The sequence below is a fragment of the Catellatospora sichuanensis genome, assembly GCF_007483665.1.
GTDB lineage: Bacteria > Actinomycetota > Actinomycetes > Mycobacteriales > Micromonosporaceae > Catellatospora > Catellatospora sichuanensis.
Window position 1 is genome coordinate 56,840 of record NZ_VIQO01000011.1, and the last position, 57,671, is coordinate 114,510.

A 57,671-nucleotide genomic window follows, 5' to 3' on the forward strand; every position below is an offset into this window, starting at 1 on the left:
CGGCCACGATCACCAGGTCCACGCCGAGGGCCCGGCCATACAGCTCGTTGACGTAGCCGCCGATACGTCCGTTGACCTCGATGATGCGCGGGCCTTGCGGGGTCAGCTTGATCTCGGTGTGGGTGATGCCGCCAGTCACCCCGAGCGCGGCCAGTGCGGCAGAGGTCAGCGCCGCGATCTCGGCCTGCGCGGCACCGTCCAGCGCGGACGGCCAGAACTGGCCCGTCTCCCGGAAGGGGTCCAGCAGCGGCAGCTTGCCGGTGATGCCGACGTGGTGGACGACCGAGTCGATGCAGACGCTCTCGACCGAGACGTAGTCCCCGTGGTGCGGGTGCGGCAGTCCGGCCAGGTACTCCTCGACGATGTAGCCACCGTCGGCCCGGTCCGGCCTGCTCAGCAGTTCGGTGAGTCGGGCCAGGCAGCTCTCGGCGTCGCCGACGACGAACGTGTCCCGGCTGCCCTCGCCGCGGACCGGCTTGACGACGGCGGGCATCGGCACCGCGGCCGCCGCTTCGCGGGCCTGCGCGGGGCTGGTCACCAGCGCGAACCGCATCGCCTCCAGGCCCGCCGCGCGCAGCCGCCGGCGCTGAGCGTGCTTGTCGGTCAGCAGGCGCACCGTGTCCGGGGAGTGGAAGGGCAGGTCGAGCGCGTCAGCGAGGTCCGCGGTGACCCGCAGCATGCGTTCGCAGTAGGTCACGATCGCGTCCGGGCCGAACGACTTCACCGCGACGGCGTCGGCGGCCGGGTCACCACTGAGCTCGACGACTTCGCCCGCGCTCTCGAACAGGCCGCGCAGTGCCCGGCTGTGTGCCGAGCCGTCGGTGACGAACAGCAGCTCCGCCGCGCCGTCCAGGCTGCGCAGCAGGTCACCGGGTGACACCGCGCCGCGCGCGAACACCACCGCCAGCCTCGGCATGGCGGGCTTTGCCTGATCGGAAAGAAGCGTCATCTCGCGGCCCTCACACGTTCGCCAGGACGGGCTGCCCGGCGGCCGCGTGGTCGGCGGGCTCCGGTCGGCGGTGCTGTGCCCAGCGGGTGACCGGTGTGATCACCAGGGCGGCGACCAGGTACACGGCGGCCAGGCCGGACCATCCGGCGACCCCGAAACCGACGACGAGGGCCGACATCGCGGCGGGAGCGACGATCCCCTGCACCTGCCCGCCGAGGCGGAACGCGCTCAGGTACTCGCCACGCCGCTCGTCGGGGGCCAGCGCGACGCTCAGGCCCCAGGCGCCCGCCGACTGCCACAGCTCACCCAGTGTCAGCAGCAGCATGGCCGTGGCGAGCAGGGCGAGGGTCGTCCACCCGGAGGTGCCGGCGGTGACGGCGAGTACGCCGCACATCGCGACCAGCGCGAAGCCGCCGTGGCGTTGGGCCTTCGCGGCGCCCGGCGCCGTCTCCGCACCGTGGCTGGCCACCACCTGCAGCGCCACGGCCAGCACCGTGTTGAGGGCGAGCAGCCAGGCGACGGCCGCGTCCGGGGCGTCGGTGCGGTCGATCACCCAGAGCGGGAACACGACGCCGAGCAGGGTCACGTGCGAGTACAGGATGCCGGACACGCCGGACATCGCCATGTAGCCGAGGTCGCGCACCGCCCCGACGGCCTTGCGTGGCGCGCCGGCCGGGGCCGGGTGAGCGGCCCGCGGCAGGGACAGCATCAGAACCGCGGCCAGGGCGAGGATCACCGCGGTGCTGACGGGCATGGCGTAGTAGCCGACCCGGTCACCGAGCGCCAGGGCGATCCCGGCCAGCATCGCGCCGGCGGTGAAGCCGACGTTGCTGGCGGTGCGCGCGTACGCCATGACCCGCACGCGTTCGGCGGGCGGGAACGCCGCGGCGGTGTACGCCTGGCGGCCCGCCGTGCCCAGGTTCTCTGCCAGCGCGACCGCGATCACGACCGCGACGAACGTCGCCACCCCGCTGATGGCCGGATACAGGGCGTACGCGCACGCCTCCGCCACGGTCCCGGCCAGCCACACCCGCACCCCGCCGAACCGGTCGGCGAGCTTGCCCAGCGGGATGGTCAGGACCAGCGTGGTGACCGCGGCCGCGGACAGGCCGAGGCCGACCTGGGCGGCGGACAGGCCGATCGCCCGGGTGAAGAAGACGACGCTGACCGCCGCGAACGCGCCTGATCCGACCGCGTAGAGCATGGAGATGAGGCAGAGCCTGCGTGCGTCACCGCCCGGCGGGATCAGCTGGCGGAGGAGCCTGGAGAGGAGCATGTCGGTACCTATCTGTTGCGGTCGCGGTCAGTTGCCGTCGCGACGGAGGAGAGCGCCGATCTCGGCCGCGACCGTGGCGGGGGCGTCGCCGAGCAGGAAGTGGCCGCCGTCGGCGCGGGCGGTCCAGCCGCCCCTGCCGTACGCCACCCAGTCGGCGAGCACGCGCTCGTCGTGGAGGGGATCGCCGGTGCCGCCGACGGCGACCACCGGCACGCCCAGGACGGCCAAAGCGGTGCCGGCGATCGAGTGCAGCGCGGCGACGTCGGACCGCAGCACGGGCAGCACGAGCTCCAGCAGCTCCTCGTCGGCGAGGATGGCCGCGGGCACGCCGCCGAGGCGGTCCAGTTCGGTGAGGAACTCGGCGTCACCGGCGTCGACCCAGGCCGCGCCGTTCAGGAACGTGCTCTCCGGCGGTGAGGCGGCCACGACGCCGACCAGCCCCACCGGCGCGCCGTCGTCGAGCAGCGCGGCGGTGGTGACGGCCAGGGCCGCGCCGAAGCACTGGCCGATCAGGACGACCTTCGGCGCGCGACGCGGATCGGACCGGATGGTGGCGGCGACGTCGGCCGCGAGTTCTCCCATCACGCACACCGGTTGTTCGGCCAGGCGCTGCTCCCGCCCGGGGAGCCGGATGCCGACGACGTCCCAGCCGGGTGGCGCCGCCAGCGCCACCGGACGGGCGGTGGCCGCGCCGCCACCGGCGTGGGGCAGGCAGTAGACCGTCACGTCGGCGCCGTGGTCCGCGCGCCAGCGGGCGGTGCGCCGCTCGATGTCGATGTCGTCAGGCATGGTCGCCTCCCCGTGCCCCGATCGGCTCCGGTACGCGCGTCGCCCGCGGGGCGGCGTGCAGGAGCTCGCCGAGGCGGCGCAGTGTCGGTTGGAGATAGAAGTCGCGCGCCGATACCTTGCGGCCGTGGTCGTTGCGCAGTGCGGCGAGCATCGCGGCGAGGCTGAGCGAGTCGCCGCCCAGCACCGTGAAGTCGTCGTCGGGTCCGATGTCGGTCCGGCCGAGGGCCTGGCTCATCACGGCGAAGGCGAGCTGCGCCGGGTCCGCCGCCGGTCCGGACGCGTCGACCGTCGCCGGCGTGCCCGGCGGTGCGCCGGTGGTCCCCGGCGTACGCCCGTCGGCGAGGGCCGCCAGGGTGCGGGCGTCGACCTTGCCGACCGGGGTGAGCGGGAACTGCGCGACGGACACCCACAGTGACGGCACGGCGTAGCCGGGCAGCAGACCGGTGACGTGCTCCCGGACGCGGTCGAGAACCGCCGCGGGCAGGGGCGGGGTCACCGCGGCCAGCAGCCGCCGGCCGGTGGCGCCGTCGACCGCCGCGACCACGGCGTCGTGCACCGCGTCGTGCTCGGCGACGGCCCGGGTCACCTCGTCGAGTTCGATCCGGTAACCCCTGATCTTGACCTGCTGGTCGTTGCGGCCGAGGTAGCGCAGTCGGCCGCGCCCGTCGAGGCGCACCATGTCCCCGGTGCGGTACAGCCGCTCCGGGACGTCCGGTGACAGCTGCCCGAACCGTGCGGCGGTCTGCTCCGGCTGGCCGAGGTAGCCGTCGGCCAGTCCCCAGCCGCCGGTGAACAGCTCGCCGACCGCGCCCGGCGGAAGGAGGCGGCCTTCGGCGTCGAGCACGTGCACCGAGGTGCCGGACAGGGGCCGGCCGATCGGCAGCGGGTCCTCGACGTCCTCGGCCGTGTCCACGTGGTGCACGGTGGTGAAGGTGGTGTTCTCGGTGGGCCCGTAGCCGTTGGTCACGCGGATGCCGGGGTGGGCGCGCAGCACCGTCCGAACGTGCTCGGGTGACACCACGTCCCCGCCGGTGAGCAGATGCCGCAGCTCCGCGAAGTCCTCCGGGCACTGCTGCGCCATCAGCCGGAACAGGCCCGAGGTCAGCCAGGCGGTGGTGACGGCCCGTTCCCGCAGGAAACCGCCCAGCTCGTGCGGGGTGACCGGACCGGCGGGGAAGACGTCGATCGTTCCCCCGTTCAGCAGCGGCGCCCACAGTTCGAGGGTGCTCGCGTCGAACGACAGCGGCGCCAGGCGCAGGAAGCGGGTGCCCGGCCCCGCGTCCACGAAGCCCGGACGGTGGGCCAGATGCACGACCGCCGACGCGGGGACCGCGACACCCTTCGGCACGCCGGTCGACCCGGAGGTGAAGACCAGGTAGGCCGCCCGGTTCGGGCTCAGCACCAGTGGTCCGGCCGCGGGACCGCGAACGCACCCGGCCGTGGGTACGGGCACCACCGGCGCCGAGGTCATCGCGGCCAGCCGGACCGCGTCGGCGTCGAGCGCCAGGACCGCGGCCGGGCGGGCCGCGGCCGCGATCGCCGCGAGGCGTGCGTCGGGCCAGGCCGGATCGACGGCGGCGTACGCGGCACCGGCCCGCACGACGCCGAGCACCGCCACGACCTCGCCGAGCGAGCGCGGCAGTGCGAGCAGCACGGTGTCGCCCGGACGCACACCCGCCCCGGTCAGCCGGGCGGCGAGGGTCCCGGACAGGTCCAGCAGTTCCTGATAGGTCACCTCGCGACCCGTCTCGTCGCGGACGGCCACGGCGGCCGGGGCCAGCCGGGCCCGTTCGGCGAACAGAACCTCGAGCGACTCCTGCGGCGCGTGCCCTGCCTCCGCGTTGACCTGCGCGAGCCGGGCGCGCTGCGATGGGGTCACCGCGCGCAGCTCGGCCAAGGGCGTGCCGGGACACCGTGACAGCGCCGGCAGGACGGACTCCAGGCTGTCGCGCAGGGCGCAGGCCTCGGTCAGGTCGAGGACGCCGCTGCTCCAGGACATGGTCGCCGTGGCCGTGCCGTCGGCCGCGACGGTGACGTCCAGCAGGAGGTCGAGCGGTTCGTCGCAGGCTTCGACGACCACGGCCGTCAGCCCGCCCGCGGTCCATCGGCGTTCGGCTTCGTCGGACAGCTGGATGCCGAACTGCGCCCAGGGGAAGCGCCGACCGTCGGGCACCAGGCCGCCACGGGTCAGTTCGGGCTGCCGCGGCGGCCGCTGCCGCCAGGCGTGCAAGAGCCAGGACCCGGCCGCGGCGACCAGCTCACCCGCCGTGCCGACGCCGTCCAGGCTCACCTCGACCGGGCAGAGCTCGCCACGGGCGTCCGCCCGGCCGGGCAACCGCACCGCGAGCGCCTGGCGTCGGTGGCCGGTGTAGCGCGCCAGCACCACCGCGAACGCGGCCAGCAGCCGGGTCGCGGCGTCGGCGCCGCCGAGCGCGGCATCGGCCACCGGTAGCGCGGACCTGGTCACCGGGAGCGGGCTCGGGCGTCGGACGTCGGTCGGCAGTTCGATGATCTGCGGCAGGCCTGCGGGCCACGTGTGCCACCGCGTGCCGCCGTCCGCTGCCGACGGTGTGTCGGCCGCGCACGGCGTGCCCGGCGTCGGCGGCCCGGTCGGGTCGAGACCGGCGAGGTGGTCCACGGTCGCGCGCAGCACCCGGTCGGCCGTCGTACGGTCGAAGCGTGTGGCGATCACCAGGACGCCGTCGCCCTGGTCGGTACGCAGCAGCCGGACGGACACGTCGGCGGCGGCAGGCGGCCTGGCCTGCCGGCACGCCTCGGCCTCCCGACGGCCGAGTTCTGCGAGTTGCGTCCGGTCCCCGCCGACGTCGAGGTCGGCGATCCGCAGCGCCCCGGCGGGCGGCAACCCCAGGGCGGCGAGCCGGGCGGGCAGTCCGTCGAGCGCCCCGAGCACCGTCCCGGTCACCATCGCCACCCGGGTGCGGACGAAGTGGAAGTCGTCCCCGGTGGGCTCAGACATCCCGGCTCAGCTCCTCGTCGTACGAGCTGAACAGCGCCGCCAAGGTCTCGATCACCTCGGGCCGGCCCACGTCGGAGGCGGCCAGCCCGTCAACCGGCTGGGCGTGGAAGCGCGGCGGGTTCAGCGCGCGCCACTGCTGCAGGCCGACCTCGTCCTCGTCACCTGCGGTGTAGACGACGGCCAGCGGGACGGCCACGGTGCGGGGCTGGTACTGAGCTGCCGCGTGCCAGTTGTGGACGTACACCATGACCCGGGCGGCGAACTCGTCGAACGTCGCCTCCACGATCCGAGGGCTGCCCACCACCTGCTCGAACAGCTGACGGATCTGCTCCTGCGCGCGGGCGTCGGACGCCTCGCCGAGCTGCGGCAGGCCCGCCATCCGCCGGATGTCGTCGAGGCGGTGCTGCAGCCGCTGCGCGACGGTCAGCTGTTCCGGCTGGAAGCTGCCGTTCAGCAGGGTCACCGAGGCCGCTTGCAGGCCGTGCGCGCCGGCCCGGGCGGCCATCTCGATGGAGGCCAGGCCGCCGACACAGGAGCCGACGAGGTGCACCGGACCGGTGACGCCCTCCGCGGCCAGCGCGGCGAGCAGATGGTCGGCGATCTCCGGCATGGTCTGCAGCGGCGCGGCCTCCGCGTACGATCCGCGGGACACCAGCCCGATCACGGGTCTGCCCAGCCGTTCGTCGGCCAGCGCGCTGATCCAGCCGAGGGTTCCCGACGTGCCCGGGGCGAGGACCATCGGCACGCCGCCGGCCGGGCCGGCGTGCAGGCGGTACGCGTAGCGCTCGCGCCAGCCGTCGTCGGCTGACCTGAGCTGACGGGCGATGCCGGCGATGGTGGGGGTCTCGAACACCACGCGCAGCGGGACCTTGCGGCCCACCGCTTCGCGCAGGTGCGCCATCAGCGCCGAGGCGTCCAGCGACGTGTATCCCAGTGCGAAGAAGTCGTCGTCGACGGAGGCCGGCACCCGGCCCACGGCATTGCGCCAGGCCGAGGCCACCAGCCCTTCCACCGCGTCACGTGCCCCGCTCATCGGTCGTGCTCCTCTCCCTGGCCGGCCCGGCTGTTCATCTGGTCCACCGATCTGCGTTCGCCTCGTGGATCTCGACGAGGATCTGTCGGAGCGAGGTGCCGATGCCCCAGTGCGGGAAGTGCTCCATGAACTTGCGGTTGTTGGTGATCCACCATCTGCGGTCGCCTTCACGCTGTCCCTGCGCGAAGCTGACCTGCATCTCCAGCCCGGTGATGTCCTGCGCGAGCGCGATCACCTCGAGCACCGAGCAGGAGTTGGCCCGGCTGCCGCCCAGGTTGTAGGCCTCGCCCGGGCGCGGATCCGCGATCACCGCGTCGAACGCGGCCAGCAGGTCGGAGGTGTGCAGGGCGTCGCGGACCTGCTTGCCGCCGAATCCCTTGACGACGTAGGGGCGGCCCTCCATCAGCGACCGCAGGACGAAGCCGGGCATGCCGTGCTGCATGGTCGCGGCCAGTTCCGGCCCGCACACCAGGCCGCTGCGCAGCACCGCCGTGCGCAGGCCGTAGTACCGGCCGAACTCCTGCGCCAGCACGTCGGCGGAGAGCTTGCTCACCCCGAACAGGGTGTGCTTCGTGTGGTCGATTGGCGCCGTCTCCGGGGTGCCCTCGTAGTAGGGGTGCTCCGGCGGGAGGTCCCAGCGGCTCTCGCGTTCGACGAACGGCAGCGCGTTGACGTGGTCGCCGTACACGGTCGAGCTGCTGCAGTGGATCACCACGGCTTCCGGGCAGTGCAGACGCGCGTTGTCGAGCACGTTGAGCGTGCCCACGGCGTTGATGTCGAAGTCGGTGCGGGGGTCTTCACCGGCCCAGTTGTGGCTGGGTTGCGCCGCGGCGTGGACCACGACGGTGACCTCGGCGCCGTAGCGCTGGAAGAGCCGGTCGAGGGTGCCCCGGTCCCGCACGTCGACCTGGCAGTGTGTGTACGCGCTGCCGAGGTCGCGTTCGAGCTTGACCAGGTTGGGGCGGACGGAGCCGTCCGCGCCGAAGAACGTCTCGCGCATGCAGTTGTCGATGCCGACCACGTGCATGCCGCGGGCGGCGAAGTGACGTGCGGCGGCGGAGCCGACCAGGCCCGCCGCGCCGGTGACGACGGCGACGCTCATCGGGTCACCGCCGCGTCCTGCGCGACCGCGACCGTCGACTCGGCCCACACCCGTGCCTGCTCGAGGCTGACCGCCGTGTTGACGTTGTGCGCACCGGCCACGCCGAACGTGGCCACCGCCGTCCCGGCGGCGATGCGGCCCGCCACGAACCGCGTGAACGACAGGCCCTGCTCGATCGCCGCCGGCATCTGTGCGACTTCGGCGGGCGTCCAGTGCCACAACCCGCAGGCCATCAAGGCGGTCGGCTCGATGTCGCGCCCGAAGCGCCGCACGCTGCCCCGATCGTCCACGCCGACCCACTGGATCGGGTAGTCCCAGCGCGCGGGCGGCGCGGCGGTCGCGAAGGCGAAGCCGGCGTCGGCGGGCAGCCGCCCGCAGAACTCCACGAACCGGCCGACACCGCCGGGCTGCACGAAGGAGTCGCCCTCCACCACGGTCACGGCCGTGCCCGCGGCGCTCGCGACGGCGTGCACGTCCCGCAGGTATCCGGTGGGCGAGGAGAACTCCACCGCGACGCCGAACTCGCGGCACAGCGCCTCGGCGCCGGCATCGGCCTCGCGCAGCACCACGCTGGTGCGGGCCAGCGCGTCGGCGCCGGCGAGGTCGCGCAGCAGCCACCACAGGATCGGCCGCCCGGCGATCAGCTCCATCGTCTTGTGCGTGGTCGCGGCGACCGGCGCGAGCCGCGAGCCCAGGCCCTTGGCGAGCACGACCACCGGGGTGTTCGCCGTCCGGGCGGCCCTGTCGCCGCGGCGCTCCGACTCCTCGATGGAGGCGATCCGGGCGATCTTCGGGATGGACCGGGCGGAGTCGAACCGGTGGCCGACCCAGCTGCGTACGAGCGAGCGGGCCCGCTCGGACGGGGTGAGGTTCGCGGCGAGGGCGAGCACGTTCGCGTCGGAGTGGCGGCGTGCCTTCTCCACGCTGTACTCGTCGGTGCACCGGGCGGCCCGGATGCCGGGGAACTTGTTCGCCACGATGCTCATGCCCAGGCCGGTGCCGCACACCAGCACCACCGACGCGTAGCCGCCGCCGTTGAAGGCGGTGCAGGCCGCCGCCGCCAGGTCGGGATAGTCGTGGCGGCCGGAGCCTTCCACGAGCACCGTCTCGTAGCCGTGGGCGCCGAGTTCCTCGACGATCGCTTCGGACAGCGGCGCGCCGAGTCCGTCGTATCCCAGCAGAATCCGCGCCGTCATGCGGTCAGCTCCTGTTCTTCGGTGGTCGAGGTGGTCGATGGGGCCGCACCGAACCGATGCCAGCGGGCGTGTGTCTCACCGGCGCGGAAAGTGCGCAGGCGGTGTTCGAACTCCGGCCTGACGTGCGGGTTCGCCTCCAGCAGCGACACCACGGAACTCACCACCTTCAGCTCGCGCAGCCGGTGGAACATCGGGAACCCGGGCCAGTCCCGCACGTCGCTGCCGTACGCCTGCGCGAACTCCAGTTGCGCGGCGGTCCCGCCCTCGAAGTGGTAGGACCCGGTGGCGACCGGGATGAGGTCCCATACCAGGGGGCCGACGGCGATCCGGTCGAAGTCGCACAGGATCGGGCCCTCGGCGCCGACGATGACGTTGTCGACGTTCGCGTCACCGTGGATCAGGCCATGCGGGACGTCGTCGGACAGCGCCAGCACGGCCGGCTCCAGCTCGTCGCATTCGTCGAGCAGGAAGCGACGGTCGTCGTCGGTGAGGCCGACCGCGTCGCGTACACGTTTGCGCACGTCCTCGACCGGGTCCCACCGCGGAAGGTGGTCCGGCGGGCGCATGGCGTGCAGCCGGCGCAGCAACCGGGCGAGGTCGGCCGCGGTGCCCTGCCGCACCGGCGGCACGTAGTCCCACAGCGAGGCCAGCGCGCCGGGGGCCGCGACCGGGTTCTGCAGGCCCTGCTTGAGCCGGACCGCCGGGTATCCGTTGTCGGCCAGCCAGGTGGCGACGCGGACGACCTTGTGGACGTTCGCGGCCAGCGACGGTGATCCGGCCACCCGGGCCACCACCCCGGCGTTCGGCAGCAGGAAGGTGGCGTTGTTGTAGAACTTGACCAGTTGGGCGTGGTCGGCGTCGATGCCCGCCGCGGCGGCGATCGCCTGCAGGGCGGTGTGCGCGTCCGACTCGAGCGTGGCACCGGGCGACACCGGCGCCGCGGCGGACAGGGAGATGGTCACGTCAGACCGCCGTCATCGCGCTGCGGGCCGGGTCTGCCGCCACGAACCCGCGGTATCGGGCCGCGATCGCCGCCAGCTCGGCCAGGGGTGTGGCGGGCACGTCCGCGATGGACGACCACTTGCGTGCCGGGGTCTGCGACCGCGGCTCCACGCGCCAGTGCAGGTGGTCGATCGGCTCACCGCCGGGAGCACCTACGTACTGCGAAATATGGTAATAATTGCCTGCGGCGCTCGACATGGTCGCATCCACCATGAGCCGGACCATCAGATAGAGCTCGGTCGCCTCGTCGTCGGTGAGGTCAGCCGGGTCGAAGACGTGGCGCTTGGGCACCACGAGGGTGGTGCCCATGTGCTGCTGCCGCGACGGCACCAGCGCGACGGCGTGCGTCGTGGACGCCACGACCGGCCAGTCGGTCTCACGTCCGGTCACCTTCGCGCACACCGCGCATGGATCGGACAACCGGGTTCGGTACTGGAAAGACACAAGACACCTGTTCTCAGGGAAGGGTCAGCCGGCGGATCGGACGGCGAGGCCGGACGGCACGAATTCCAGGATCTGGCGTGCGATCTCCCACCGCTGCTCGACCGAGGGCAGTGGAAGGTCCTCACTGGCGACGAAGGAGTATTCGGCGTCGACATAACGCGGGCAGACGTGAGTGTGCACGTGGTTGAACCGCGCCTCGGGCATCCGGCCGCCCTGCCAGACGTTGATGCCGTCCGGCCGGTACGCCTGGGTCAGCACCTCTGCCATCCGCTGCACCAGGCGGAAGTGGTCCGTCGCCTCATCGGCGGTCAGCTCGGCGATCGTGCTGGTGTGGCGCCGGGGCACCACGAGCAGCGCACCGTGCGAGCGCTGATGGTTGGCCAGCGCGGCGATCGTGTGATCCGACTCCGCCACCGGAATCCAGAACTCCTTGCCCAGCGCACGCAGGCAGAGAACGCACTCATCCATGGGACTCCCCCGTCAGTCGAATGTCGCGATGCCGTCGGTCGAGGACGGCCATCGCATGCCGGACACGGCATCCGCATTGGTCCTGAGCAGGATTGATGCCGTCGGTTGAGCACCGGCCCGCTGAGCCTAGGAGGTCTGGTCAACTTCAGTCAAGCCGTGTTGCCAAACAGGCAAATCACGATGAGCGCCCTGGCAACACATGTGTTTGCCACTGAGAACGGCACGAACCCTTCAGGAGATCGGCCGCGGTTCGGTCGACGAACGCGTCGCGGACCCGAGCGTTGCTGGTTCGAGGAAGACGCTCCGCACCTGCCGGGACACGCCGCTCGAAGGTTTGCCAATGTTTGACAATAGTGGCATGATTCGCGAAGTCGGCAGCGATTCGTAGGGGTGGTGTGGCCCGTGGAACAGCCGGAGTTCGGTGCGCACATCAGGAGCCTGCGGCAGGCCCGAGGCCTGTCCCAGGCAGAGGTCGCCGGATCAGGCATGTCCATCAGTTATCTGTCCCGGATCGAGTCCGGGGCACGGCCGCCCACCGCCAAGACCGTCGACTACCTGAGTGAACGGCTCGGCGTCCCGGTCGCCACCCTCTCCAGCCCGCCCGCCAACCCGCTGCTGAAACTGATCGCGTTGATCACCTCGGGCGACCTCGACGACGCGACCGTCGCCCGGCTGCGCGACGCCGTCGCCGATGACGACATCGAGCCCGAAGTGCGCTGGCAGGGCTACTGGCTGCTGGCGGACGCGCTGGCCCGGCGAGGGCTGCTCGCGCAGGAACGCGAGGTGTTGCGCTCCGTCGACGAACTCAGTGACACGATCAAGGTGCCGGAGCTCAGCGCCCGGGTGTGCACGCGGCTGGCCCGGTGCGAGCGCTCCCTGGGCAACGTCGCGGAGGCCCACCTGCTCGCCCAGCGCGCGCTGCAGACGGCTCAGGACAACGCCTTGGCGGTGGCGGACATCGCCCGGCCACTCATGATCCTCATCTCCGCCGAAGCGGAACTCGGCCGGCTGCCGAAGGCCCGCGAACTGGCCGACCGGCTCACCGAGCTCGTCGCCGGGACATCAGGCACGCTGCGGGTCGAGGCGCTCTGGACGACGGCGCAGGTCAGCATGCGCCAGGGCGACATCACGGCGGCCCGGCAGGCGATCGAGTCGGCATTGGATGCGCTGAGCAGCCACGACGATCTCATGCTCTGGCTTCGGGTTCGCCTTGCCGCGGCTTCGCTCTACCTGCAGGCGTCCCCGGCCGATCCGTACGCGGCCGCGCGCCGGCTCGACGAGGCCGAGCCTGCGGTGCAACTCATCGGCCAGCCGCTGCACGACGAGGAGTTCCGGCTGCTGCGGGCTGCCGTCGCGTTCGAGCGAGGTGACCTGCCCACCGCGCAGGTGCTCTGCGACCGGCTGGAAGACTCCCACGAGCACCTGACCTTCCGCGATCAGATCCGGCTCGGTGTGCTCGCGAACCGGCTGCGCATCATGGCCGGCGACCGCGAGACCGGCATCGCCAACATCAGCGAGCTGGCCCAGCGCACCCAGGAAGCCATGAACATCGACCTGACCGCCGAGATCTGGCGCACCCTCGCCGAGACCCTGGCGGCCACGCCACCGACCCGGTAGACAGCCGAGCGCGGGCCGGGCCGGCCACCTGCGGCCAGCCCGGCCCGCGCGGGGCCGTTGCGGCGACCGCCCCCGTGGCGGCGCCGTATACGGCGAGGTCAGACCGCGATCACGCGGCCGGTACGCCGATCAGGGCCAGTCGATGTTGGCGCGCGGGTCGATCTCGGGACCGTCGGCGAGCACGACCGACGTCGGCTGGACGGGCTCGTTCGGCTCGATGGTCGCGCCGACGGCGACCGCGAACACGGTGGCGAGTGCGGCGAGGCCGCCGACGAGCAGCAGGCGTGCGTTGTTGAACATGGGCTTCCTCCGTGGGGGATGGTCCGTCAGGCCGGTTGTTCGCCGACCCGCCCCGGCACGGTAGCGGACTTGCCAACGGGGCGCAAACTTGAGCTCACCAATTGTCAATCTTGGCAACATGCTTCTATGCCAGGTGAGGGCGCTGCGGGTGGAGCGGGAGCATCGGTTCGCCGGAGCCCTCCGCAGCCCTGGAGACGCTCATTTTGACAACGTTGCACACTGCGGCTCGATGGCCGGCGATGAGCGCTCCCCCGATACACCGCTCGAGTAGGCCATCGGCTCTGCTCATGACGGCCTGGGGGCACGCCTGTCCCTACGCTGGGCGAGCTCTTCGTCGTCCACCAGGACGAGCATCGGTTTGCCCGGCTCGCACAACATGGTGACGGTGAAACGCAGCCGCACGTCGTCGCGGTTGTTGCCGTCCTGGTAGTGGATGACGTCGCCGCCCGCTTCCCAGAACGCCTCTCCGGCGCGCACGACCCGCTCGGGTTCGCCCTCCAGCTCCAGCAGCATCTCGCCTTCCAGCACGTAGCCGAACGCCGGGCCGGAGTGCCGGTGCGGCGGCGTGCCGGGATCGCCGGGCGGATACTCGATGACCACGGTCATCGCGTGCGCTCCCGCCGGGATGAAGGGCGGCTCCGCCTCCTGCAGCATGGTGAGGGCCGTCTGCCAGGCCGTCGATCGCGGCTGCTGCGCGGTGGTCGGATCGTTGTCTGCCATGGGAGATACCTCCGAGACGAGTCGTGGTGGAGTCTGCGGTGCTCGCCGGCTGCCCGGCCGGGCGCGCCGTCATGCCGACGCGACGCCATCCGAAGCGAGGGCCAGCAGGTCGGCCAGGCTGAAGTCCGGCCCGGCGGTGGGCAGGGTCGGCCGCCAGCCCGGTGCCAGGCTCAGGTAGCTCGCGGCGTCGGCGCGCTGCAGGCCGATGAGGACCTCCGCGACGATGCACCCGCCGACCGGGCCGAGCCGGTCGCCGTCGCCGCGATGCTCGGCCTCCTTGAGGATGTAGAACCACAGCGGAGTGCCCTGCGGCCAGCTCTGCTCCAGTTCGTCGGCGGTCAGCGGGTCCACGCCCAGCAGCCGGGCGACCGCCTCGCCGCTGGGCAGCGCGGTGGTGTCGCCGCGCAGCAGGTCGCGGACGGCCAGCGAGCGGTAGGCCGCGGTGTCGACCGCGCCGGTGACCTGCTCGGGCAGGCCGATGAGGCTGGCGGCGAGCCGCCCGTCGAGGCGTTTGGCGCGCTGCGCAGGCGGGTGGCCGGGCAGATCGAAGACCTGCGCGAGGTCCAGGCGGCGGTCGGCGGGCAGCGGGCCGAATCCGACCAGGTCGGGAAAGAGCGGCACGGCGGGACCGCCGTCGACGAGCCGGTAGGTGTGCCGGATCTGGCCGTGGCCGTAGCGGAACGCGGCGTCGGCGAACTCGAGCGGGATGTACGCCTGTCCCGCCGGCGGCGCGAACCACCGGCCGCCTTCGGCGAGCACCTGCTCGACCAGCGTGGCTCCGACCAGCCGCGGCAGGAAGTCGTGGACGATGATCCACTGGTAGTGCCAGGTGAGGGTGATGCGCGCCTTGTCGAACAGATCCGGCTCGGGCACGTCTGCCACGCGAAGCAGGTCGACGATGCGGTTGTGCGCACGCATCAGCGCGATGTGCAGCGTCAACGCGAACAGGTGCGAGTCGTTACGCGGGTCGCCGATGAGTGCGACGCCCTGGGCGTTGCGCTGCACGTCGCCGCCGTCCGGGCCGAGCAGGAACTTCGCCGCGTCGTGCAGGTCGTACAGGTAGGGCGAGCCGATCGGGCCGTCGGAGTAGACCATCTCCAGGTTGAGCTTCGGGGCGCGGGCGTTGCGCAGCGCCTCGGGATCGACGCCGCCCATGATGGGTGAGCGGTCGGCGGTGATGTCGTGGGCGATGAGCTGGCCGAAGAAGGGCCATCCGGCGGCCTCGGCGGCGTCGTCGCGGCCGGGACCGAGCCGGTCCAGCGCCGCGGTGGCGTCGCAGACCCCGCCGTCGGCGCCCGCACGCATCAGCAGTTGCGGGTCGGTGCCCAGCGGGGCGAGACCCGGGAACATACGGCCGTAGCGCGCCGCCCCGGTGGGCCGGTCGACCGCGCGGGCCAGGCTGAGGCAGTGGTCGCGGGCGGCCACCCGGCTGCCGTGCGGGTGTGCTGGAGCGCTGCTCACCTGCCGAGCGTATGCCGGGGCAGGGCCCGGTTCGGACCGGTTGGTCAGATGCCCCGTCGTCATGACGACCTCGGCTGCCCCGGCTCACGGCCGATGTCGTCGGGCCGGGAGTCGTCTTCCAGGGCCTCGACCGCACCGAGCAGGCTGCGGAGCCCGACCTCCTCGCTCTGGGCGTACGCCGGATCGAAGACCCACTCGTCCATGGGCACCGCGGCTGCCTCCTCCTCGGGCAGGCTGGACTCGGCCACGGACAGCTCGGCCTTCACTTCGACCTCGAGCTCGTGCAGAAAGGCGCTGTCGCCGGTCGGGGTGTACATCTCTCCTCCAGGATGTGTCATTTCGCGGGTGCGTCTCGGCCCGGCCGATCGCGGTGGCGGATCTCGCCGAGCATCGCGTCGTCGTCCGGCAGCCGGGGCGGGGTTGGCCCGTCCACCAGCTAAGACAGGGCAGGCCCGCGGCCTGTGACAGCTCCCGCGAAATTCCTCGGCGTGAGATTCCGGCGCGACCGGTGTCACCGCGGCGTGCCCGTCAGTACGCCGCGTTCACGCGTCCTGCGCGAGCGGCGGACCGGGTCGGCGCGCCGGCCCGCCGGAGAGATCCGGCTCGGTCGGGGTGGACTTCGCCGCGGAGATGCTCGCGAGTTTGGCGGGGTTCATCACCCACATGATCTGATCGATGCCGTGGTCCGTGGCGCTGATCGTCACCAGCACGAAGGCGGTGCCATCGCGGGAGATCAGCACCGACGGCCGGCCGTTGGCCTCGACCCAGCTGAGTTCGGCACCGGCCCAGAAGGTCGGCGCGAACGCCACGAGGAACTTCGCCACGGTCGTCCTGCCGGCCACGGGGTGCCGGGCGGCCCGGACCGCCCCGCCGCCGTCGGAGTAGCTGACGACCTCCGACGCGAAAAGCTCCTCCAGCGCGGAGAAGTCCCCCTTGCGGGCAGCGGCCAGGAAGGCGGTCAGCAGGCGCCGCTGTTCGGTCGGGCGCACCGACCCGCGGCGTCGGTCGGCGACCCGTTTGCGGGCCCGGCTGACCAGCTGCCGAGTGTTGTCCTCGGTCGCCTGGACGATGCCCGCTATCTGCTCATACGGGTAGTGGAAGGCCTCGCGGAGCACATACGCGGCGCGTTCGGTCGGCGACAGCTTCTCCATCAGGACCAGGATCGCCAATTCGAGCGCCTCGCCGGTTTCGGCACCCAGCGCCGGGTCTGCGCTGGTGTCGACCGGTTCGGGCAGCCAGGGCCCGATGTAGGTCTCGCGACGTGCCCGAGCTGATCGAAGGGCGTTGATCGCCAGCCGCGTCGTCGTGGTGGCCAGGAAAGCGCCCGGATCGCGCACCGCGTCGCGGTCGCAGGTCTGCCACCGCAGCCAAGCCTCCTGCACGATGTCCTCGGCCTCGGCCGAGCTGCCGAGCATCCGGTAGGCGATCCCGAACAGCCGCGACCGGAGGCTCGCGAACACCGACGCGGCCACCTCGAGAGCAGCCGCCGACGGTTGATCCGGAGCCGGCACACCACCATGCTAACGATCTTTCCCGCTCGGCTGGCACCGATTCGCAACGGATCATGGCAAATCGGTGGACTGTTGCAACCTCGTGTCGAGCGGCATCCGTTAGGAGTGGAGGCGCCGGCCGCACCCTCGGCGGTTCGCCTCGATCCAGAAAGGAGTCCGATGTGATCCACATCAGACCCCGAACCCTCCTGCTCGCACTGCCGGCCGCATTGCTGGCCGCCACACTCGGCGCCGCGGGCGTCGGTGCCGCGGACCAGCCCGCCCACGGCGCCGTTCGCACACCTTTGCCGGCCGGCCGGCAATACACGGTCACACTGCTCACCGGCGACGTCGTGACGGTGCAGACCCGGCAGTCGGGCTGCCCGGTGGTCTCGGTCAGACCGGCGAACCCCAGCGGGGTGCTCCAGCGCAGCTGCGGCCCCGACGGCCACGTCCGGGTCGTGCCGGGGCAGGCGGCGGCGCTGATCGGCTCGGTACTGGACGAGTCGCTGTTCGACGTGACCACCCTGATCCTCGAGGGCTACGACGACGCGCGGTCCAAGGACCTCCCGCTGATCGTGCGACAGGGCGACGGCCCGCAGGCGAGACGGTCGCTGACCACCGCCCTGGGCCGGGTGCGGACGCTGGCGAGCATCGGGGCGGTGGCAGGCCGCCAGCCCAAGGCGAAGGCGGCCGACTTCACCGAGGCGCTTTCGCAACTCCCCGCTGGGCGCGCCGCCGACGGCTCCGGAACCCGCGTGTGGCTGGACCGTCGGGTACGGGCGACCGCGGAGTCGGGCGGCACCGGTCTCGACGCCAACCTGCGCCAGGTGTCGGCGCCGCAGGCGTGGGCAGCCGGGTTCACCGGCCGCGGCACGAAGGTGGCCGTGCTCGACACCGGTGTCGACTTCACCCACCCCGACCTGACGGGCCGCATCGCGCAGTGGGCCGACTTCAGCAGCGACGACGGCGACGGTGTCGACCGCTTCGGGCACGGCACCCACGTCGCCGCCACCATCGCGGGCACGGGCGCAGGCTCGGCCGGTGCGCGCCGCGGTGTCGCCCCGGAGGCCGACCTGCTGATCGGCAAGGTGCTCGACGACTCCGGCTACGGCACCGACTCGCAGATCATCGCCGGGATGGAATGGGCGGCCGCCCGCGCCGATGTGATCAACATGAGCCTGGGCGGCTGGGAGCCGAGCGACGGCACCGACCCGCTGTCGCTGGCCGTCGACGCGTTGACCGGCCGGCACGGCACCCTGTTCGTCGTGGCCGCCGGCAACGACGGCCCGGCCGACGGCACCGTCTCGTCACCGGCCGCGGCCGCCTCCGCGCTGACCGTTGGGGCGGTGGACAGCCGCGACGTGCCGGCCGACTTCTCCGGCCGCGGCCCGCTGATCAACACTCGCGCGGCCAAGCCCGAACTGGTCGCGCCGGGGGTGGACATCGTCGCCGCGCGAGCGGCCGGCACCAGCATGGGCCGGGTGATCGACGCCCGGTACACGGCTGCGTCCGGCACCTCGATGGCCACGCCGCATGTCGCCGGTGCGGCCGCGATCCTCGCCCAGCGCCATCCGGACTGGACAGCCGCGCAGTACAAAGCCGCGCTGGTCGGTGCGGGCGACCCGCTCGCCGGCGCCGACCCGTACACGGTCGGCGCGGGCCGCCTGAACGTCGTGCGCGCGCTGCACGGCGCGGTCAGCGGGCAACCGGTCGTCAACCTGGGCACGTTCGCCCATCCGCAATCGGGCACCGCGCGGGCGGCGCTGTCGTGGACGAACACCGCGGCGCTGCTGCCCGCGGCGTTGCGGTTCAGCGTGGCCGTCACGGACCGGCACGGGACGAGCGCTCCCGCCGGCACCGCGACCCTGTCGGCGCGGTCGGCGGTCCTCGCCCCCGGCATGAAGGCATCGGTCGACCTGCGGATCGACCGGGCCCGGCTCGCAACCTCCCCCGGGTTGTACACGGCCGTGGTCACCGCACGCACGCCGACCGGATCGTTCGTGGCCGGCACCCCGGTGACGTTCTACGTGGAGCCGCCCAGCCACGAATTGGCGCTGACCTCGACCCCGTTGCCGCAGACCCCGGCCGACGCCGAGGTCCTGGTATGGGCGAACGTGGTGAACCTCGACGATCGCGCGCTGTATGCGGTGCGCTGGGACGTCCCGCCGGGCGAGACCGTGCGGGTGCGGGTGCCCGCCGGCCGGTACAGCGTGATGGCCTCGATCTGGGACCTGTCCTCGACGTCGTGGCGGATGGGCCTGATCGGCGACCCGGACGTGCCGGTGGCCGCGGACACCGCCCTGGTGCTCGACGGCGCGCGGGCGAAGCCGGTGACCGCCGCCGTGGACGGGGTCGAGACCGTACCGAACGCGGTCGGGCTCACCTACGAGCAGACGCCGCGGCACGGTCCGGGCTGGACGGACTTCGCCTTCGCGTGGGGTGAGGACGCCCGCAAGGGCAGCGTGTTCGCCACCCCGGTGAGCGGACCGGGCCTGGGCACGTTCGACGCCTACGCCTCGTACTCGCTCGTCGCACCCGGGCAGGGGCCGAGCCCGTTCCTGTACGACCTGATCCGGCCGTTGGGCCACGGGATCCCACCGGACCTCGACTACCGGATCGGCACGGCCGAGCAGGCCAGGCTCGCCCGCATCGAGCAGCGGTTCCATCTCCTGGACACGCCGGAGACCTACGTCGGGCACAAGCGGTACGGCTTCAGCCCGTCCGGGGGGTACATCGCCGAGGGCTCGACCGACGGCGTCGCCGGCGAGCGCGTGGACTACGTCACGCCGGGCTACGTGTGGAAGGACGAGGCGTTCTACGACGCCGGGATCGGCTACGGCGTGGTGACCCAGGAGTCCGGGCGAACGTACGCCCCGGGCAGCCGGCAGCAGAAGGTGTGGGTACGCCAGCCGCTGCGGCCGGACTGGTACGACGATCCGGTGCCGTCGTCGAGCAGCTGCGCGCCCACGCCGGTGCGGCGTACCAGCGGCAACCTCCATGTCGAGCTGGTCGACCTGACCGACGAGCATCAGCGCTTCGACTGTCTGGGCTGGGGTGACGGCTGGTCGATGACCACGCGAACGCTGACCCTGCACCGCGACGGCAAGCTGCTGGGGCAGCGGCCCGAGTCGTTCGGCGACTTCCCGATCCCGGTGGGCGCCGCCACCTACCGGCTCACCTACGACCTGGACGCCAGTGCTCTGCTTCCGGTCTCCACCCGGGTCACCACCGCCTGGACCTTCCGGTCGGCCGCGCCCGCGGGGACCGAGAGCGCACCGGTGGCCCTGCTGTCGGTCGACTACGCGCTGCCGCTGGACGTGGCGAACCGCCCGACCGGGGGCAGCGCCCGGTTCACGGTCCGCCAGGCACACGGTGTGCCGCGGCAGCACATCACGTCGTTCCAGCTGTGGACCTCATGGGACGACGGGGCGAGCTGGCAGCGGGTAACCGTGTCGGCAGACGGCGACGGCTTCGCCGCGACGCTGCCGACGCCGTCGGCCGGTCAGGCCGTCTCGCTGCGGGTGAAGGTCGGCGCCTCGGCCGGCAGCGCCCTGGAGCAGACCATCATCCGGGCTTATCGCGCCGGCTGACGCCGGAATCCGTCGCGAACACCGGTGGCCGTGCCGGGCTGGGTACTCACCCGGCCCGGCACGGCCATTATCGATTGTTCCCAACAAATGGAACTCCTATTTCGCAGATAGGAGATGTGGGATAACGTCTGGGCCATGACAAGCCGGCAGACCCCGCTCGACGCCACCGCAGTCGCGGTGTCGCGGGGATGCTGCCGCTGCTGGACCACGGCGCGCGGCTGCTGCTGCTGAGCACACAGCACCGCCGTCCCCTCGCGACGCAGCCGGTCGACGACCGGTTGCTGCTTCGCTGACCGATCCACGGCCGCGCCATGCCGCGCCGCGCTCATCCATGCCCGTGACCCGGCCACCTCCGCGACGGCACACCACCGCTCCACCACCCGGCGCGGTATGCCGCCGTGCGTCCATCCACGAAGGAGTCACCAGTGAAACCGCCACCCATGGACCGCAGGGCGTTCCTGTCCGCCACCCTCGGCGCCGTCGCGTTGAGCCTGACCGCCTGCGCCCAGGACGAGACGCCCGCCGGGGCGCTGGCCCTCACCGCCGCGCTGCCCGCGACCGTGCCGAGCGGCACCAAGCTCGTCGTGGGCGACAAGGAGCACCAGAAGGCGATCGAGTTCTCCGGCGCGGCGAAGCAGCTGACGTTCCAGGTGGAGTGGGCCAACCTCAGCGGCGGCCCGCAGACCCTGGAGGCGTTCCGCGCCCGGGCGCTGGACATCGGCTCGGTCGCCGACATCCCCCCGATCCACTCCCACTGGACCGGCATCCCCACGAAGATCGTAGCCTCGAAGTTCCGGCAGGACCCGCTCAACCACGCCATCTACCGGCTGGGCATCGCGCCCGGGGCCGCGGTCGGCTCCCTGTCCGACATCAGGGGCAAGAAGGTCGCGTACAGCCCGGGGCAGGCGCAGGGCGCGCTGGTGCTGCGGGTGCTGCACAAGGCCGGGCTGACCAAGAAGGACGTCGAGCTGATCGAGCTGCCGAGCACCGGCGACGTCTACGCCAACGCGCTCGCCAGCCGCCAGGTCGACGTCGCCCCGATCGGGGGTGTCCAGGTCAAACGCTACGAGACCAAGTACGGCAAGGACGGCGCGACGACCATCGCGCACGGGCTGCGCGACGATCCCGGTCACCTGTACGCGCCCGTCACCGTGCTGGCCGACCCGGCGAAGGCTGCCGCGATCCGGGAGTACGTGCAGGTGTGGGCCCGGGCCTGGCGGTGGCGCGAAGCCAACCCCGACGAATGGATCGAGCGGTACTACGTCAAGGACCAGGGCCTGACCACCGAGGACGGGCGGTGGATCGTCGCCAACGTGGGCGTGGCCGACATCCCGCCGACCTGGACCGAGGCGATCGCCCGGCACCAGGAGACCATCGACCTGTTGGCCAAGGAGACCGGCAACAAGCCGCTCAAGGCCGAGGACCTCTACGACCGGCGGTACGAGACCGTCGCCGCCGACGCGCTCGCCGCAGGAGGTGCCCGGTGACCGCTTCCGTGCTCGCCAGGCCCCGGACGTCCGCGGCGACCGCCCCCGCCCGCAGACCGAGACGCCGCCTCGGGCCGGGCCGGGCCGTCCCGTTCGCGGCGGCCCTCGGCCCGCTGCTGCTCCTGGCGCTGTGGGCGGTCGGCTCGGCGGCGGGCTGGCTCGACTCCCGGACCCTGTCGGCCCCCTGGACCGTCGTGACGACGGCGGGTGAGCTCATCGCCGACGGCCGTCTGCAGGACAACCTGGCCGTATCGGCCCAGCGGGCCGGACTCGGCCTGGCCATCGGGACCGTCATCGGCACGGTGCTCGCGCTGATCTCCGGCCTCAGCCGGTGGGGCGAGGCCGTCCTCGACGGCCCGGTCCAGATCAAACGGGCCATCCCGGGCGTCGCGCTGATCCCGCTGCTCGTCCTCTGGCTCGGCATCGGCGAGCAGATGAAGATCACCACGATCGTGCTCGGCGTCTTCGTGCCCGTCTACATCCACACCCACAACGGGCTGCGCAGCATCGACAGCCGATACGTCGAACTGGGCGAGTCGCTGCGGCTGCGGCCGGCCGTGTTCCTGCGCCGGATCGTACTGCCCGGCGCGCTGCCCGGCTTCCTGCTCGGCATGCGGTTCGCGGTCGTCGGGGCGTGGCTGTCCCTGGTGGTCGTCGAACAGATCAACTCGACCAGCGGCATCGGCTACATGATGGAACTGGCCCGCCAGTACGGCCAGACGGACATCATCATCGTCGGACTCGTGCTGTACGGGCTGCTCGGGCTGCTGTCCGACGGCGCCGTCCGGCTCGTGCAGAGGAGGGCGCTGTCATGGCGACGCACCCTGGCGGACTGACCAGCACGCGCACGGTGCGCATCCGGGGACTGCGGCGCCGCTTCGGCTCCCGCACCGTCCTCGACGGCCTCGACCTGGAGATCGGCGCGGGTGAGTTCGTGGCGCTGCTGGGCCGTAGCGGCTCGGGCAAGAGCACCCTGCTGCGCGCGCTGGCGGGCCTGGACCGCGACGTTGCGGGCTCCGGCCTGATCGACGTGCCGGAGAAGTCCTCGGTCGTGTTCCAGGACGCCCGGCTGCTGCCCTGGCAGCACGTCCTGGACAACGTCGTGCTCGGGCTGCCCGCGCCGGACGCGCCGCAGCGCGGCCGGGCGGCCCTGGCCGAGGTCGGGCTCGCCGGGCGGGAGCAGGCCTGGCCCCATCAGCTATCCGGCGGCGAGCAGCAGCGGGTCGCGCTGGCCCGGGCCCTGGTGTCCGAACCGGAGCTGCTGCTGGCCGACGAGCCCTTCGGCGCGCTGGACGCGCTGACCCGGCTGCGCATGCACGACCTGCTGCGCGAGCTGTGCGCCCGGCACCGGCCCGCCGTCCTGCTCGTCACGCACGACGTCGACGAGGCCGTCACGCTCGCCGACCGGGTCCTGGTGATCGACCAGGGGCGGATCACCGTCGACACCGCCATCGACCTGGCGGCGCCCCGCTCCCACCGGCAGCCGCAGTTCCTGGCGTACCGGGAGTCACTGCTACAGGCGCTGGGCGTCGACCACACGGAGGGATGACCATGCTGCACCTCAACGCGTTCCTGATGGGCGTCGGCCATCACGAGGCCGCCTGGCGGCTGCCGGAGAGCGACCCGTTCGCGCAGACCGACGTGGAGCACTTCAAACACCTGGCCCGCGTCGCCGAGCGCGGCAGACTCGACTCGCTGTTCCTGGCCGACAGTCCGGTGCTGTGGAACAGCATCGGCCGACGGCCGTCCGGCACCCTCGAACCCACCGTGCTGCTGACGGCGCTGGCCGGGGCGACCGAGCACATCGGGCTGATCGCGACCGCGTCGACGACCTACAACGAGCCGTTCAACCTGGCCCGCCGGTTCGCCTCGCTGGATCACATCAGCGGTGGCCGGGCGGGCTGGAACATCGTCACCACCGCCGGCGTGGACGCGGCCCGCAACTTCAACCTCGACGAGCTGCCCGCCCACCGCGACCGGTACGAACGGGCCGCCGAGTTCGTCGACGTGTCGCTGAAGCTGTGGGACAGCTGGGACGATGACGCGCCGCTGGGCGACAAGGAGGGCGGGCGGTGGGGCGACGACACGTTGCTCTACCCCACAGCGCACTCCGGTGTGCACTTCCGCGTCGCCGGACCGCTCAACGTCCCACGCTCGCCGCAGGGTCACCCGCTGCTCGTGCAGGCGGGGTCGTCCGAGGACGGCAAGGAGCTGGCCGCCCGATACGCCGAGGCGGTCTTCACCGCCCAGCAGACGCTCACCGAGGCCCAGGCGTTCTACCGCGACCTCAAGTCGCGCACCGCGCAGGCCGGCCGCGACCCGGACACGATCAAGATCCTGCCGGGGATCGTGCCGGCGATCGGATCCACCGAGGCCGAGGCCCACGCGCTGGAGGCCGAGCTGGACCGCCTGATCAAGCCCGAGTACGCGCGGCGGCAGCTCGCCACCACGCTGCGGGTCGCCCCCGAAGACCTCGACCTGGACCGGGAGCTGCCCGCCGACCTGCCCGACGAGGACGAGATCGAGGGCGCCAAGAGCCGGTACACCCTGATCGTGTCCCTGGCCCGGCGGGAGCGGCTGACCGTACGCCAGCTCATCGGACGCCTCGGCGGCGGGCGCGGGCACCGCACGTTCGCAGGCACGCCCGAGCAGGTCGCCGACGCCGTCGAGGAGTGGTACCGCAGCGGCGCCGCCGACGGGTTCAACATCATGCCGCCGGTGCTGCCGTCCGGGCTGGAGACGTTCGTCGACCACGTCGTGCCGATCCTGCAGCGCCGAGGGCTGTTCCGCACCGAGTACACGGGCACCACCCTGCGCGACCACTACGGGCTGCCACGCCCGGCCAACCGGTTCACCCGGCAGCCCGCCACCGCAACTCGCTGACCCCCCAGAGAGGACACCTGCCATGGTCGAATATCGGCCCTTCGGAAGCACCGGCGTACAGATCAGCTCGCTGACACTCGGCGCGATGAACTTCGGACAGCGGGGCAACCCGGACCACGAGGACGGCATCCGGATCATCCACCGGGCGCTCGACGAGGGCATCAACGCCGTCGACACCGCCGACGTCTACTCCCACGGCGAATCCGAACAGATCGTGGGCAAGGCGCTGGCCGGTGGGCGGCGCGACGACGTCTTCCTCGCCACCAAGTTCCACGGCCAGGTCGGCGACCACCCGCACCACCGGGGCAACTCCCGCCGCTGGATCCACCGGGCGGTGGAGGACAGCCTGCGCCGGCTGGGCACCGACTGGATCGACCTGTACCAGGTGCACCGGCCGGAGCCGGACACCGACTTCGACGAGACCCTGGGCGCGCTTTCCGACCTGGTCCGCCAAGGCAAGGTCCGCTACCTCGGCACCTCCACGTTCGAGCCGTCCGCCATCGTCGAAGGCCAGTGGACCGCGCAGCGGCGAGGGCGGGAACGGGTGGTCAGCGAGCAGCCGCCGTACTCGATCCTGGCTCGTGGCATCGAACGCGAGGTGCTGCCGGTGGCCCGGCGGCACGGGCTCGCGGTGATCCCGTGGAGCCCGCTCGCGGGCGGCTGGCTGTCCGGCCGGCACCAGGCCGGGCTCGCCGGGCCGGTCTCCCGCCGGGCCGACCGGTTCCCGGCCCGGTTCGACCCGGCCCTGCCCGCCAACGCCGGCAAGCTCGCCGCCGTGGCCGAGCTGACAGCGCTCGCCGAGGAGGCCGGACTGTCGCTGATCCACCTGGCGATCGCGTTCGTCCTGCAGCACCCGGCCGTCACGTCGGCGATCATCGGGCCGCGCACCCTGGCGCACCTGGAATCGCAGCTGGGCGCGGCCAAGGTGACGCTCTCCCCCGACGTGCTGGACCGCATCGACGCCATCGTCCCGCCCGGCACCACCCTCAACCCCGCCGACGCCGGCTACCAGCCGCCGTCGCTGACCGACCCGGCACAGCGCCGTCGCGCGCACCACTCCGGAGGAACCCCGTGACCGCCGAGTTCCTCTGGTACATCCCCAACCAGGCCAAGCCCGGCCATCGCGGCGACGACGTCGTCGACGGCCACAACAGCCTGCAGACCCTGGTCGGCCACGCGAAGGCGCTCGAGGAGCACGGCTGGGGCGGCGCGCTCATCGGGACCGGCTGGGGTCGGCCGGACACCTTCACCGTGGCCACCGCCCTGGCCACGCAGACCACGACGTTCCAGCCGCTGATCGCGATCCGGCCCGGTTACTGGCGACCGGCCCACTTCGCCTCAGCCGCCGCGACCCTGGACCACCTCACCGGCGGCCGCGTTCTGATCAACATCGTGTCGGGTAGGGACAACCTGGCCGCCTACGGCGACACCGAGGGCGAACAGGCGCACCGCTACGACCGCACCCGGGAGTTCCTGCGGATCGTACGCAGGCTGTGGACCGAGGAGAACGTGACGTACCACGGCGAGCACTTCAGCGTCACCGATGCCACCGTGGTGCCCCGGACGGTCGTCCGCGGCGACCGCAGGCACCCCCGCCTCTACTTCGGGGGCGCGTCCGAGGCCGCCGAGAACGTCGCCGCCACCGACGCCGACGTCCAGCTCTTCTGGGGCGAGCCGCTCGACGGCGTACGGGAACGGATCGAGCGGCTCCGGCTGCTGGAGCAGAAGCTGGAGCGCGAGCACGCCCCGCTGGAGTTCGGGCTGCGGATCACCACCCTCGTGCGCGACACCACGGAACAGGCCTGGGCCGACGCCGAAGCCAAGGTCGCGAGGATGGCCGACGCGCAGGACGCCACCTCGCGCGACCCGAGATGGCGGGCCGCCGTCGGTCAGCGGCGGCTGCTCGACCTCGCCGCGCGTGGCGAGGTGCTCGACGACAACCTGTACACCGCGCCCGGCCGGTACGGCGGCGGCGGAGCGGGCACGACCTGGCTGGTCGGATCGGCCGAGGACGTGGCGGCCTCGCTGCGCAGGTATCAGCAGCTCGGGGTCACCCACTTCGTGCTGTCCGACACTCCCTACCTGCCGGAGATCAGACGACAGGGCGACCGACTGCTGCCGCTGCTGCGCAGCTGACGTCCTATTTCGCGGCGAGGGCGACCAGGTCGGCGTAGCGCACGATCTGGCCGCCCGCAGCCCAGGTGCCGTCGGGCTGTTCGTGGATGAGCACCCAGACGCGCTGCCCGTCGGCGTCGGCCAGCCCGGCCGCGTCCAGCACGGCGGTCGTGATCTCGCCGACCAGGCCGGCCTTGCGGCGGTCGGACAGCGCACCCACCGGTACGGTGATCTCCACCCGGAACCGGGGGGCGTCGTCCTCGGCGGTGGTCTGCGCCCCGGCGGGCAGCTCGTGCAGGTAGGTCCAGGCGAGGCTGCGGAACAGGGCGTTGTCCGGTGCGCCTTCCCAGCGCAGCAGCACCGCGGCCAGGGTCTTCTGGATGCTGTCACGGCCGGCGGGCGTCAGCGCGCCCACGGGAGCAGTGAGTTGGATCATCGGCACGAGAAACTCCTCGGGGGCATACGATCGCGACGAGCCGTCGCCGGTGTCATGGCTATCCGGATCACCCTAATCCCGCTGGGCGCCACGGCCGCAGTCACGGGTTGAGTCTGGACTGCCAGTCCGCCGGAACCCGGCCGCGAGGCCCCGGCACCGGCTGATCGACCGGGTGGTGGGTGGGCGATGCGAGCGCAGGCCCCTTCATGAACGACTCGCTGCGGTAGTCCCAGAACCAGTCTTCGCCCGGTTCGAAACTGCAGATGACGGAGTGCCCGGTCGCCTTGGCGTGACCCGTCGCGTGTTGGGCCGGGGAGTTGTCACAACATCCGATATGACCGCAGGCCGCGCAGCGCCGCAGATGAAGCCACCAGGTGCCGGCCTGCTCGCATTCCACGCACCCCGTGCCGCTCGGCGGCACGCTCGGGTCTATGGCCGATTCGTCGTATCTCATGCGCTGACCTGCCCACCACGGCGGCATGTGCGGCCACCGCACCTTCAGGATGACAGGATCTCCTGCTCGCCGCAGCCGGAAGGCCACCTCGAAGGCCTGGTAGAGCTCGTCGCGCCGCGCGCCCTGGCGGGTCGGCCTCCCGCACCGGCCAGCTCGGCGATCACCTGACGCCGAGCGCGAACCGCGGCGGCAGCCGCTGCCCGGCCACCAGATCCGCGGCCAGCCGACCGATCAGCGGCGCGAACTTGAACCCGTGCCCGGAGAACCCGGCCAGCACGGTGACCGCCCCGTGCCGGTCGAGCACGAAGTCGTGATCGGGCGTGAGCGTGTAAAGGCACGTCGACGCGACGGCCCCGCTGGTGTCCACGCCGGGCACCCACCGCTCGGCGTACGCCACCACCTTCGCCAGCGCGGCCGGGTCCACGGCCCGGTCGCTGCGGTCCGCGTCGATTTGCGGGCCCACGCCGTGGAAGCCCACCTTCACCCCGTCGACGCTGCCCAGCCCATAGGCACCCGGCTCGGATCCGGTGGCGCCCCGGTAGTGCAGGAAACTCGGCCACGACAGCGGATCGGCTGCCGGGAAGTGCACCGGCTGCTCCTGCGTGACCCGCAGCCGCGGCAGGCCCGGCACCGTACGGGCCACCAGGTCCGGTGCCCAGCCGCCGACGGCCAGCACGACCGCGTCGGCGACGAGGACCTCCCCGCCGTCGGTGACGACCTCGACCCGGTCGTGACCCGCGGGCGTCACCGACGCCACCCGCACACCGTGCCGGAAGTCCGCCCCCGACTTCGCAGCCACCTGCCGGAACGCCGCGGTGGCACGGTCGGCGTGCACCCTGCCCGCGTCCGGATGGAACAGCACGTGCTCGTCGAAACGCAGGCCGGGCCACCGCTCGGCGGCCGCCGCCGGAGCCAGGATCTCGCCGGGCCGCCCTGCGGCGCGCAGTGCCGCCTCGATCGGTTCGACCCGCTCCCGCGGCCCGTGGTCGACCGCGCCGGTCAGGTCGAGGATCTCCTGTCCGGACTCCTGCTCCAGCTCCCGCCACAGTGGCAGGGCCCGTGCCGCCAGCTCGACGTAGAACGGGTCGGGATAGGCCAGCCTGAATATCCGCGAGCTGCCGTGGGAGCTGCCTCTGCCGTGCCCGGGCTCGAATTGTTCGAGCACGCTGACCTGGGCGTACGGGGCGAGGCTCCACGCGGCCGCCGACCCCATCACGCCACCGCCGACGACCACCACGTTGCGCATACCGCCACCTGTGCCTTCTGCCTCGCCGCCGAGGCGAGGATATCCCCCGTCGCGGCTCGGCGGCTCAGTCCAGCGGCCGATCGAGGTGCAGTTCGAGCCACGCCGCCAGCTCGGCGACCTCGCGGTCGACCGAGGCCGTCATCGCCTTCGTGAACGGCACATCCCGGTGGATCGCGTCGACGCGCAGCACGCCCGCACGCCGGTCGGCGGCGGCGTCGAGCTTGCCGACCAGCCGGTCGCCGTGCAGGATCGGCATCGCCCAGTAGCCCCACCGGCGTTTGGCCGCGGGTTTGTACATCTCGAGCTGGTACTCGAACTCGAACAGCTCGGTCATCCGCTTGCGATCGAAGACCAGCCGGTCCAGCGGCGACAGCAGTGCGGTCCGCCCGGTGAACGGCTGACCCACCTGGGCCGGGTCGACGCGCCAGCGGCCACGCAAACCCTCGATCACGGCGGGTTCACCGGCCTCGTCCACATCGACCGGTTCGACGGGATGTTTGGCGCTGCCGCTGCGGGCGATGCCCAGCGAACGCAGCCGCCGCTCGCCGCGGATCCGCGCCGCGTCACCGGCCGCGACCACGTCGTCATCGGGAAAGATGCGCTCCGCCAGGTCCCACAGCCGCTCGCGGCCGTCCCGGCCGGCGACGGCGACCTCGCCCCGGGCCTCCATCAACTCCAGCATCTTGAGCACGTTGCGGTCGTTGCTCCAGCCGCTCGACGGCCACCGCAGCTCACACGTGTCGGGCAGCTCCCGGGCCGGCAGCGGCCCGTCGGAGCGCAGGCGGCGCATGATGTCCATCCGGCAGCCGCGGTTGGCCTCGACCCAGTCGCGCCGATACTCCTGCCAGTCGAGCAGCTCGCCACGACCGGGCCAATCCGCCATGTCGGCGCGGTGGAGCGCGAGGTCCTCCGCGGGTCGGATCATGCCCTGCAGCTCCAGCAGAGCCTGGTTGCCCAGCGCGGCTTCCAGGTCCGCCGGCCGATAGGCCGACCCGAGCCGGGACCACAGCACCAGATCCGCGTTGGGCGCCACCGCCGCGGTCTGGTCGGCCTGGAGCAGCGTCAGCTGCCGCACGACGTCGAGCAGCGAGGACGGCCGTGGCCGGTCCAGCAGCTGGGCGCGTACGGCGATGCGGCGCGCCTCGGCGCGGGTCAGCTCATGAACCCCCACGGCCCGAGCCTAGGACACCGGTCCGACACCGCCCGAAATCCCGTCACCGCCGACGTCGGGCGGCATGCACGCCTGGACGATCCGGCGGTCCGCGCGCAGTACCGGTATGGCTTCGGTGTCCGGGTCGACGGCGGCACGCTCACGGTCGAGCTCTTCGCCGTCCGTCGCGGCTGACGCCGCTTTCGTCGGCCGGCGCGGCAAGCCTCAGCGCTCGCGCCGACGCTGCACTCCGCCCCAGATCAGCAGGACCACGATGGCTCCCAGCACCGACCCGATCAAGCCGGACGGGCGCAACGCCAGTCCGTCACCGCTGAGCAGGCTGATGCCCAGTCCGCCGACGAACGAACCGATGAGCCCGGCGGAGACCGCCTGCGGCCAGCGGACCTCTCGGAAACCGCCACCACGCACGATCAACCAGGCCAGCCAGCCGACCAGGAACCCCCATACCAAGATCGCAAGAATCAGCACGTCGAGCACCCTTCACGTCGACAGGCGGTCAAGCCGAGGTCCCGACACCCGCTGGGCATCGAGATTCTAGTGTCTCGTACTGATTTGCTATGTTCTGCCCGAATCAGCAAGTCCTGTCGGTTGCAGATGATCACTACACTCGGCGGCCAGCACGCGTGGGGCGGGGTCTCGCCGTTCGCCCGCGCGTAGGCCGAGTTCTACCGAGGAGGCGGTCCCGATGCGCCGGCAGCCACTGACCGAGGTCCGCACGCCGACCAGCTGGCGAGCGGAATGGGCCACACTCCACGACGACGGCCGGTTGACCGTCGAAGGCCAGAGCCTGAGCCGCGGCGCCGACTTCTTCGAGTACGAGTGGGCGTTCACGATCGCGCCCGCGGACATCGCAGCGCTGGTCACGGCGCTCGGCGGGCTGGACGGCGACGATCCGCTGGCGCTGCTGGCGACACTGTTCCAGGCCGAGTCCCGAGTCGACTTGCGCCGCCTGCTGCAACGCCACGGCGTCCAGTTCGGGTTCTGGAGCCGCGTCGGCGATTAGCGCAGACACGCCCCGGCCGGCCGGTGCCCGGCGGCGGCCGACTGCAAGGCACGCCGCGGGGCTGGCATGGCGCGGGTAGAGCCGAGGCCGACCGTACTGCCCGACGACGTGGACCCGCTGTTGTGGTTCACGACGGCCGGCTGTGCCGGTGAGCACTACCTCGTCGACAGCCCGACCTCTGACGGCGTGAGCAGGGATTATGCGGACCCGGCCCGGCTCGAACGGGCTGCCACCCTCTCCAACTGCGGACGCGCCCTTACCGGTTAGACGCGCCTTGGGCGGGTTATGTCGATCATAGGTTGACGTCGCCCGTCGAGCGCCGACATTTTCCGGCGGGCGTGATGCCGCCTGGTGGATCAGTCGTTCGACGCTGCGCTCCAGCGCTGGAGCGTCGCCGCGGCGGCACCGCTGTCGATCGCATCCGCGCAGCGGACCAGCGCCGCCGCCATCCGCTCGTCGAGGTCGCCTCCGCCGTCCATGGTCGCGCAGGCTGCCGCGGCGTTGAGCAGGACCGCGTCGCGCACTGGGCCGCGCTCCCCCGCCAGCACCGCGTGCACGACCGCGGCGTTCGCGCTCGCGTCTCCGCCGCGCAGCGCGCCGGGCGTGGACCGGGCGATGCCGAACCGCTCCGGGTCGAGCACGGTCCGCCGCACCACGCCGTCGCGTACCTCGATGACCTGCGACGTCGTACTCGTGGACAGCTTGTCCAGGCCGTCGTCGCCCCGCACGACCAGCGCCCGGCAGCCGCGGGTGGCGAGCACGTCGGCGAGCACCGGCAGGAAACGCGGGTCGGCCACCCCGACCAGCTGATGTGTGGGGCGAGCCGGGTTGATCAGCGGGGCGAGCACGTTGAAGACGGTCGGCACGCCCAGCTCGCGCCGCACCGGCCCGGCGTGCCGCATGCCGGCGTGGAATGCCGGAGCGAACAGGTAGACGATGCCCGCCTGCGCGGCCACCTTCGCCACCTGCGACGGCGACAGGACCAGCGGGATGCCGAGGCGTTCGATCACGTCGCCGGAGCCGGCCGAGGTCGACGACGCGGCCCGTCCGCCGTGCTTGACCACGGTGAGCCCGGTCGCCGCGACCACGATCGCGGCCATGGTGGACAGGTTCACGGCGCCGGTGCCGTCGCCGCCGGTGCCGACGATGTCGACGGTGGGGCCCGCGATGGTCACCGGCACGGCGTGCGCGAGCAGCGCGTCCGCCGCTCCTGCCACCTCGGTGGCGGTCTCGCCCTTGGCCCGCAGCGCGACCAGGTAGGCCGCGAGCTGCACCGGCGTGGCGTCGCCCTGCACGACCTGGCTCATCGCCCAGGCGGACTCGTCGGCGGTGAGGTCACCGGCGGCGAGCAGGGTGGTGAGAATCGTGGTCCAGTCCATCGTCCGTCCTCGAAGGTCGGGCCGACCGTCGAGGCCTGTCAACGACGACGGCCGCCTCGTCCGGAGGCGGCCGCGGTGTACGCGTGCAGGAGTGACCGCCTAGGAGGCGGGCCACCGGCCCTGACGACGCGAGATCATGCGGGGAAGGCTAGCACGCATCGACGAAGCGGCCCGCCCCGGTCGGCACCGGGGCGGGCCGCTTCTCACCGGTTCGTGATCACGCCGGGGCGGTGAACACGTAGCTGCCCGAGGGCAGGTGGTAGGACGCGGCGCCCTGGCCGTAGCCGAACGGCACCGCTTGCGCCGGTGCGGTCACCGCGGCGGCCGAGGCGGCCGGCACCCGTACCGTCGCCGAGGTGCCGGCGGGGACGGTGACCCGCAGCGTGAGCACCCCGCCGGACACCGACCAGTCGCTGACCGCCTGCCCGTAGGGCGTCTGCATCGCCGACCTGGCCGAGGTCAGGCCGCCGCCGGGGCGCGGCGCGACCAGCTGCGACTGGTAGCCCGGGCTGGCTGCGGACAGGCCGCCGACCTGCCGGTAGAGGAAGTCGCCGACCGAGCCGAGGCCGTAGTGGTTGAACGAGTTCATCGACGGGGTCTGGAAGGTGCCGTTGGTCTGGATGCCGTCCCAGCGTTCCCAGATCGTCGTCGCTCCCCTGCTGAGCATGTAGCCCCAGCCGGGATAGCCGGGTTGCAGCAGGATCTGGTACGCGATGTCGGCCCGGCCGTTGTCGGCCAGCACCGGCAGCAGGTTCTCCACGCCGAGGAAGCCGACGGTCAGGTGACCGCCTGCCGACGCGACCTCGGCGACGAGCTTGTTCACCGCCCCGGCGACCCGGTTGGCCGGCAGCAGCCCGAACGCCAGCGCCAGCACGTAGCCGGTCTGGGTGTTGCCGGCCACGGTGCCGTCGGCGGCGACCCACCGGTTGGTGAAGGCCGTCGCGACCTGGTCGGCGAGCGTGCCGTAGCTGCTCGCCTGCGCGGTGCGGCCGGTGGCCGCGGCCATCCGCGACACCAGCCGCGCCGACCAGGAGAAGAACGCCGTGGCGATCAGGTCGCGGGCCGTGTCGTCGTTGACGTTGAGCCAGTCACCGTAGCCGCCGGTGTTGCGGATCAGGTCCGCGCCCGACGTGCTGCGCAGGTAGTCGACCCAGCGGGCCATGGCGTCGAAGTGCTGGTTCACCACCTGCAGGTCGCCGTAGCGCTGCCACAGCATGTACGGCACGATCACGCCCGCGTCACCCCAGCCGGCCGTGCCCGCGCCGCAGCAGGCGTCGGGTGCGGTGTCGGTGAACGCGCCGTCGGCGTGCTGGGCGTCGACCAGGTCGTCGGCGAACTTGTCCAGGAACGCCTGCATGTCCAGGTTGAACGTGGACGTGGCGGCGAACGAGGCGATGTCGCCGGTCCAGCCGAGCCGCTCGTCGCGGTTCGGGCAGTCGGTCGGGATCGACAGCATGTTGGACCGCTGACCCCATACGATCGCCTGCTGCAGCTGGTTGATCAGGCTGTTGGACGTCGTCAGCGTGCCCGGTTGGCTCGCCGAGGTCCACGCGGCCAGGCCGGTGACGGTGTCCAGGTTCGGGGTGCCCGGGAACCCGGTCACCTCGACGTAGCGGTAGCCGTGCACGGTGAACCGCGGCGTCCAGACCTCCTGCGTGCCGGGACCCGCCAGGGTGTACCGGTCGGTGGCCAGCCCGGCGGCCCGCAGGTTGTCGGTGTAGATGGTGCCGTCGGCGTTCAGCACCTCCGCGTGGCGCATGGTGACCACGGTGCCGGCCGCGCCGGTTACCCGCAGCCGGTTCCAGCCGGTGAAGTTCTGCCCCATGTCGAACACCCACACGCCGGGCTTGGGCTGGTTGACCGAGACCGGCCGCCGCTCGGCCTGCACGGTGACGCCGTTGTCCACCTGCGACACCAGGCGCGGCGCGGTGCCGGTACGCACCGCCGCGGCGGGCCAGGCGCCGTCGTTGAAGTCCGGGCCGTCCCAGCCGTTGACCGCCAGCCGGGCGTCGTACTCCTCGCCGCTGTAGAGGTCCTCGGCCCGGATCGGGCCGGTGGTGACCTTCCACGTGTTGTCGGTGCGGATCACGCCGCTGGTGCCGTCGGTGTAGCTGATGTGCAGCTGGGCGGAGTACCAGGGCTGGGTGCCGTAGCGCTGGGAGCCGGCCATGCCGAGGCTGCCGGAGTACCAGCCGCTGCCCAGCCACGCGCCGAGCGCGTTGGTGCCCTGCCGCAGCTGGCCGGTGACGTCGTACACCTTGTACTGCAGGCGCTTGTTGTAGTCGGTCCACCCGGGCGCGAGCGCGTCCGCGCCGACCTTGGCGCCGTTGAGCCTGGTCTCGTGCAGGCCGAGGGCGGTGGTCAGCAGGCGGGCCGAGGCGACCGGTTTGCTGACCGTGAAGCCCTTGCGCAGCAGCGGGGCGCTGCGGCGCACGACCACGTTGGCGCCCCACGGCCCGGTCCCGTACGCGGTGAGCGCCCGCGCCGCGGCCCAGCCGCTGTCGCTGAAGCCGACCTGCTGCCAGCCCGACGGGCCCGTCTGCGACGCCTTCCAGCTCGCGTCGGTGGACACGGTCGGTCCACCGGCGACGGTGAGCTTCGCGATGAGACCGGTCGGCGACTGGGTGGTGTTCTGCGCGGCGACCGCGATGACGTTGTTGCCCGCGGTCAGCCGGCCGACCAGGTCGACGACCGTCGCCTGCTTCCAGGAGTCGGTGACCCGCGGCGAACTGCTGACCTGCACGCCGTTGACCCACACGTCGGCGGTGTCGTCACCGGTCACCACCAGGCTCGCCTGGGTCGGTGCGGCCGACAGCGCGACCGTGCGCCGGAAGTAGCGGGTCATCGGCGGCAGACCGGCGATCGGGTCGCCCTCCGGATACCAGATCCAGGAGGCCCCGGTCAGGCCGTCGGTGACGGCGGGCTGGCCGATGTAGGAGCCCTGCCACTCGGACGCCGGGCTGCGCAGGCCGGTCTCGAAGAACTGGACGGTGCTCCAGCCGCTCGCGCGGCCGTGGGTGTCCCAGACCCGCACCCGCCAGTAGTACCGGCGCAACGAGGTCAGCGCGGGACCGGCGTACGCGACGTCGACGGCCTGGCGGCCGGCCACGCGCCCGCTGTCCCACACGTCGCCGGTGCCGTTGCCGGCGTTGGCGCTGCTGCTGGCCACGATCACCTGGTACGCGGCCTGGAACTGCTGCGCCGTACTCGACGTCAGCTTCCAGCCGAACCGCGGCGCGGCGGCGTCGACGCCCAGCGGGTTGACGCGCCGCTCGGCGGTCGCCTCCCCCACCGCGAACGGCGACGCCCCGCTGATGGTCGGCGCGATCACCCCGCTGTTCCACGGCGCGACGCCGTATGCGCCCAGGTCCATGGCGGCGGGCCAGGACCCGTCGGCGAAGCCGGGCTGCTCCCAGCCGGTCGGCGCGCTCTGGAACGCCTTCCAGCCGCCGTCGGTGATCAGGTCGACGGTGCCGCCGGCAGCGGCGACGTACACCCGGCCGAGCAGGCCCGCGGGGCCGGAGCTGGTGTTCTGCGCCGCGACGGCGAGCGTGTTGGTCCCGGCGACCAGCGCGGGTGCCAGGTCGATGTAGACGGCGTTCTTCCAGGCGTCGACGACCCGGGCCGACCCTGCGAGGGGCTTGCCGTTGAGCCATACGTCGACGGTGTCGTCGCCGGTGACGACGAGTTGCGCGTCGCTGACCGCACCGGCGGGCGCGGTGAACGTCTTGCGGAAGTAGCGGTGAGCGACCGGTGCGGTGGTGCGCGGATCGCCTTCGGGATACCAGATCCAGTGTGCGCTGCTGACGCTGACGGGGGTGGCGGCGGCTGCGGGCACGGCGGACAGGACGGCGGTGGCGGTGAGGAGGACGGCGAGGGCGGCGGCCACTCGTCCGCGGGGGCTGCGGGCAGGATCGGGACGGTGCATGGCGACTCCTATGAGGGGGATCGCGTGCGGCGATTAAAACGTTTCATTTCACGGCCGGTGTCCAGACACTAGGGTGCCCAATCAACGCTGTCAATATCTCGCCGTAACGTCCCCGACACATGGGGCACATCAGTTGGAGCGGACCGGAGGGGACTCGAACCCCCGGTGGGGCGTGGCACGCCAGCGTCCCCACGCGCCGTCGAGCCACCCGCGCGTGCGCGGCATCTGACTCGGGGCGCTGCGATAACCCGGCTCTGCCACCGGTCCGACCGCATCGTCGGCCCCCGACGATGCGACGTGCAACGCCTTTCCTGCTCCTGCCCGAGCAGGGCCGGAGCCGCATCCGGCATGGCTCGGCAAGCGGCCCCGGACCTGGGATCAGTTGGAGTAGAGGTATTTGACTCCGTTGAGGGCCAGCACGCTGGTGCGCGACCCGGTGACGCCCGAGTTGAGGTTGCGCCAGCCGTTGTTGCTGCTCGCCTCGTGCACGTAACCGCCGGCCATCGTGTAGATCAGCTTCTCCCCGTTGAGGTTCGCCGCCGCGATGGTGGCGCTGGAGACACCGGAGATGCCGGTCCACACGTTCGCCCAGCCCGCGTTGCTGGCCGCTTCGTACACCGAGCCGCCGTTGACCACGTAGAGGATCTTCGTGGTGCCGACCGTGATCGCGGCGACGGCCGAGCCGGGCACGCCGGTGTTGAGGTTGCGCCACCCGTTCGCGCTGTGCGCCTCGTGCACGTAGCCGCCGACGATGCTGTAGATGTACTTGACGCCGTTCAGCCCGATCACCGAGATCGAGGAGTTGCCGACCCCGCCGATCCCGGTGTTCAGGTTGCGCCAGCCGTTGTTGCTGCTCGCCTCGTGCACGTAACCGCCGACCACGCTGTAGATCAGCTTCTCCCCGTTGAGGTTCAGCGCCGCCAGCGCCGTGCCCTGCGCGCCGTTGATGCCGGTGTGCAGGTTGTTCCAGCCGGCGTTGCTGGCCGCCTCGAAGATCTGGCCGCCCTTGACGCTGTACAGGATCTTCACGCCGTTGAGCTGGATCGCGGCCGTGGCCGACCCGGTCACCGGACCGTAGCCGCCGGACACCGGCAGCATCCGCCATCCGTTGGCGCTGTGGGCCTCGTACACCTGCTGCCCGCCGTTGCAGTTGGCGCTGGTCGCGTTGCGGGCGGGCGAGACCGGTCCGTTGACCCAGATCGGGCCGGTGTTGGCGCTGCCGTCGGAGGTGATGCCCGAGGCCGAGCCGTTGAAGTAGGCCTCGGTCTTCACCCCGTCGCGGGTCACCTCGTAGTGCAGGTGCGGTCCGGTCGAGTTGCCGGTGCTCCCCACCCAGCCGATCGGCGTGCCGCCGTCGACCCAGCCGGAGCTGCGCGTGGCCGGCTGGAGCATGTGCATGTACGTGGTACGCCAGCCGCCGCCGTGGTCGATGACGGCGTAGTTGCCGCCGCCGCCGCTCCACCCGGCGCTGATCGTGCCACCGGCCGCGGCGAGGATCATGCGGCCGTTGCTGCCGCCGCCGGTGAACGTCATGTCGATGTCGTAGTCGTCGTGGCCCGCGTACGTGGCCAGCCGCCACGTCTCGCCGCACGGGAACGGCAGCTGGAAGAACGGCATCGGGCCGGCCGCACGAGCCGGACCGGCCCCGACCGCCAGCACGGCCAGCAGCATGGCGCACACGCCGGTCAGGGCGCGACGAAATCCTCCGGACAAGGGGGTGCCTTTCGTTGAGGCACGGCCGATCCGGCCGTGACTGCGACAGGGGGTGTGCGACGCGCACGCGCCACGCGGAGATCGATCAGGCTCGACGGATCGCGCGCGGCCGGATGGTACGGTGGCCGACCTACAACCCGTGCACATCGCCGTATAACCGGTCGGCCGCGGCCGCCGTACTGCACGCGAGGTGAGGATGTCCGTCCACTTCGACCTTCTCGGCCCGCTGACGGTGTCCCGTGACGGCCGTCCGGTCACGCTCGGCTCGACGAAGCAGCAGCTGATACTGGCGGCCCTGCTGCTTCGGCCGGCCGAGGCCATCAGCACCGACGAGCTGGTGGCGATGCTGTGGGGCGACCAGCCGCCCGCGTCGGCCGCCGCAAACGTGCGCACCTACGTGCGCGGGTTGCGCCAGGCGCTGACCGAGCCGCCAGCCGCCGAGCGCCGCATCCTCACCACCCCGGGCGGCTACCTGCTGCGGGTCGAGCCGGGCGAGCGGGACCTCGACCGGTTCGACGCCGCCGCGGCGCGTGGCCGGGCGGCGCTGGCCGACGGCGACCCGGCGGGCGCGCAGGCGGAGCTGGCCGACGCGGTCGGCATGTGGCGTGGCCCGGCGCTGGCCGGACTGCCGCTGCCCCGGCTCCTGACCGGCCGGGTCGCGCAACTGGAGGAGCGACGGCTGCTGGCCGAGGAGGACCACGCCGTCGCGCGGCTCGCGCTCGGTGAGCCGGCCGTGGTCATCCCGCGGCTGCGCGCCCTGCTCGAGCGCCATCCGCTGCGGCAGCGGGCCTGGGCCCAGCTCATGGCGAGCCTGTACCACATCGGCGACGTCGCCGGAGCGCTGGCGGCGTTCGGGCAGGCCCGACGGGTGCTGGCTGAGCAGACCGGCATGGACCCCGGACCGGAGCTCACCCGCCTGCACGACGACGTCCTGCACCACCGCGTCGGACCGCGGCCCGAACCGGGCAACAGCCCGCCACCCGGTCCGCCGGAGGGGCAACCGCGGCAGCTCCCGCTCGCCCTGCCGGGCTTCGTCGGCCGCGACGCCGAACTGGCCCGGCTCGACTCCGCCCTGGACGTCGACGACGATCGACCGGCCGGGGTGGACATCACCACCGTCAGCGGCATGGCCGGCGTCGGCAAGACCACGCTCGCGCTGCACTGGGCCCACCGGGTCGTCGACCGTTTCCCCGACGGCCAGCTTTACGTGAACCTGCGCGGATACGACGACGCCGATGCCGTGTCCCCGGCCGACGCCCTGGTCGCCTTCCTGGAGGCGCTCGGCGTGCCGATCGGCCGCATCCCGACCAGCACCGACGCCCGGACCGGGCTCTACCGGAGCCTGCTGGCCTCCCGCCGGATGCTCGTCGTGCTCGACAACGCGCGCGACGCCGACCAGGTGCGCCCGCTGCTGCCCGGCGCGGGCCGGTGTGTCGTCCTCGTGACGAGCCGGGACCAGCTCAGCAGCCTCGTCGCGGCGGAGGGTGCCCGGCCGTTGACGCTGGACGTGCTCACAGCCGCGGAGTCGATGAGCCTGCTGCGCAGCAGGCTCGGCGCTGACCGGGTCGCCGCGGAGCCTGCGGCGACCGCCGAGATGATCGAGGCGACCGGCCGCCTTCCGCTCGCCCTGTCGATGGTCGCGGCGCGGGTCGCCGGCAAACCGACGTTCCCGCTCGAAGCCGTCGCGGCGCAGCTACGCCCGGCCGAGGGCAGGCTCGGGGCGCTGGCCGACGGTGACGTGCGGCGCGTGTTCTCCTGGTCGCACCGGGCCCTGAGCGCGGATGCGGCACGCCTGCTGCGCCTGCTCGGCCTGCATCCCGGCCCCGACCTGACCGGCGACGCCGCCGCGGCACTGCTCGGTCGGCCCCGGGCCGACGTCACGCCGCTGCTGCACGAGCTGACCCGCCTGCACCTGCTGACCGAGCATCTGCCGGAGCGATACGCCCTGCACGACCTGCTCCGCTCGTACGCAGCCGAGCTGGCGCAGGCGTCCGAACAGGCCGACGTCCGGCAGGACGCCCGGCGCCGGATGTACGACCACTACCTGCACAGCGCCTATCCGGCCGCGCTGCTGCTCCAGCCGACGTGGACGCCGGTCGACGCCGTGCCCGCGCTGCCGTCGAACATCCGCGTGCCGGTAGCCGACCGGACCGGCGCCGCGGCGTGGTTCAACGCCGAGCACCCCGTCCTGCTGCGGGTCCTGCGCCAGGCCGCGGAGACCGGCTTCGAGCGGTACACCTGCCAGCTCGCCTGGACGCTGGCCGCCTACCTGGCCCCGCGCGGCCTGTTCCAGGAGCAGCTGGCGGCCCAGCAGGCCGCGCTCACCGCCGCGGAGCGGATCGGTGATCTGCAGGCCCAGGCCCTCGCCAACCGGATGCTCGCCCGCGCGCTCATGCGGCTCGGCGACCACGATGGCGCCGAACACCGCGTGCAGCGGGCACTCGACCTCTACGAGCAGCTCGGCGATCTGGACAGTCTCGCGCTGACCCTGCGGCACTACACCGAGCACTGCACCGCGCGGGGCCGGCTGAAGGAGGCGCTCACCCACAGCATCGAAGCGCTACGGGTGTCCCGGCTGATCGGCAACCGTTACGCCGAGGCCCGCGCGCTGAACACTAAGGGATACCTCCATGCCCTCAACGGCGACTTCGGGCAGGCCGTCGCCGACTGTACGGAAGCCCTCGATCAGCAGCGGCAGATGGACGACCGGGTGGGCCAGGCGGCGACGCTCGACAGCCTCGGCTTCGCATACCAGCGGCTCGGCGACCTCGACGAGGCGGTGGAGTGCTACGAGCAGTCCATCGAACGCTTCCGGGACTCCGCCAACCGCTACCACGAGGCGGAGACCCTCACCCGGCTCGGTGAGGCGCGCGAGGAGATGGCGGACCTGCCCGCGGCCGCCGAGGCCTGGCGGCGGGCGAAACGCATCTACGACGACCTCGGGGACCCTGCTGCCGACGGGGCCCGGCGGCGGCTCGCCCGCGTGACGGCCGCCTGATCGCGCGGCCAGGCTGCCGGCACCCGCCGGGCCGCGGTCGGCGTGATCGGAGCGCGATGGTGCCGGGTCCGGCCGTCACTCGGCGAACGGGATCCTGCCTGGGACGCTACTTCCCCGGCAGCAGCGCCAGCACGGCGACCACCGCGCGGTGGTCCGTGCCCGGCACGGTCCGTTCGCCGACGGAGACGCCTGCCAGGCCGGAGCCGTGCAGGACGTGGTCGATCTGCACCAGCGGCGGCAGCAGGGTCATGCCCACGGGCCAGGTGCGGGCCCAGCCGCGACCCAGCTCGGCATGGGTGTCGGTGAGGCCCGCGGCGAGCAGCTCCCGCATCGGCGTCTGGTCCAGGGTGGCGTTGAAGTCCCCCAGGAGGACGGTGTCCGGGCCGCTGTCCCTGGCCACGGAGGCGAGGGCGCGCATGTCCCGGGTCCAGCGATCCGCGTCACCGACCGGGTAGTACGTGTGGACGGCCACCAGCCGTACGGTGCGTCCGTCGACGGTCACCTCGGCGGTGGTCTGCGGCCAGGCGGTGTCGGCCTGCAGCGGGCCGCCGCGGGTCAGCGGGAACCGCGAGTAGATCGAGGAGTCGTACTCGGGGCGAAGCTCGTGATAGGGCAGCAGGGTGTCCAGGCCGGCCTCGGTGAGCGCGGCGATTCCGGCGACCGGCAGCTGCTGTACGGAGAGCACGTCGATGCGCTCGGTCCGCACCAGCCGCACCAGGGCAGCCGGGTCCGCCGCGCCTACATTGGCGTTGAGGGTGGCCACGCGCAGTATGGCCGCCTGTGCCGGAACGCTCTGCTGGTCCGGTATGAAGCGAGGTGCCAGCAGCGCGACCTGAGCAGCGGTCAGCGCGGCGACGACGATCACCGCCCACCGCGAGCGCAGCGTGGCGACGGCGAGCATGAGGCCGAGCCCGAGCAAGCCGAGCGCGACGGAATACGGGAAGAGCACGATCGGCACGGCGAGCGGGGTTCCCGCGTCCAGCCCGGTCAGCCGCACGATCAGCAGGGTGAGCGGCACGGCGAGGACGGCGCCCAGGGCGAGGCGGGCGGCCAGTCGGGCCAGCCGGCGGCGACTGCGACGAGCATCCGTCTGCTGCCGGTCGGCAGTCTGCGGGGCACTGACGGCGGTGTCGGTCAACGGTCCCCCACTCTGAGCTGCGCGCGGTGATCATACCGTCGCGGCCGCACCGCTGTTCCCGGTGCTGATCTTCATCGGCACCGCGACCCGGCCGGGAGTTTCGGGTGCCGAGATGTCATCGGCGCGTCCGCGTGGGGTATGACGAACCCATGACCGAACCGATCTCGACACGCAATCTCGACCGATACGGGTCCGCGGAGCTGCCGTGGAGCCGCCCGCGCGACATCCTCGTCAAGGACACGCCCGAGGCCGACCTGACGTTCTTCGTGGCGACGGTGCGGCCCGACGGACGCCCGCACTCGGCCGGCGTGGGGGCGGTATGGGTGGACGACGCGCTGTACTTCACGAGCGGGCCGGGCACGCTCAAGTCGCGCAACCTGGCGGCGAATCCGGCGTGCAGCGTCTCGGTGCGCCTGCCCGGTATCGACCTGGTGCTGGAAGGCGAGGCGAATCGGATCACCGAAGCGTCCGTGCTGGAACGTCTCGCGGCCGTCTACCGCGAGGGCGGCTGGCCCGCCTCGGTGGACGACGACGCGCTCACGGCCCCGTACAGCGCGCCGAGCGCGGGCCCCGCACCGTGGCATCTTTACCGCCTCACGCTGCGCACCGCCGTCGGCGTGGCGACCGCCGAACCCCACGGCGCCACCCGCTGGGACTTCGCCCACTGACAGAGGTCACCCCGCCGTCCACGGCCGGAGCTTGTCGGGGTTGCGGACGGCCCAGATGTGCCTGATCCGGCCGCCCGCGACGTCGAACGCCGCGACCGTCACGATGACGCCGTCCTGCTGTGCCACCAAGCCCGGCCTGCCGTTGACGGTGCGTTCCAGGATCTTCATGGCGGGCGCCCAGTCGGCGATCCGGACGGCGTAGCGGGCGACCTGTTCGCTGCCTTCGACGGCACCGAGCACGGTGCTGACCTGGCCGCCGCCGTCGGCGATCATCGTGACGGCGGGGTCGAGCAGGCTGATCAGGGCGTCGATGTCCTTGGCTTCCCAGGCCCGCTTGAAGTCCCGGACGAGTCGGGCCTGCTGGGCGGCCGGATCCGCGGGAGCACGCGCCGCGCGGATACGACGGCGGGCCGAGGAGGCCAGCTGGCGACAGGCCGCGGGCGTACGGCCGACGATCTCGGCCACTTCGGCGAAGGAGTGGCAGAAGACGTCGTGCAGGACGAACGCGACCCGCTCAGCCGGGGTCATCTGTTCGAGCACGACGAGGAAGGCCATGCTGACCGACTCGTCCAGGGTGACCCGGTCGGCCGGGTCTACCGTGCTCCCGCCCGACCGGCCGCCGATCCAGTCGGTGCGGCCGGGCAGCGGTTCAGGGACCCATTCGCCCACGTAGCGCTCCCGCCGGGCCCGAGCCGAGCCGAGCAGGTCCAGGCAGACGCGGCCGGCGACCGTGGTCAGCCAGGCGCCGGGCGACTCGATGGCCTCCTGCTGCTGCCGGGACATGGCGTACCAGCGGGCATACGTCTCCTGCACGGCGTCCTCGGCCTCGCTGAACGAGCCCAGCAGCCGGTACGCGAGATTGATCAGATGGCGCCGTTCGCTCATGATCGCGCGCAGGCCCGGGTCGGCTCCACCGTCCACCGGCTCGGCTGGGATGTCCATGATGTCGCCTGCTCCTGCCTCGCGGTCGCGGTCACCGGTTCGACGAAACGGCGCCTCGGAACGTGAGGTCGACGAGCCGCCTCACATTCCCGGCGGTTGCATCGTCGGACTACCGGGACACCATCCTGCACGTGGGAGAGCCGGGCAACCCGGCCGGCTCCCGATCCGACCGATCTCAAGGAGTTTCCGATGCGTAAGGCCTTTGCCGCGCTGGCGGTCCTGCTCATGCTGGTCGTCATGGCGGAGTTCTTCTTCGCCGCGAGCGGCGCGTTCGGCATCGCGACCGATGACGCGGCCTACCGGCCCCACCATGCGCTGGGGTATGTGACCTTCCTCTTGCCGGTGCTGATGGTGATCGTCGCCGTGCCGGCCCGGATCCCTGGGCGGCTCATCGGGTCGACCGCGCTGGTGGCCGGGCTGACCGCCGGCCAGGTGGTGATCGCCAAGGTCGCCGGGGCCATCGGTGACACGGGTGACGGCACCGTCGGCGGGCTCGTCTTCGGTCTGCACGCGCTCAACGGCCTGGCCCTGCTGGCCGTGGTCGTGACGGTCGCCCGGCGGGCGTGGACGCTGTCGAGGTCCGCGGCCCCCGCCGGGCGGACCGGCACCGGCGAACACGCGCAGCCGTCCGGACAGGTCGCCGAACCTGCCGCACCGGTGTCATGACACGAAGACGTGGCATCGAAGTTGCGGTAATCTTTCGCAGTCCTGGGGAGTGACACGGTGGTGCCTCGCCGGCTCCGGGACGGCTGTGGATGAGTCTGGCCGCACCATTTCGGGGAGCGCGATTTGTCACCGTACGCGAACGGCAACGACCTGGCCCTGGCGAGCCTCGACTTCCTGGGCGACGACGACGAGCTCCGGGAACGTGCCCGCGCCGAGCAACTGGCGGCCGACGGCGAGCCCGGGCCCGCCGACCGGCGTCAGGGTGTGGCGGCGTCAGGGGCGATCCGGGTCACGACCAGCGCGCAAGGTCTGGTGGACGACGTCGAGGTCACCCGGAACTGGCGCGAGCACGTCGACCCCGACGCGTTCGCGGACGCGCTGTTCGAGGCGTACGCCGCCGCACTGGCGCAGACGGTGAATGCGGCAGCGCTGCGCGAATTCGCCGCGTCCGAACAGGACGGAGGCCTACGGCGGCGTCCCGGTACCCGCGGAACGAGCACGGCGAGTCCCGAGCCGCCGGCCGACGCCCAGGTGTGGCTCGCCACGGTCTGGGACACGCTGCGCGAACTCGACGACACGTTGCACCGCCTCGAGCGCGGGCGGCCGGAGGGCGAGAGCGTGCGGCGCGTCGCGAGCCCGCACGGTCTGCTGACCGCGACGTGCCGAGGTCGCCAGGTGACCGCCGTCAGCGGCGATGCCCGGCGGATCCGCGAGGCCGACCCGCAGCAGCTGCGCACCGAGGCCCTGGCCGTGTTCCGTGCCGCCCGGCACGACGAACCGGCATGACCGCCGACACGGCCGAGAAGGGAGACGGGTCATGGGTGCAGAGGTAACCGTCGTCACCGACGCGCTGCTGGACGAGGCCGCGAAGTGGCGGGACCTGTCCGACCAGGTGGCTCCCGTCAAGAACGCCGCCGACAGTCTGGAGCTCGGCGTGACCGCGTTCTTCATCGGCGACCTGAACGCGCTGGTGCATTCGCAGGCGTACCACGACTTCCAGGACTTCATGGTCACCGTCCTGAGCGGTGCGGTGGTCGAGTTCGACCAGCTCGCCGGCGCGCTTGTCAAGATCGCCAAGGAGTACGACAAGGCCGACGCGATCGTCTCCCTCGACCTCAACCAGATCTACAGCGCCTGACGCTGGCACGCCCCCGGGAAGGACATCGGCATGGCGCCACCCACCTCCGACATCGAGTACAGGGAGCCGTTCCGCAAGGCTTTCGAGGAGATCCGCACCGGCCTCGACAAGGCGATCGACGAGTTCAACAAGATCGTCGATCAGGTGAAGGACTGGGCCTGGCTGCTCGGTGGGGCGGCCCTGTGGTGGATCAAGAACAATCTCGACGCCGTCCGGGACGGACTCCAGAAGATCATGGACCGGGTCCGGTACGCGTTCGACCACGAGCTCCCGGTGCTCTCCCTGATCACCACCAGCTTCAAGTGGGTCCACCAGGTGAAGGGCCCCGTGTCGGAGCTGTCCTTCGCGACCACCGAACCGCGCAACGAGAACCTCGCCAAGTGGACCGGCGACGCGGCGGGCGCCTACCGGGACAAGGCCGGCAAGCAGAAGGCCGCCGTCGACGAGACGGTCGCCAAGGCCGAGTTCATCAGCCAGTGGCTGTTCAAGATCGCGCAGGCCAACGTCGACTACGCCGTCGAACTCGCGAAGATCGTCACGGGTCTGGCGGGCAAGCTCACCCAGGCGGCGGTCGACGCGACGACCGTCATCGACATCCCCTGGGCCATCGACACCCTCGCCGAATCCGCCGGCGACCTCGTCGAGGACGGACTGAACAACCTGCTCAGCATCGGTGAGCGGTTCGTCGACGCGCTGGGCAACGTCAGGGACCTGGCCACGCAGGTCGGTGACCACTCGAAGCTACCCGGCGGGAGGTGGCCCGAGGCCGTCCGCGGCTGACGCCGCGCCGCCGGAGGCCGCACAGGTCAGGACGCCACCCGCCACGCCTGCGACACGACGCCCAAGGTGGACTCGGCGACCGCGGCGGTCGCCTCTGCGAGGGTCGGCTTCGGCGTGAAGGCCTTGCCGCCCACGGCCAGCCACACCTCGACGACCAGATTCCCGCTCCGCGCGTGGATCTTGTACTCGGAGTACTTGAAGCCCGGCTCGGTCTCGATCGTGAACGCCTCCGCCACCTCGCCGATCCCGTCGACCGGCCCGTCCGGCGTCATCCGGGTCACCGCCCGCTCGGCCCGGTAGAGCCGCTCGGCGTCGGCCACCGAGGCGAGCGCCACCGCTTCCACCCGCAGGCTGGCGATGTGCCCGTCCGACGTGGCCATCTCGAACAGGCACGCCTCGCCGGGACCGGACGGCGGCGGTGCCGGATCAGTACGTTTCACCTTGAGCGACAGGTCGGCGAGCGGGGTGAGGTCGGTCCTCGCGCACAGGCCGACGACACCGGCCTCATACCGCGGGCCGGCCGGACTGGGCGTCGTCGGCGCGGATCGGGACGTGGCTACGGTCGTGGGCGTGGCAGCCGGTGCCGGCCGGTCGGTGCACGCCGCGGTCGGCAGGACGATCGCGAGCGCCCCGATGGCGGCGGCGAGGGACGTGCTGCGAACAGGACGGAAGACCACGCCCCCGAAACTACCGGATCTCGTCGATGTGTCGTCCCCGCACACGACGGAAGGCAAGGCACCGCGTCCGTAGGTAGGGTTCTGGTATGTCGAGCGAGACTCCGGAACTGGTGGCCCACAAACGGATGATCAGCGCGCGGACCGTGCTGGAGAACAGGGCCGACCTGCGCGCATACCCCCACCGGCACCTGGCGATCGTGTCGCAGTTGATGGCGGCGGGTGAGGGCGTCACCCAGCTGCTCGCCGCCGTGGAGATCCTCGACCGGTTCGGCTGGGACCTGGTCAACGTGTCCGAACTGACCGGCAGGCAGGTCTACGCGTTCATGCGTCGGCGCTGAGTGCACTCCCCGGACGCGGTGGCTCACTGCCGCTGGATGCGGGAGGCCGGCTGAAGGATTCTTCAGCCGGCCTCCTCGTCATTCCGCGGGACTTGGCTCGGGCCTAGTCGAAGCGGCCGAAGAACGACGGATCCTGGAACCCGCCCTCGTCCTCATGCGACTGCATGATGCCCGCGACCACGAAACCTGCCAGGTCCGGTTCCAGCGTGAACAGCGTGTACCTCGGCGGGATCTCCCCGAACCTCCGGTGGTACTCCTCGACCTCCAGCGGGTCGGCTACGGCGACCCGGATGCCCTGGTAGTGGGGCCGCAGGAGCATGCGGTCCACCCCGCTGAAGTAGAGGTCGATCCGGGAAGGCAGTCCGCCCTCTTTCGTGGCTCGCAGCAGCAGCCGGCAGTGGCTGACCGAGTAGGCCCAGACCTTGAAATGCCGCTCTGACTGGAACAACTCAGACATGCTCCGGCCACCACTCACCGTTCTCGTGCTGATACTGCGGCCACCACTCGCCGTCCTTGTCCTTGAACCATCTCGGCTCAGGCAGGTCGATCTTGGTCGTGCCGAAGTACCAGTCTACGTTGCCCCAGTCCAGGTACCCTCTCCGGGAGAAGAATCCGATCCGGAACATCTCCCAAGGCGTCGCCTTCCACTCCCCGCCCAGGAATGCGATCTTGCCGAGCCGGTACGCCTCGATGTAGGCGGCCTTCGCGTCCGCCACGGTCCCGGCGTTCATGTTGTCGAAGCCGTCCAACGCCACGGCGATCTTCGAGTTCGACCTCAACGCTTCGTTGACCGCGCTCATCCACTTCGCCTGAGGGACACCGTTGACGGTTCCGATCTCCACCACCCTGAGGGCCGGGTCGTTGTAGGTGTAACCCCTCAGGAACGTGGCCAGGTCCTCGCCGGGCTGGTGGATGCCGAGGACCAGCCGGCAATCGGCACTGTTGGGCGGCGTACTCGCGGCGCTCGCGGTGTAGACCACGTTGTTCGCGACGGCCGTACGAGCCGACCCGGTGGCGAGACCGGTCGTCGTCACCCTGGAGCCGTATGTCATCGCCGCCGGGGCCGCATTGGGCCGCGTCAGACAAGCCGCCGGCCCCAGCACCACCAGCTTGATCACGGTGAGCGTCTGCAGCTCGATCTGCGCCTTCTTGGCGTTGCGCATGGTGACGTAGACGGCCTTGAGCGCCTTGAAACCGGCGCTGAGGACCTTGCCGACCCCGGCCAGCAGCAAAGTCTCCAGGGCGACCTGGCCGAGTTTCAGCAGTGTCTGCGCCAGCGACTGATCGCCGTTGATCAGCTTGAACACGTTGATGCCGACATCGGCGATCGTGAGCAGCGTGCCGGCCACGGCACCGCAGACGACCGTGGCGATGCACAGCACGGCGGCGGTCGCACCGACCGGGATGAGCGTCGCGGTCAGGCCCTTGACGACCTCGGCGAAGAAGATCAGCGGCTGCATGCCGCGGAACGCCGGGTCCAGGGTGGAGTGGATGCAGTTCTGGTAGAGCTGGCTGCCGTCGGGGTAGATCGCACACAGCGCGGCATTGGTGTAGGCGCGGGTGGCCAGCTCCCCCGGGTCGGCGATGACGTTGCGGACGCAGTTGCGGTAGAACTCACCGGGGCTGCCGCCGAGCAGCTTCTCCAGGTCGGAAGCCGGGCCGGCGACGTACTCGGTGTGGCACTTGGCGATCTCCAGGCCCTGTGCCTGCTTGTAGGTGTTGAACGCCTGCTCGGCCGCGGCGATGGCGGCCTCGGCGTCCTGCCCTGCCGCGATCGCCGAATCGTAGGCGCGCTTCGCCGAGGCGTGCGCCTCGGTGGCGGCTTCGATCGCGACCCGGTGCGAGGCGATCGCCCACGACGCCGACCGCACCGCGTTACGGGCCGAGTTGTTGGCACGTACCGCGGCGGCCCTGGCCGTGTTCACCGCGGCGGCGGCCTTGTCGACCGACTGTGCGGCCTCCACCGCGTAGGCCTGCGCCTTGGCCGCGTACAACGCCGCCTGCTCGGCCGACGCCACCGCCTGCTGGGCGTAACCGGCTGCCGCGGCAGCGTCGTTGCGGGCCCGTGCGGCGACCTCGTGGGCCAGCAGCGAATTCTGCACGGCCGTCTCGGCGATCTGGTTGATCTTCTCCAGCAGGCCGCCGACCACGGCGAGGTGGGCCGCGCCCTCGTAGTCCCGCTCCGCCGCGAAGTACTGCCCGGTGCTCAGGAACTCCCGCAGCGCCGTGGGCGGCCCGTCGAGCGCGATCTGTGCCGACGCCTTGATCTCCGGCCCGCCCGCGGCTGCGGCCTGGTTGACCCGCACCCGCTCCCCCGTCGCGGCCGCGGTGTACTGGCCGGAGTCGAGGAAGTCCCGCAGCGCCTGCAGGGTCTCGGCGTTCAGCGCCGCCTGTGCGGCCTGGGCCAGGACCACGTCACCGGCTGCGTTGGCCGCCGCCAGGATCTGGTTGACCTTCAACCGTTCCTGCGCGTACCGGCCGGTGTAGTTCTGCGTCCGCAGGAACGTGCGGACCTGGGTGTCATTGCCGGCCAGGGCGGTCTTCGCCGCCGTGGCCAGGGCTGCGTTGTCGGTGACGGCGAGGTTCATGACCGCGTGCCGGTCGTCCTGCACCGCTGCGGCGGCTACGCCGGTCCGCGCGAACTCCAGCACCCGGACGTCGTCATCACCCAGTGCGGCCAGCGCGGCCTGCTGAGTCCATCCGCCAGGGCCCTCGGCCAGCGCCAGCGCGACCTTGCGCGCCGCGGTGACGGCCTCGGCCGGAGGCGTGGCCGAGTTCTGCGCGACCGCGAGCAGCTGGTTGGTCTCCGCGCTGCGCTTGGTCGCCTGCTCGACGTCCCAGTCGGCCTGGCGCTTCTGCGCCTCGTACTGCACGTTCGCGGCCTGCGCCGCCTCCAGGCCCTGATCCCGGACGACCGCGAGCCGCTCGGCGTCGGCCTCCCGGGCGGCCTCGAACACCGCGACCGCCTGCGACGCCGCGTTCACCGCGTCCTGCGCCGCCGCCGTCGCGGCGTTGGCGTGCTCGGTCGCCCTGCTCGCGGCCTCTGCCGCATCACCGGCGTGATCGGCCGCGAAGACCGCCGCGACTGCCGCCGCATCGGCATTGGCGGCAGCCCGGCGCGCCGCGTCGCGGGCGGCGAATGCGGCGTCGATCGCGATGCGCAGGTAGTTCTCGGCCGCCTGCGCCGCGCGCAGCGCCCGCTCGGCGTTGGCGCGGGCGCGCTGCGCCGCCGCGACAGCCTCCGCTGCGTTCGCGCCCGCGGCATTGGCGTGCCGGACCGCGTCCTCGTTGGCCGCAGCCGCCGCCAGCGCGTTCTGCGCCGCGGACTTGGCCGCGTTCACCGCATCCATGCCCGCCTGGATCGCCTTGCCGGCCTGCTCGGCCTTTGCCGCGAACTCCCGTGCCTGGGACGCGATCGAGTTCGCCTCCTGTGCCGCAGCCCGCGCCGCGGCGGCCTTGCCCGCGTCCGTGGCCGCGTCCGCCGCGGCCTTGTACGCCCGCGCCGCCGCCTGGCCCGCCTTCGCCGCCGCAGCGGCAGCCCGCGACGCCGCCGTCGACGCCGCCCGCGCCGCCCGGCTCGCGGCAGCCGCCGCCTGCACCGCGACCTTCGCCGCCTGCGCCGCCTTGTCCGCAGCCACCGCGGCCCGCCGCGCGTGCGCCGCAGCCTCCTCCGCGTCGTTCCGCGCGGCCTCCGTCGCCGCCGCCGCCTCGGCAGCCGCCCGCTTCGCCGCGTCCGCGGCCTGCTTGGCCCGATCCGCCTCCTGGGTCGCCTGCTGCGTCTCCTGCGCGGCGAGCTCGCCCGCGGCCTGCGCCTGCGCCAGCACCTCAGTCAGCGTCGCGACCTCGTCGTCACGAGCCGAAGCGACCGCCCAGCCGTAGGCCAGGAACGCCTCCATCGCCTCCGGCGTGCCCGCGTCCAGTGCCTTCTGACCGGCGGCACGCACCTGCGGACCGCCGGTGGAGATCGCCTGGTTCACCCGCAGCCGCTGGTCGGTCTGCCACTGCACCTGCCAGCCCGAGTCCAGGAACTTCTCCATCACCGCCGGATCCTCGGAGTCGAGGGCGTCCTGCGCGGCGTCCTGCACCTGCGGACCGCCGACCGTCATCAGCTGGTTGACCGTCAGCCGGGTGTCGATGTCCGCCGGGCCCTGCCATCCGCTGGACAGGAACTCGGAGATGGCGTCCTGGTCACCCGCATCGGCGGCGGCCAGAGCCTGCTGTGCCGCGGCGCGCACGGCCGGGCCGCCCTCGCCGATCACGCCGGCGAGCGTGTCGCGCTCGTCGCCCTTCTGTGCCAGTTGCAGCCCACCGGTCAGGAACTCGCGCACCTGGGCGTCGGTACCCAGCAGCGCTGCCGCGGCCGCGGCCCGGACCTGCCCACCGCCCAGCTGCCACGCCGACACCACGAGCGTGCGGTCCACCGGCCCGGGTTCCTCCTCGGCCCGCGCCGGTGCGGGCTGGACGAACACCGACAGCATCGACAACACCGTCAGCGTGGCGACCAGCGCCCGGCTTATCGCCGGGCGCCGTCGATGTGCGACGACAATTTCAGACGACAGGTTCAACGTTCTCTCCGATCCCCCGTGGGAACTTGCAGGAACACTGACCGAGACCGACTTCACGCCGGATTCGGATTTGCGCACAGCCGATCGACGACCGGCAGGTGCCGGTGAGGAGACTGTTTCGGGGCGAAACCGCCACAGCGGTGCCGACGATCATCGAACGGGAGGATTCCGCGGACTCTGGGCCACGCGCGGCGGTGCGCCCATGATGGCGCTCTCGCCGACAGGCCGAAGCGGCGCGCCGTCTGTATCGGACCGACATGCCGATGGCAGCAGCAGGCTCAGCACCCACCATGTCCCCCCGTGGGATCGCAGTTGCGGCAGTCGAACCCTAGAACCGAACAACGCTCCTGTAAAGAGCGACGGCCATCGTTTCAGGATGAAACGACGACCGTCCACATCGGTGTGACGAGGTGTTCAGGAGAGCAGCGACCAGGGTTTGGGCGCGCTTTGCGAGCCGCCCACCTGGATGTACATCCATCGATCGACGGGTCGGCGCGATCGTGTTCGATCAATTCAATTCGGTGACGTCCACCTCGGCGCGCGTTCGCCGCGCGTGAACCCACCAGATCGCGGTGACGACGACGAGGCCGACGGTGCCCGGCCCGGCGCCTCGGGCGAACGCGGCGAACAGCGAGTCGGTGAGCAGCCAGTACACGAAGCCGACAGTGGCCGGACACAGGATCACCAACCATGCCGCGACGCGGGTCCGCAGCGGCAGCACACTGACCTCAGCGCGCTTGGGCGCGCGGTGCCACCAGGCGATCAGCCATCCGGCGACGATCGCGGTCCCGGCGACGTCACTGAAGCGCTGCACCCACTGCCATCCCGTCAGCGAGCCGTGTTGCGAGGCCAGCCACGGGATGTACTGCGGTCCCCACATCCAGTCGTGGGTGACGCCGTCCCAGATGAGGTGGGTCGCGGCACCTGTCAGCACCGCTGCGAGCACACGGGCCACGCGATCCCAGTGGGCCCGGTGGAACGCCAGTCCCCTGGGCACGTCTTCGGGAATGCGGGAGGCCACCGCGCGCGGCGCGAGTGCCATCGCGGCAGGGCCGAAGAACACCTGCCACAGGACGAAGGCGATCGTGCCGAGGATCAGGTCCACGGTGACGAGGCCCAGCGGGGTGTGTGCGAAGTGGACCACGTCCGGGATCGGCAGCATCATCGGCAGATCGGGGGTGATGGTGCCGATCACGAGGGCCGAGGCGGGCAGACCGCTACGGACGAGAGGCAGGACGGCGGCTGGATGGCCTGCGGTGAAGGGCATTGCTCATCGGATCCTTCCTGGATGCCCAGACACTCGGGCGGAGCGCCAACGGAGTCCGCTGCGTACCAGGGCAGGCGGAGCGATCCGCAGCCTAGGCGAATCGGCGTCCACGCGCGTGCCGCAGCGGTGTCCACGAGGCGGGCGCAAAGGTCGGCCCAGGCCGCGTCCGAACCCCGGAACACACCAAGCGGGACGTCATGGCCTGGGCGGCTCGACGGTCACGCGCGCAGGAAGGCGAGCACGGCCAGGACCCGGCGGTGCTGGTCACCGGCCGGGGGCAGGTCGAGCTTGGTGAAGATGCTGCTGACGTGCTTGTTGACGGCCGCTTCGGTGACGAACAGGCCGCGGGCGATGGCCGCGTTGGCCTGACCCTGGGCCATCAGCTCCAGGACTTCGCGCTCGCGGGGGCTCAGCCGCTGCAGGGGATCCTGCCGGCGGCGCAGCAGCTGGCGTACGACCTCCGGGTCGACGACGGTGGCTCCGGCGGCGACCCGCTCGGCCGCCTGCGCGAACTCCGCGACGGCGCCGACGCGGTCTTTGAGCAGGTAGCCGACGGCGTGGCCGCCGCCGGTGTCGAGCAGTTTGGCGGCGTAGGACTGCTCGACGTACTGGCTGAGCACGAGCACGGGCAGGTCGGGGTCGGTCTGGCGCAGGGTGACGGCGGCGCGCAGGCCGTCGTCGCTGTGACCGGGCGGCATCCGTACGTCGGTGACGACCAGGTCGGGGCGGTCCGCGGTCACGGCGGCGACGAGGGCCGGGGCGTCGCCGACAGCCGCGACGACGGTGTGGCCGAAGCGTTCCAGCAGGCTGGTGAGGCCTTCGCGGAGCAGCACGCTGTCCTCGGCGATCACGATCCGGAGTGGCACGGCACCTCCACGTGCAGCAGGGTCGGCCCGCCCGGCGGGCTGGACAGGCGCATGCGGCCCTCCAGGACGGACAGCCGGTCGGCCAGGCCGGCCAGGCCGCTGCCCGCGGTCGCATCCGCCCCGCCCGTGCCGTCGTCACGGATCTCCAGTACGAGCAGGTCGGTGTGCAGCCGCCCGGTCACCTCGGCCCGCCCCGCGCCGCTGTGCTTGGCGATGTTGGCCAGCGCCTCGGCGACCACGTAGTAGGCGGTCACCTCGACCGGCGGCGGCAGGCGCTGCGGCAGCCGGATGTCCACGCTCACCGGCACCTGCGACAGCGTCGCCAGCTCGCCGACGGCGTCGGCGAGGCCGTGGTCGGTCAGCACCTGCGGGTGGACGCCGCGGATCAGCGCGCGCAACTCCTGCAGCGTCAGCGCGACCTGCTCCTGCGCGGCGGCCAGGTGCCGGGCGACGGGCGAGCCCGGTTCGGCGTCGAGGCCGGCCAGGCCCAGCTGCACGCTCAGGGACACCAGCCGCTGCTGTGCACCGTCGTGCAGGTCACGTTCGATGCGGCGGCGCTCCAGCTCGAACGCGTCCATCAGCCGGGCGCGGGAGGCGCGCACCTCGCGCAGCTGCGCGCCGAGTTCGTCGTCGCGCGGTGCGAGCACGGCGCGGGTGAACGCGGCGCGGGCCCCGGCCCAGGCGGTGATGGTGTACGGGGCGGGCAGCAGCAGGATGAAGCCGAGGACGGCCAGGCCCCACACGTCCGAATCGTCGACCGGGGACCACATCACGATGACGGGCACGGCGAGCGCGCCGAACAGCACACCGAGATCCATCCACCACAGCCCGACCAGGGACAGCGCGGTGAAGCCCAGCTCGCGCCAGGTCGCGGGTTCGCGTAGCCGGGTCGTCAGCCAGGCCCGTGGCCCCGGCCCGGTCGGCTGCTGGTGCGGGTCGGGTGCCGGGTCGAGGTCGACCAGGCGCAGTCGCCAGCGCTCGAACCGGGCGACGTAGATGCCCGACAGCAGCAGTGCCAGGATCGCCAGCACGCCGACCAGCACGATCAGCAGGACGAGCCCGGCCGCGGCCAGCAGCAGCACGACCGTGCCGACGAGGCCGCCGACGAGCACCCCGGAGACCAGGTAGGCCAGCGAGCGCCACGGCCAGGCGGAGGTCAGGAACCGCAGCGGCCGCTGCGCCAGGGCCTGCCAGGCGGTACGCGTGTGCACGGCTCGACGGTACCCGCCGGTTGATCTCGTGACGGTAGTGCACGCACTACCTGTGAGGTCCCGTCTGCGCCAATGCGCGGGCCCGGCCGGGGCGGTGGACTGGTCGGCATGACGATCACACATTCGCCCGTCGCCGAGGCGGTCGGGCTGGTCGGCGCCCGCAAGGTGTACGGGACCGGCGCCCAGCCCGTGACCGCGTTGGACGACCTGACGCTGGCCTTCCCGACCGGGACCTTCACCGCGGTCATGGGCCCGTCGGGGTCCGGCAAGTCCACCCTGCTGCAGTGCGCCGCGGGCCTGGACCGGCTCACCGCGGGCACGGTCCGCGTCGGCGGCGTGGACCTGGGCGGGCTCAGCGAACACCGGCGCACCGTGCTGCGCCGCGAGCGGATCGGTTTCGTGTTCCAGGCCTTCAACCTGGTCGCGTCGCTGACGGCGGCGCAGAACGTGGAGCTGCCGCTGCGGTTGGCGGGCCGCCGTCCGGCCGCGGCGGCGGTGCGGGCCGCGCTCGCCGAGGTGGGCCTGGCCGACCGGGCCGCACACCGGCCGAGTGAGCTGTCCGGCGGGCAGCAGCAACGCGTCGCCATCGCCCGTGCGCTGGTCACCCGCCCGGACGTGGTCTTCGCCGACGAGCCGACCGGTGCGCTGGACACGGCCGCCTCGCGGGAGGTGCTGGGCCTGCTGCGGACCGCGGTGGACGGGCACGGGCGGACGGTGGTGATGGTCACCCACGATCCGGTCGCCGCCTCGTACGCCGACGAGGTGGTGTTCCTGCGTGACGGGCAGGTCGCCGACCGGCTCGGCGGTGCCGCCCGGGTGCCCGGCCGCGCCGAGCAGATCGCCGGCCTGATGGCACGCATGGAGCAGCGATGATCGCGCTGGCGGCGGTGCGCGGCCGGGCCGCGTCGCTGGCCGGCACGTTCGCCGGTCTCACCCTGGGCGTCGCGCTGATCGCGATGACGCTGCTCGTGCACGTCTCGGCGATGCCGCGTACGCCGCAGCGGCTGGCCGCCGCGCCGGTGCTGGTGCACGGGCCGGTCGCGCCGGACGCGGCCGGGGTCGGCAGCGGCGTACGCCCCTGGGCGGGCCCGGACGCCGTCGCACTGGCGCAGCGCCTGGCCGGGCTGCCGGAGGTCGCGGCGGCGGTGCCGGACCGGTCGTTCTACGCCCAGCTCGTCGTCGACGGCGCTCCGGTCGGCGATCCCGCGGACGCCGCGGCCGGACATGGTTGGTCCAGTGCCGCGCTGGGGGCGTACCCCCTGGTCGGTGGGGTGGCCCCGGACGCCGACGGGGAGGTCGCCGCGGACGCGGCGACGGGGCTCGCGGTCGGTGCGCGCACCACGCTGCTGACCGCCCGCGGCCCTGCCGAGGTGACCGTCACCGGGCTGGTCGGCGGGCCGGGCGTCTACCTGTCCGAGGATGCCGCGGCGCGGCTGTCGCCGGGTGTGCCGGTGATCGGGCTGCTGTTGCGCCCTGGTGCGGATCCGGCCGCCGTCGCCGTTGCCGCGCGGGAGGCAGCTCCTGGTGCCGTCGTCGCGACCGGCGAGCAGCGGGCGGCGCTGGAACCGGTGCAGCAGGCCAAGACCCGCTGGCTGGGCACCCAGCTGCTGATCGCGATGGCGAGCCTGGCCGTGTTCGTGACCGTGTTCGTCGTCGCGTCGACGTTCGCCCTCAACGTCGCGCAGCGGCGGCGTGAGCTGGGCCTGCTGCGCACCGTCGGCGCGACGCCGCGCCAGATCAGGCGCATCGTGCTGGGCGAGGCGTTGCTCGTCGGAGCGGCCGGTGGCATCGCCGGGGCGCTGCTGGGCACCGCGGCGGCCGGACCCGCGGGTCGGCTGCTGGTGCGGTGGGGCCTGGCCGATCCCGGGCTGGAGGTCCGGCTCCAGCTGCTGCCGGTGCTCGCGGCGGTCGCCGTCGGCGTCGGCGTCGCGCTGGTCGGCGCGTACGCGGCCGGACGCCGCGCCGCGAAGGTGCCGCCCATGGCCGCGCTACGGGATGCCGCGGTCGAAGCACGGGCGATGGGGCCGGGCCGCTGGCTGCTCGGCGGCGGAGCGTTCGTGCTCGGCGGCTTCCTCGCCGCCCGCACCGCCACCGCCGCGGCCGACGAGCGGGTGAACGCCGCGCTGTTCGCGGCCATGGCGCTGACCGCCGCCGCGGCACTGCTGGCGCCGGTCCTGCTGCCGCC

49 protein-coding genes and 1 tRNA gene (2 of these 50 running past the window's edge) are annotated in these 57,671 nt (G+C 72.3%); 18 read left to right on the forward strand and 32 right to left on the reverse strand.

Annotated elements, in window-relative coordinates:
• The 10 genes from FLL47_RS21980 to FLL47_RS22025 all read right to left on the reverse strand — a co-directional run.
• Positions 1-916, reverse strand: partial view of an ATP-grasp domain-containing protein gene (locus FLL47_RS21980; RefSeq protein ID WP_144122450.1) — the 5' portion only. Its footprint begins 374 nt before the window's first position; the window shows 916 of its 1,290 coding nt (coding positions 1-916); its start codon is at positions 914-916; its stop codon lies off the left edge, out of view.
• 43 nt (positions 917-959) lie between these two features.
• Complete coding sequence (locus tag FLL47_RS21985; protein ID WP_144122451.1) at positions 960-2,225, reverse strand: MFS transporter; 1,266 nt, start codon at positions 2,223-2,225, stop codon at positions 960-962.
• A 27-nt stretch (positions 2,226-2,252) separates the two neighbouring features.
• Positions 2,253-3,014 carry a thioesterase II family protein gene (locus FLL47_RS21990; protein ID WP_144122452.1) on the reverse strand — a complete coding sequence of 254 codons (762 nt, stop codon included), beginning with the start codon at positions 3,012-3,014 and terminating at the stop codon, positions 2,253-2,255.
• Positions 3,007-5,991: an amino acid adenylation domain-containing protein gene (locus FLL47_RS21995; RefSeq protein WP_144122453.1), complete on the reverse strand. Its 2,985-nt coding sequence runs from the start codon at positions 5,989-5,991 to the stop codon at positions 3,007-3,009. The genes FLL47_RS21990 and FLL47_RS21995 overlap by 8 nt, the downstream gene beginning before the upstream one ends.
• Positions 5,984-7,024, reverse strand: coding sequence for a phosphopantetheine-binding protein (locus FLL47_RS22000; protein WP_144122454.1), 1,041 nt, complete (start codon positions 7,022-7,024; stop codon positions 5,984-5,986). Before FLL47_RS22000 ends, FLL47_RS21995 begins: the two co-directional genes overlap by 8 nt.
• A 34-nt stretch (positions 7,025-7,058) precedes the next feature.
• A complete protein-coding gene (locus tag FLL47_RS22005; protein ID WP_144122455.1) occupies positions 7,059-8,126 on the reverse strand; it encodes an NAD-dependent epimerase/dehydratase family protein in 1,068 nt (355 codons plus the stop codon).
• Positions 8,123-9,322: an RpiB/LacA/LacB family sugar-phosphate isomerase gene (locus FLL47_RS22010; protein WP_144122456.1), complete on the reverse strand. Its 1,200-nt coding sequence runs from the start codon at positions 9,320-9,322 to the stop codon at positions 8,123-8,125. Before FLL47_RS22010 ends, FLL47_RS22005 begins: the two co-directional genes overlap by 4 nt.
• Positions 9,319-10,284, reverse strand: coding sequence for a phosphotransferase enzyme family protein (locus FLL47_RS22015; protein ID WP_144122457.1), 966 nt, complete (start codon positions 10,282-10,284; stop codon positions 9,319-9,321). Before FLL47_RS22015 ends, FLL47_RS22010 begins: the two co-directional genes overlap by 4 nt.
• A 1-nt stretch (position 10,285) precedes the next feature.
• Positions 10,286-10,714, reverse strand: coding sequence for an HIT family protein (locus tag FLL47_RS22020; RefSeq protein WP_186315830.1), 429 nt, complete (start codon positions 10,712-10,714; stop codon positions 10,286-10,288).
• 78 nt (positions 10,715-10,792) lie between these two features.
• Positions 10,793-11,236 carry an HIT family protein gene (locus FLL47_RS22025; RefSeq protein WP_144122459.1) on the reverse strand — a complete coding sequence of 148 codons (444 nt, stop codon included), beginning with the start codon at positions 11,234-11,236 and terminating at the stop codon, positions 10,793-10,795.
• 402 nt (positions 11,237-11,638) lie between these two features.
• On the opposite strand from FLL47_RS22025, the gene FLL47_RS22030 reads away from it, so the two are divergent.
• Positions 11,639-12,853: a helix-turn-helix domain-containing protein gene (locus FLL47_RS22030; RefSeq protein WP_186315831.1), complete on the forward strand. Its 1,215-nt coding sequence runs from the start codon at positions 11,639-11,641 to the stop codon at positions 12,851-12,853.
• Between the two features lie 129 nt (positions 12,854-12,982).
• Here the strand turns inward: FLL47_RS22030 and FLL47_RS43035 are convergent, their stop codons facing one another.
• From FLL47_RS43035 to FLL47_RS22050, 5 genes are all read right to left on the reverse strand, one after another.
• Positions 12,983-13,153 carry a hypothetical protein gene (locus FLL47_RS43035; protein ID WP_186315832.1) on the reverse strand — a complete coding sequence of 57 codons (171 nt, stop codon included), beginning with the start codon at positions 13,151-13,153 and terminating at the stop codon, positions 12,983-12,985.
• Positions 13,154-13,438: 285 nt separating this feature from the next.
• Positions 13,439-13,873: a cupin domain-containing protein gene (locus tag FLL47_RS22035; protein ID WP_144122461.1), complete on the reverse strand. Its 435-nt coding sequence runs from the start codon at positions 13,871-13,873 to the stop codon at positions 13,439-13,441.
• Positions 13,874-13,942: 69 nt separating this feature from the next.
• Positions 13,943-15,334 (reverse strand): peroxidase family protein, encoded by a 1,392-nt coding sequence (locus tag FLL47_RS22040; RefSeq protein ID WP_246158403.1) that lies wholly within the window; start codon positions 15,332-15,334, stop codon positions 13,943-13,945.
• Between the two features lie 59 nt (positions 15,335-15,393).
• Positions 15,394-15,651 carry a hypothetical protein gene (locus FLL47_RS22045; RefSeq protein ID WP_144122463.1) on the reverse strand — a complete coding sequence of 86 codons (258 nt, stop codon included), beginning with the start codon at positions 15,649-15,651 and terminating at the stop codon, positions 15,394-15,396.
• A 225-nt stretch (positions 15,652-15,876) separates the two neighbouring features.
• The gene (locus tag FLL47_RS22050; RefSeq protein ID WP_144122464.1) at positions 15,877-16,845 is read right to left on the reverse strand and encodes an RNA polymerase sigma-70 factor; all 969 of its coding nucleotides are present in this window, start codon (positions 16,843-16,845) and stop codon (positions 15,877-15,879) included.
• Positions 16,846-17,006: 161 nt separating this feature from the next.
• On the opposite strand from FLL47_RS22050, the gene FLL47_RS22055 reads away from it, so the two are divergent.
• The 7 genes from FLL47_RS22055 (at position 17,007) to FLL47_RS22085 (ending at position 26,923) form a co-directional block, all read left to right on the forward strand.
• The gene (locus FLL47_RS22055; RefSeq protein ID WP_246158406.1) at positions 17,007-20,417 is read left to right on the forward strand and encodes a S8 family peptidase; all 3,411 of its coding nucleotides are present in this window, start codon (positions 17,007-17,009) and stop codon (positions 20,415-20,417) included.
• A 425-nt stretch (positions 20,418-20,842) separates the two neighbouring features.
• A complete protein-coding gene (locus FLL47_RS22060) occupies positions 20,843-21,904 on the forward strand; it encodes an ABC transporter substrate-binding protein (RefSeq protein ID WP_246158409.1) in 1,062 nt (353 codons plus the stop codon).
• On the forward strand, positions 21,901-22,740 hold the full coding sequence (locus tag FLL47_RS22065) for an ABC transporter permease (protein ID WP_144122466.1): 840 nt from the start codon (positions 21,901-21,903) through the stop codon (positions 22,738-22,740). The genes FLL47_RS22060 and FLL47_RS22065 overlap by 4 nt, the downstream gene beginning before the upstream one ends.
• The gene (locus tag FLL47_RS22070; RefSeq protein ID WP_144122467.1) at positions 22,716-23,453 is read left to right on the forward strand and encodes an ABC transporter ATP-binding protein; all 738 of its coding nucleotides are present in this window, start codon (positions 22,716-22,718) and stop codon (positions 23,451-23,453) included. The genes FLL47_RS22065 and FLL47_RS22070 overlap by 25 nt, the downstream gene beginning before the upstream one ends.
• Positions 23,450-24,787, forward strand: coding sequence for an LLM class flavin-dependent oxidoreductase (locus FLL47_RS22075; RefSeq protein WP_144122468.1), 1,338 nt, complete (start codon positions 23,450-23,452; stop codon positions 24,785-24,787). The genes FLL47_RS22070 and FLL47_RS22075 overlap by 4 nt, the downstream gene beginning before the upstream one ends.
• Before the next feature lie 22 nt (positions 24,788-24,809).
• A complete protein-coding gene (locus tag FLL47_RS22080; protein ID WP_144122469.1) occupies positions 24,810-25,862 on the forward strand; it encodes an aldo/keto reductase in 1,053 nt (350 codons plus the stop codon).
• Positions 25,859-26,923, forward strand: coding sequence for an LLM class flavin-dependent oxidoreductase (locus tag FLL47_RS22085; protein ID WP_144122470.1), 1,065 nt, complete (start codon positions 25,859-25,861; stop codon positions 26,921-26,923). Before FLL47_RS22080 ends, FLL47_RS22085 begins: the two co-directional genes overlap by 4 nt.
• Before the next feature lie 4 nt (positions 26,924-26,927).
• Here the strand turns inward: FLL47_RS22085 and FLL47_RS22090 are convergent, their stop codons facing one another.
• From FLL47_RS22090 to FLL47_RS22110, 5 genes are all read right to left on the reverse strand, one after another.
• Positions 26,928-27,338, reverse strand: a complete 411-nt coding sequence (locus FLL47_RS22090; RefSeq protein ID WP_246158458.1) for a tautomerase family protein — start codon at positions 27,336-27,338, stop codon at positions 26,928-26,930.
• A 100-nt stretch (positions 27,339-27,438) separates the two neighbouring features.
• On the reverse strand, positions 27,439-27,792 hold the full coding sequence (locus FLL47_RS22095) for a UBP-type zinc finger domain-containing protein (protein ID WP_144122472.1): 354 nt from the start codon (positions 27,790-27,792) through the stop codon (positions 27,439-27,441).
• Between the two features lie 160 nt (positions 27,793-27,952).
• The gene (locus FLL47_RS22100) at positions 27,953-29,038 is read right to left on the reverse strand and encodes an FAD-dependent oxidoreductase (protein WP_144122473.1); all 1,086 of its coding nucleotides are present in this window, start codon (positions 29,036-29,038) and stop codon (positions 27,953-27,955) included.
• A gap of 64 nt (positions 29,039-29,102) precedes the next feature.
• The gene (locus FLL47_RS22105; protein ID WP_144122474.1) at positions 29,103-30,209 is read right to left on the reverse strand and encodes a DNA glycosylase AlkZ-like family protein; all 1,107 of its coding nucleotides are present in this window, start codon (positions 30,207-30,209) and stop codon (positions 29,103-29,105) included.
• 204 nt (positions 30,210-30,413) lie between these two features.
• Complete coding sequence (locus tag FLL47_RS22110) at positions 30,414-30,686, reverse strand: GlsB/YeaQ/YmgE family stress response membrane protein (RefSeq protein WP_222106138.1); 273 nt, start codon at positions 30,684-30,686, stop codon at positions 30,414-30,416.
• A 208-nt stretch (positions 30,687-30,894) separates the two neighbouring features.
• On the opposite strand from FLL47_RS22110, the gene FLL47_RS22115 reads away from it, so the two are divergent.
• Positions 30,895-31,212 (forward strand): hypothetical protein, encoded by a 318-nt coding sequence (locus FLL47_RS22115; protein WP_144122475.1) that lies wholly within the window; start codon positions 30,895-30,897, stop codon positions 31,210-31,212.
• Between the two features lie 356 nt (positions 31,213-31,568).
• On the opposite strand, the gene trpD is transcribed toward FLL47_RS22115, so the two are convergent.
• The 4 genes from trpD to FLL47_RS22130 all read right to left on the reverse strand — a co-directional run bounded on the left by trpD (position 31,569) and on the right by FLL47_RS22130 (position 38,232).
• Complete coding sequence (gene trpD / locus FLL47_RS22120) at positions 31,569-32,591, reverse strand: anthranilate phosphoribosyltransferase (protein ID WP_144122476.1); 1,023 nt, start codon at positions 32,589-32,591, stop codon at positions 31,569-31,571.
• Positions 32,592-32,808: 217 nt separating this feature from the next.
• Positions 32,809-36,519 carry a family 78 glycoside hydrolase catalytic domain gene (locus FLL47_RS22125; RefSeq protein WP_144122477.1) on the reverse strand — a complete coding sequence of 1,237 codons (3,711 nt, stop codon included), beginning with the start codon at positions 36,517-36,519 and terminating at the stop codon, positions 32,809-32,811.
• A gap of 139 nt (positions 36,520-36,658) precedes the next feature.
• A tRNA-OTHER gene (locus tag FLL47_RS43040) sits at positions 36,659-36,786 on the reverse strand.
• A 111-nt stretch (positions 36,787-36,897) separates the two neighbouring features.
• The gene (locus tag FLL47_RS22130) at positions 36,898-38,232 is read right to left on the reverse strand and encodes a M23 family metallopeptidase (protein ID WP_246158414.1); all 1,335 of its coding nucleotides are present in this window, start codon (positions 38,230-38,232) and stop codon (positions 36,898-36,900) included.
• Positions 38,233-38,428: 196 nt separating this feature from the next.
• Between FLL47_RS22130 and FLL47_RS22135 the strand changes: the two genes are divergently transcribed.
• Positions 38,429-41,230, forward strand: coding sequence for an AfsR/SARP family transcriptional regulator (locus tag FLL47_RS22135; protein ID WP_144122478.1), 2,802 nt, complete (start codon positions 38,429-38,431; stop codon positions 41,228-41,230).
• Positions 41,231-41,336: 106 nt separating this feature from the next.
• Here FLL47_RS22135 and FLL47_RS22140 read toward each other — a convergent pair whose 3' ends face one another.
• A complete protein-coding gene (locus FLL47_RS22140; RefSeq protein WP_144122479.1) occupies positions 41,337-42,368 on the reverse strand; it encodes an endonuclease/exonuclease/phosphatase family protein in 1,032 nt (343 codons plus the stop codon).
• Between the two features lie 149 nt (positions 42,369-42,517).
• Here FLL47_RS22140 and FLL47_RS22145 point away from each other — a divergent pair, with 149 nt between their 5' ends.
• Positions 42,518-43,036, forward strand: coding sequence for a pyridoxamine 5'-phosphate oxidase family protein (locus tag FLL47_RS22145; RefSeq protein ID WP_144122480.1), 519 nt, complete (start codon positions 42,518-42,520; stop codon positions 43,034-43,036).
• A gap of 6 nt (positions 43,037-43,042) precedes the next feature.
• On the opposite strand, the gene sigJ is transcribed toward FLL47_RS22145, so the two are convergent.
• A complete protein-coding gene (gene sigJ / locus FLL47_RS22150; RefSeq protein ID WP_144122481.1) occupies positions 43,043-43,978 on the reverse strand; it encodes an RNA polymerase sigma factor SigJ in 936 nt (311 codons plus the stop codon).
• Between the two features lie 189 nt (positions 43,979-44,167).
• On the opposite strand from sigJ, the gene FLL47_RS22155 reads away from it, so the two are divergent.
• The 4 genes from FLL47_RS22155 (at position 44,168) to FLL47_RS22170 (ending at position 46,562) form a co-directional block, all read left to right on the forward strand.
• Positions 44,168-44,644, forward strand: a complete 477-nt coding sequence (locus FLL47_RS22155) for a DUF6220 domain-containing protein (RefSeq protein WP_144122482.1) — start codon at positions 44,168-44,170, stop codon at positions 44,642-44,644.
• 123 nt (positions 44,645-44,767) lie between these two features.
• On the forward strand, positions 44,768-45,430 hold the full coding sequence (locus FLL47_RS22160; RefSeq protein ID WP_144122483.1) for a hypothetical protein: 663 nt from the start codon (positions 44,768-44,770) through the stop codon (positions 45,428-45,430).
• 31 nt (positions 45,431-45,461) lie between these two features.
• Positions 45,462-45,782 carry a hypothetical protein gene (locus FLL47_RS22165; protein ID WP_144122484.1) on the forward strand — a complete coding sequence of 107 codons (321 nt, stop codon included), beginning with the start codon at positions 45,462-45,464 and terminating at the stop codon, positions 45,780-45,782.
• A 30-nt stretch (positions 45,783-45,812) separates the two neighbouring features.
• Positions 45,813-46,562 (forward strand): hypothetical protein, encoded by a 750-nt coding sequence (locus FLL47_RS22170; RefSeq protein WP_246158416.1) that lies wholly within the window; start codon positions 45,813-45,815, stop codon positions 46,560-46,562.
• 26 nt (positions 46,563-46,588) lie between these two features.
• Here FLL47_RS22170 and FLL47_RS22175 read toward each other — a convergent pair whose 3' ends face one another.
• Complete coding sequence (locus FLL47_RS22175) at positions 46,589-47,239, reverse strand: hypothetical protein (RefSeq protein ID WP_144122486.1); 651 nt, start codon at positions 47,237-47,239, stop codon at positions 46,589-46,591.
• Positions 47,240-47,325: 86 nt separating this feature from the next.
• Here FLL47_RS22175 and FLL47_RS22180 point away from each other — a divergent pair, with 86 nt between their 5' ends.
• Entirely contained in the window at positions 47,326-47,577 is a 252-nt protein-coding gene (locus FLL47_RS22180) for a transcriptional regulator (protein WP_144122487.1), read from the forward strand.
• Between the two features lie 103 nt (positions 47,578-47,680).
• Here FLL47_RS22180 and FLL47_RS22185 read toward each other — a convergent pair whose 3' ends face one another.
• From FLL47_RS22185 to FLL47_RS22205, 5 genes are all read right to left on the reverse strand, one after another.
• The gene (locus tag FLL47_RS22185; RefSeq protein ID WP_144122488.1) at positions 47,681-48,034 is read right to left on the reverse strand and encodes a hypothetical protein; all 354 of its coding nucleotides are present in this window, start codon (positions 48,032-48,034) and stop codon (positions 47,681-47,683) included.
• Positions 48,027-52,055 carry an ALF repeat-containing protein gene (locus FLL47_RS22190; protein ID WP_144122489.1) on the reverse strand — a complete coding sequence of 1,343 codons (4,029 nt, stop codon included), beginning with the start codon at positions 52,053-52,055 and terminating at the stop codon, positions 48,027-48,029. The genes FLL47_RS22185 and FLL47_RS22190 overlap by 8 nt, the downstream gene beginning before the upstream one ends.
• A gap of 595 nt (positions 52,056-52,650) precedes the next feature.
• Positions 52,651-53,409 (reverse strand): DUF4184 family protein, encoded by a 759-nt coding sequence (locus FLL47_RS22195; protein ID WP_144122490.1) that lies wholly within the window; start codon positions 53,407-53,409, stop codon positions 52,651-52,653.
• Positions 53,410-53,627: 218 nt separating this feature from the next.
• Positions 53,628-54,263, reverse strand: a complete 636-nt coding sequence (locus tag FLL47_RS22200) for a response regulator transcription factor (RefSeq protein WP_222106153.1) — start codon at positions 54,261-54,263, stop codon at positions 53,628-53,630.
• A complete protein-coding gene (locus FLL47_RS22205; protein ID WP_144122491.1) occupies positions 54,257-55,486 on the reverse strand; it encodes a sensor histidine kinase in 1,230 nt (409 codons plus the stop codon). Before FLL47_RS22205 ends, FLL47_RS22200 begins: the two co-directional genes overlap by 7 nt.
• Positions 55,487-55,594: 108 nt before the next feature.
• Here FLL47_RS22205 and FLL47_RS22210 point away from each other — a divergent pair, with 108 nt between their 5' ends.
• Both FLL47_RS22210 and FLL47_RS22215 read left to right on the forward strand, forming a co-directional pair.
• Complete coding sequence (locus FLL47_RS22210; protein ID WP_144122492.1) at positions 55,595-56,359, forward strand: ABC transporter ATP-binding protein; 765 nt, start codon at positions 55,595-55,597, stop codon at positions 56,357-56,359.
• Positions 56,356-57,671 carry the 5' portion of an FtsX-like permease family protein gene (locus FLL47_RS22215; protein ID WP_144122493.1) on the forward strand. Its footprint extends 1,021 nt past the window's final position, so 1,316 of the gene's 2,337 nt are visible here — the first part of the coding sequence; it begins with the start codon at positions 56,356-56,358; the stop codon falls past the right edge of the window. Before FLL47_RS22210 ends, FLL47_RS22215 begins: the two co-directional genes overlap by 4 nt.

What these genes read in the sequence shown, in the direction of transcription:
- FLL47_RS21985 (WP_144122451.1), bottom strand. Translation starts at nt 2,225, where the DNA reads ATGCTCCTCTCCAGGCTCCTCCGCCAGCTGATCCCGCCGGGCGGTGAC.
- FLL47_RS21990 (WP_144122452.1), bottom strand. Translation starts at nt 3,014, where the DNA reads ATGCCTGACGACATCGACATCGAGCGGCGCACCGCCCGCTGGCGCGCG.
- FLL47_RS21995 (WP_144122453.1), bottom strand. Translation starts at nt 5,991, where the DNA reads ATGTCTGAGCCCACCGGGGACGACTTCCACTTCGTCCGCACCCGGGTG.
- FLL47_RS22000 (WP_144122454.1), bottom strand. Translation starts at nt 7,024, where the DNA reads ATGAGCGGGGCACGTGACGCGGTGGAAGGGCTGGTGGCCTCGGCCTGG.
- FLL47_RS22005 (WP_144122455.1), bottom strand. Translation starts at nt 8,126, where the DNA reads ATGAGCGTCGCCGTCGTCACCGGCGCGGCGGGCCTGGTCGGCTCCGCC.
- FLL47_RS22010 (WP_144122456.1), bottom strand. Translation starts at nt 9,322, where the DNA reads ATGACGGCGCGGATTCTGCTGGGATACGACGGACTCGGCGCGCCGCTG.
- FLL47_RS22025 (WP_144122459.1), bottom strand. Translation starts at nt 11,236, where the DNA reads ATGGATGAGTGCGTTCTCTGCCTGCGTGCGCTGGGCAAGGAGTTCTGG.
- FLL47_RS43035 (WP_186315832.1), bottom strand. Translation starts at nt 13,153, where the DNA reads ATGTTCAACAACGCACGCCTGCTGCTCGTCGGCGGCCTCGCCGCACTC.
- FLL47_RS22035 (WP_144122461.1), bottom strand. Translation starts at nt 13,873, where the DNA reads ATGGCAGACAACGATCCGACCACCGCGCAGCAGCCGCGATCGACGGCC.
- FLL47_RS22045 (WP_144122463.1), bottom strand. Translation starts at nt 15,651, where the DNA reads ATGTACACCCCGACCGGCGACAGCGCCTTTCTGCACGAGCTCGAGGTC.
- FLL47_RS22070 (WP_144122467.1), top strand. Translation starts at nt 22,716, where the DNA reads ATGGCGACGCACCCTGGCGGACTGACCAGCACGCGCACGGTGCGCATC.
- FLL47_RS22075 (WP_144122468.1), top strand. Translation starts at nt 23,450, where the DNA reads ATGACCATGCTGCACCTCAACGCGTTCCTGATGGGCGTCGGCCATCAC.
- FLL47_RS22080 (WP_144122469.1), top strand. Translation starts at nt 24,810, where the DNA reads ATGGTCGAATATCGGCCCTTCGGAAGCACCGGCGTACAGATCAGCTCG.
- FLL47_RS22090 (WP_246158458.1), bottom strand. Translation starts at nt 27,338, where the DNA reads ATGATCCAACTCACTGCTCCCGTGGGCGCGCTGACGCCCGCCGGCCGT.
- FLL47_RS22095 (WP_144122472.1), bottom strand. Translation starts at nt 27,792, where the DNA reads ATGAGATACGACGAATCGGCCATAGACCCGAGCGTGCCGCCGAGCGGC.
- FLL47_RS22100 (WP_144122473.1), bottom strand. Translation starts at nt 29,038, where the DNA reads ATGCGCAACGTGGTGGTCGTCGGCGGTGGCGTGATGGGGTCGGCGGCC.
- FLL47_RS22115 (WP_144122475.1), top strand. Translation starts at nt 30,895, where the DNA reads ATGCGCCGGCAGCCACTGACCGAGGTCCGCACGCCGACCAGCTGGCGA.
- trpD (WP_144122476.1), bottom strand. Translation starts at nt 32,591, where the DNA reads ATGGACTGGACCACGATTCTCACCACCCTGCTCGCCGCCGGTGACCTC.
- FLL47_RS22125 (WP_144122477.1), bottom strand. Translation starts at nt 36,519, where the DNA reads ATGCACCGTCCCGATCCTGCCCGCAGCCCCCGCGGACGAGTGGCCGCC.
- FLL47_RS22135 (WP_144122478.1), top strand. Translation starts at nt 38,429, where the DNA reads ATGTCCGTCCACTTCGACCTTCTCGGCCCGCTGACGGTGTCCCGTGAC.
- FLL47_RS22145 (WP_144122480.1), top strand. Translation starts at nt 42,518, where the DNA reads ATGACCGAACCGATCTCGACACGCAATCTCGACCGATACGGGTCCGCG.
- sigJ (WP_144122481.1), bottom strand. Translation starts at nt 43,978, where the DNA reads ATGGACATCCCAGCCGAGCCGGTGGACGGTGGAGCCGACCCGGGCCTG.
- FLL47_RS22155 (WP_144122482.1), top strand. Translation starts at nt 44,168, where the DNA reads ATGCGTAAGGCCTTTGCCGCGCTGGCGGTCCTGCTCATGCTGGTCGTC.
- FLL47_RS22165 (WP_144122484.1), top strand. Translation starts at nt 45,462, where the DNA reads ATGGGTGCAGAGGTAACCGTCGTCACCGACGCGCTGCTGGACGAGGCC.
- FLL47_RS22170 (WP_246158416.1), top strand. Translation starts at nt 45,813, where the DNA reads ATGGCGCCACCCACCTCCGACATCGAGTACAGGGAGCCGTTCCGCAAG.
- FLL47_RS22180 (WP_144122487.1), top strand. Translation starts at nt 47,326, where the DNA reads ATGTCGAGCGAGACTCCGGAACTGGTGGCCCACAAACGGATGATCAGC.
- FLL47_RS22185 (WP_144122488.1), bottom strand. Translation starts at nt 48,034, where the DNA reads ATGTCTGAGTTGTTCCAGTCAGAGCGGCATTTCAAGGTCTGGGCCTAC.
- FLL47_RS22190 (WP_144122489.1), bottom strand. Translation starts at nt 52,055, where the DNA reads ATGCTGTCGGTGTTCGTCCAGCCCGCACCGGCGCGGGCCGAGGAGGAA.
- FLL47_RS22195 (WP_144122490.1), bottom strand. Translation starts at nt 53,409, where the DNA reads ATGCCCTTCACCGCAGGCCATCCAGCCGCCGTCCTGCCTCTCGTCCGT.
- FLL47_RS22210 (WP_144122492.1), top strand. Translation starts at nt 55,595, where the DNA reads ATGACGATCACACATTCGCCCGTCGCCGAGGCGGTCGGGCTGGTCGGC.